At 33.8% G+C, this 57,671-nt stretch carries 50 protein-coding genes, 2 tRNA genes and 3 riboswitches (1 of these 55 running past the window's edge); of the genes, 45 read left to right on the forward strand and 7 right to left on the reverse strand.

What is annotated here, in order from left to right:
* Positions 1 to 28: 28 nt before the first annotated feature.
* Positions 29 to 1,378, reverse strand: coding sequence for a PhoH family protein (locus tag F8154_RS00805; protein WP_151859688.1), 1,350 nt, complete (start codon positions 1,376 to 1,378; stop codon positions 29 to 31).
* Between the two features lie 318 nt (positions 1,379 to 1,696).
* Between F8154_RS00805 and F8154_RS00810 the strand changes: the two genes are divergently transcribed.
* Positions 1,697 to 2,677: an MBL fold metallo-hydrolase gene (locus F8154_RS00810; protein WP_151859689.1), complete on the forward strand. Its 981-nt coding sequence runs from the start codon at positions 1,697 to 1,699 to the stop codon at positions 2,675 to 2,677.
* Between the two features lie 2 nt (positions 2,678 to 2,679).
* Here F8154_RS00810 and feoB read toward each other — a convergent pair whose 3' ends face one another.
* Together feoB and F8154_RS00820 are read right to left on the reverse strand one after the other, a co-directional pair.
* Positions 2,680 to 4,827 (reverse strand): ferrous iron transport protein B, encoded by a 2,148-nt coding sequence (gene feoB, locus F8154_RS00815; RefSeq protein ID WP_151859690.1) that lies wholly within the window; start codon positions 4,825 to 4,827, stop codon positions 2,680 to 2,682.
* 15 nt (positions 4,828 to 4,842) lie between these two features.
* On the reverse strand, positions 4,843 to 5,088 hold the full coding sequence (locus tag F8154_RS00820; RefSeq protein WP_151859691.1) for a FeoA family protein: 246 nt from the start codon (positions 5,086 to 5,088) through the stop codon (positions 4,843 to 4,845).
* A gap of 148 nt (positions 5,089 to 5,236) precedes the next feature.
* Between F8154_RS00820 and F8154_RS00825 the strand changes: the two genes are divergently transcribed.
* The 11 genes from F8154_RS00825 to F8154_RS00875 all read left to right on the forward strand — a co-directional run bounded on the left by F8154_RS00825 (position 5,237) and on the right by F8154_RS00875 (position 16,575).
* The gene (locus tag F8154_RS00825) at positions 5,237 to 5,731 is read left to right on the forward strand and encodes a metal-dependent transcriptional regulator (protein ID WP_243141117.1); all 495 of its coding nucleotides are present in this window, start codon (positions 5,237 to 5,239) and stop codon (positions 5,729 to 5,731) included.
* 93 nt (positions 5,732 to 5,824) lie between these two features.
* Positions 5,825 to 6,808, forward strand: coding sequence for a YeiH family protein (locus F8154_RS00830; protein ID WP_151859692.1), 984 nt, complete (start codon positions 5,825 to 5,827; stop codon positions 6,806 to 6,808).
* Between the two features lie 130 nt (positions 6,809 to 6,938).
* Positions 6,939 to 8,261, forward strand: coding sequence for a sensor domain-containing diguanylate cyclase (locus F8154_RS00835; protein WP_151859693.1), 1,323 nt, complete (start codon positions 6,939 to 6,941; stop codon positions 8,259 to 8,261).
* A 98-nt stretch (positions 8,262 to 8,359) separates the two neighbouring features.
* Positions 8,360 to 9,559: an efflux RND transporter periplasmic adaptor subunit gene (locus F8154_RS00840; protein ID WP_151859694.1), complete on the forward strand. Its 1,200-nt coding sequence runs from the start codon at positions 8,360 to 8,362 to the stop codon at positions 9,557 to 9,559.
* A gap of 4 nt (positions 9,560 to 9,563) precedes the next feature.
* Positions 9,564 to 10,787: an ABC transporter permease gene (locus F8154_RS00845; RefSeq protein ID WP_151859695.1), complete on the forward strand. Its 1,224-nt coding sequence runs from the start codon at positions 9,564 to 9,566 to the stop codon at positions 10,785 to 10,787.
* On the forward strand, positions 10,780 to 11,538 hold the full coding sequence (locus F8154_RS00850; protein WP_151859696.1) for an ABC transporter ATP-binding protein: 759 nt from the start codon (positions 10,780 to 10,782) through the stop codon (positions 11,536 to 11,538). The genes F8154_RS00845 and F8154_RS00850 overlap by 8 nt, the downstream gene beginning before the upstream one ends.
* Before the next feature lie 202 nt (positions 11,539 to 11,740).
* Entirely contained in the window at positions 11,741 to 13,048 is a 1,308-nt protein-coding gene (locus tag F8154_RS00855; protein ID WP_151859697.1) for a lactate racemase domain-containing protein, read from the forward strand.
* Positions 13,049 to 13,176: 128 nt separating this feature from the next.
* Positions 13,177 to 13,998, forward strand: a complete 822-nt coding sequence (locus tag F8154_RS00860) for a transporter substrate-binding domain-containing protein (RefSeq protein ID WP_151859698.1) — start codon at positions 13,177 to 13,179, stop codon at positions 13,996 to 13,998.
* Positions 13,999 to 14,026: 28 nt separating this feature from the next.
* Positions 14,027 to 14,689: an amino acid ABC transporter permease gene (locus F8154_RS00865; RefSeq protein ID WP_151859699.1), complete on the forward strand. Its 663-nt coding sequence runs from the start codon at positions 14,027 to 14,029 to the stop codon at positions 14,687 to 14,689.
* Entirely contained in the window at positions 14,673 to 15,395 is a 723-nt protein-coding gene (locus tag F8154_RS00870) for an amino acid ABC transporter ATP-binding protein (RefSeq protein WP_151859700.1), read from the forward strand. Before F8154_RS00865 ends, F8154_RS00870 begins: the two co-directional genes overlap by 17 nt.
* Before the next feature lie 19 nt (positions 15,396 to 15,414).
* Positions 15,415 to 16,575, forward strand: a complete 1,161-nt coding sequence (locus F8154_RS00875; protein WP_151859701.1) for a pyridoxal phosphate-dependent aminotransferase — start codon at positions 15,415 to 15,417, stop codon at positions 16,573 to 16,575.
* Positions 16,576 to 16,807: 232 nt separating this feature from the next.
* Here the strand turns inward: F8154_RS00875 and F8154_RS00880 are convergent, their stop codons facing one another.
* Positions 16,808 to 17,377, reverse strand: a complete 570-nt coding sequence (locus F8154_RS00880) for a cupin domain-containing protein (protein ID WP_330577813.1) — start codon at positions 17,375 to 17,377, stop codon at positions 16,808 to 16,810.
* A gap of 182 nt (positions 17,378 to 17,559) precedes the next feature.
* Between F8154_RS00880 and F8154_RS00885 the strand changes: the two genes are divergently transcribed.
* The 8 genes from F8154_RS00885 (at position 17,560) to F8154_RS00920 (ending at position 25,762) form a co-directional block, all read left to right on the forward strand.
* On the forward strand, positions 17,560 to 19,029 hold the full coding sequence (locus tag F8154_RS00885; RefSeq protein WP_151859703.1) for a protein adenylyltransferase SelO: 1,470 nt from the start codon (positions 17,560 to 17,562) through the stop codon (positions 19,027 to 19,029).
* 302 nt (positions 19,030 to 19,331) lie between these two features.
* Complete coding sequence (locus F8154_RS00890; protein ID WP_151859704.1) at positions 19,332 to 20,309, forward strand: phosphotransferase enzyme family protein; 978 nt, start codon at positions 19,332 to 19,334, stop codon at positions 20,307 to 20,309.
* Positions 20,310 to 20,600: 291 nt separating this feature from the next.
* Positions 20,601 to 21,293 (forward strand): VanR-ABDEGLN family response regulator transcription factor, encoded by a 693-nt coding sequence (gene vanR / locus F8154_RS00895; protein WP_151859705.1) that lies wholly within the window; start codon positions 20,601 to 20,603, stop codon positions 21,291 to 21,293.
* Positions 21,283 to 22,401 carry a sensor histidine kinase gene (locus F8154_RS00900; RefSeq protein WP_243141118.1) on the forward strand — a complete coding sequence of 373 codons (1,119 nt, stop codon included), beginning with the start codon at positions 21,283 to 21,285 and terminating at the stop codon, positions 22,399 to 22,401. The genes vanR and F8154_RS00900 overlap by 11 nt, the downstream gene beginning before the upstream one ends.
* A 102-nt stretch (positions 22,402 to 22,503) precedes the next feature.
* A complete protein-coding gene (locus tag F8154_RS00905) occupies positions 22,504 to 23,037 on the forward strand; it encodes a hypothetical protein (RefSeq protein ID WP_151859707.1) in 534 nt (177 codons plus the stop codon).
* A 13-nt stretch (positions 23,038 to 23,050) separates the two neighbouring features.
* Positions 23,051 to 24,247 (forward strand): efflux RND transporter periplasmic adaptor subunit, encoded by a 1,197-nt coding sequence (locus tag F8154_RS00910; protein ID WP_151859708.1) that lies wholly within the window; start codon positions 23,051 to 23,053, stop codon positions 24,245 to 24,247.
* Complete coding sequence (locus F8154_RS00915; RefSeq protein WP_151859709.1) at positions 24,247 to 24,531, forward strand: ATP-binding cassette domain-containing protein; 285 nt, start codon at positions 24,247 to 24,249, stop codon at positions 24,529 to 24,531. Before F8154_RS00910 ends, F8154_RS00915 begins: the two co-directional genes overlap by 1 nt.
* Positions 24,532 to 24,574: 43 nt before the next feature.
* Positions 24,575 to 25,762 (forward strand): ABC transporter permease, encoded by a 1,188-nt coding sequence (locus F8154_RS00920; RefSeq protein WP_151859710.1) that lies wholly within the window; start codon positions 24,575 to 24,577, stop codon positions 25,760 to 25,762.
* Positions 25,763 to 25,990: 228 nt separating this feature from the next.
* Here F8154_RS00920 and F8154_RS00925 read toward each other — a convergent pair.
* Positions 25,991 to 26,076, reverse strand: a tRNA-Leu gene (locus tag F8154_RS00925).
* Between the two features lie 265 nt (positions 26,077 to 26,341).
* On the opposite strand from F8154_RS00925, the gene F8154_RS00930 reads away from it, so the two are divergent.
* The 12 genes from F8154_RS00930 (at position 26,342) to F8154_RS00985 (ending at position 39,003) form a co-directional block, all read left to right on the forward strand.
* Positions 26,342 to 26,803 carry a metal-dependent hydrolase gene (locus F8154_RS00930; protein WP_192930101.1) on the forward strand — a complete coding sequence of 154 codons (462 nt, stop codon included), beginning with the start codon at positions 26,342 to 26,344 and terminating at the stop codon, positions 26,801 to 26,803.
* Positions 26,804 to 26,811: 8 nt separating this feature from the next.
* Positions 26,812 to 27,291, forward strand: a complete 480-nt coding sequence (locus tag F8154_RS00935; RefSeq protein ID WP_151859712.1) for a hypothetical protein — start codon at positions 26,812 to 26,814, stop codon at positions 27,289 to 27,291.
* Between the two features lie 151 nt (positions 27,292 to 27,442).
* A complete protein-coding gene (locus F8154_RS00940; RefSeq protein WP_330577814.1) occupies positions 27,443 to 28,018 on the forward strand; it encodes an RNA polymerase sigma factor in 576 nt (191 codons plus the stop codon).
* Positions 28,019 to 28,031: 13 nt separating this feature from the next.
* The gene (locus F8154_RS00945) at positions 28,032 to 29,243 is read left to right on the forward strand and encodes a DUF4349 domain-containing protein (RefSeq protein WP_151859776.1); all 1,212 of its coding nucleotides are present in this window, start codon (positions 28,032 to 28,034) and stop codon (positions 29,241 to 29,243) included.
* A gap of 6 nt (positions 29,244 to 29,249) precedes the next feature.
* The gene (locus F8154_RS00950) at positions 29,250 to 29,996 is read left to right on the forward strand and encodes an SIMPL domain-containing protein (protein WP_151859714.1); all 747 of its coding nucleotides are present in this window, start codon (positions 29,250 to 29,252) and stop codon (positions 29,994 to 29,996) included.
* Positions 29,997 to 30,202: 206 nt separating this feature from the next.
* Entirely contained in the window at positions 30,203 to 32,875 is a 2,673-nt protein-coding gene (gene polA, locus F8154_RS00955; RefSeq protein ID WP_151859715.1) for a DNA polymerase I, read from the forward strand.
* 39 nt (positions 32,876 to 32,914) lie between these two features.
* A complete protein-coding gene (gene coaE, locus F8154_RS00960; RefSeq protein WP_151859716.1) occupies positions 32,915 to 33,514 on the forward strand; it encodes a dephospho-CoA kinase in 600 nt (199 codons plus the stop codon).
* A gap of 22 nt (positions 33,515 to 33,536) precedes the next feature.
* A complete protein-coding gene (locus F8154_RS00965) occupies positions 33,537 to 34,154 on the forward strand; it encodes a lytic transglycosylase domain-containing protein (RefSeq protein ID WP_243141120.1) in 618 nt (205 codons plus the stop codon).
* A gap of 100 nt (positions 34,155 to 34,254) precedes the next feature.
* Positions 34,255 to 35,886: a peptide ABC transporter substrate-binding protein gene (locus F8154_RS00970; protein WP_243141124.1), complete on the forward strand. Its 1,632-nt coding sequence runs from the start codon at positions 34,255 to 34,257 to the stop codon at positions 35,884 to 35,886.
* A gap of 125 nt (positions 35,887 to 36,011) precedes the next feature.
* Positions 36,012 to 36,096 (forward strand) — tRNA-Leu (locus tag F8154_RS00975).
* A 259-nt stretch (positions 36,097 to 36,355) separates the two neighbouring features.
* The gene (locus F8154_RS00980) at positions 36,356 to 37,918 is read left to right on the forward strand and encodes a hypothetical protein (RefSeq protein ID WP_151859718.1); all 1,563 of its coding nucleotides are present in this window, start codon (positions 36,356 to 36,358) and stop codon (positions 37,916 to 37,918) included.
* 146 nt (positions 37,919 to 38,064) lie between these two features.
* A complete protein-coding gene (locus F8154_RS00985; RefSeq protein ID WP_151859719.1) occupies positions 38,065 to 39,003 on the forward strand; it encodes a DMT family transporter in 939 nt (312 codons plus the stop codon).
* 424 nt (positions 39,004 to 39,427) lie between these two features.
* On the opposite strand, the gene F8154_RS00990 is transcribed toward F8154_RS00985, so the two are convergent.
* On the reverse strand, positions 39,428 to 40,693 hold the full coding sequence (locus F8154_RS00990) for a DUF418 domain-containing protein (protein ID WP_151859720.1): 1,266 nt from the start codon (positions 40,691 to 40,693) through the stop codon (positions 39,428 to 39,430).
* Between the two features lie 183 nt (positions 40,694 to 40,876).
* Between F8154_RS00990 and rarD the strand changes: the two genes are divergently transcribed.
* The 5 genes from rarD to F8154_RS01015 all read left to right on the forward strand — a co-directional run bounded on the left by rarD (position 40,877) and on the right by F8154_RS01015 (position 49,089).
* Entirely contained in the window at positions 40,877 to 41,827 is a 951-nt protein-coding gene (rarD, locus tag F8154_RS00995; protein WP_151859721.1) for an EamA family transporter RarD, read from the forward strand.
* A gap of 261 nt (positions 41,828 to 42,088) precedes the next feature.
* Positions 42,089 to 43,495: a hypothetical protein gene (locus F8154_RS01000; RefSeq protein ID WP_207706791.1), complete on the forward strand. Its 1,407-nt coding sequence runs from the start codon at positions 42,089 to 42,091 to the stop codon at positions 43,493 to 43,495.
* A 326-nt stretch (positions 43,496 to 43,821) separates the two neighbouring features.
* Positions 43,822 to 45,228 carry a Trk system potassium transporter TrkA gene (gene trkA / locus F8154_RS01005; protein ID WP_151859722.1) on the forward strand — a complete coding sequence of 469 codons (1,407 nt, stop codon included), beginning with the start codon at positions 43,822 to 43,824 and terminating at the stop codon, positions 45,226 to 45,228.
* Entirely contained in the window at positions 45,179 to 46,624 is a 1,446-nt protein-coding gene (locus tag F8154_RS01010; RefSeq protein WP_151859723.1) for a TrkH family potassium uptake protein, read from the forward strand. The genes trkA and F8154_RS01010 overlap by 50 nt, the downstream gene beginning before the upstream one ends.
* Positions 46,625 to 46,828: 204 nt before the next feature.
* Positions 46,829 to 46,916: riboswitch (cyclic di-GMP riboswitch) on the forward strand.
* 181 nt (positions 46,917 to 47,097) lie between these two features.
* Positions 47,098 to 49,089 carry a methyl-accepting chemotaxis protein gene (locus F8154_RS01015; RefSeq protein ID WP_151859724.1) on the forward strand — a complete coding sequence of 664 codons (1,992 nt, stop codon included), beginning with the start codon at positions 47,098 to 47,100 and terminating at the stop codon, positions 49,087 to 49,089.
* Positions 49,090 to 49,123: 34 nt separating this feature from the next.
* Here the strand turns inward: F8154_RS01015 and F8154_RS01020 are convergent, their stop codons facing one another.
* Entirely contained in the window at positions 49,124 to 49,591 is a 468-nt protein-coding gene (locus F8154_RS01020) for a carbonic anhydrase (RefSeq protein WP_207706792.1), read from the reverse strand.
* Between the two features lie 402 nt (positions 49,592 to 49,993).
* Here F8154_RS01020 and F8154_RS01025 point away from each other — a divergent pair, with 402 nt between their 5' ends.
* The 8 genes from F8154_RS01025 to F8154_RS01060 all read left to right on the forward strand — a co-directional run.
* Positions 49,994 to 50,662 (forward strand): hypothetical protein, encoded by a 669-nt coding sequence (locus F8154_RS01025; RefSeq protein ID WP_151859725.1) that lies wholly within the window; start codon positions 49,994 to 49,996, stop codon positions 50,660 to 50,662.
* A gap of 90 nt (positions 50,663 to 50,752) precedes the next feature.
* A riboswitch (cobalamin riboswitch) is annotated at positions 50,753 to 50,938 on the forward strand.
* Between the two features lie 142 nt (positions 50,939 to 51,080).
* Positions 51,081 to 51,857, forward strand: coding sequence for a sirohydrochlorin cobaltochelatase (locus F8154_RS01030; protein WP_151859726.1), 777 nt, complete (start codon positions 51,081 to 51,083; stop codon positions 51,855 to 51,857).
* A gap of 26 nt (positions 51,858 to 51,883) precedes the next feature.
* Positions 51,884 to 52,234: an ATP-binding protein gene (locus F8154_RS01035; RefSeq protein WP_151859727.1), complete on the forward strand. Its 351-nt coding sequence runs from the start codon at positions 51,884 to 51,886 to the stop codon at positions 52,232 to 52,234.
* Between the two features lie 118 nt (positions 52,235 to 52,352).
* Positions 52,353 to 52,566: riboswitch (cobalamin riboswitch) on the forward strand.
* Positions 52,567 to 52,718: 152 nt separating this feature from the next.
* Positions 52,719 to 53,798, forward strand: coding sequence for an ABC transporter substrate-binding protein (locus tag F8154_RS01040; protein WP_192930102.1), 1,080 nt, complete (start codon positions 52,719 to 52,721; stop codon positions 53,796 to 53,798).
* Between the two features lie 77 nt (positions 53,799 to 53,875).
* Complete coding sequence (locus F8154_RS01045) at positions 53,876 to 54,886, forward strand: FecCD family ABC transporter permease (protein ID WP_243141121.1); 1,011 nt, start codon at positions 53,876 to 53,878, stop codon at positions 54,884 to 54,886.
* On the forward strand, positions 54,883 to 55,668 hold the full coding sequence (locus tag F8154_RS01050; RefSeq protein ID WP_151859729.1) for an ABC transporter ATP-binding protein: 786 nt from the start codon (positions 54,883 to 54,885) through the stop codon (positions 55,666 to 55,668). Before F8154_RS01045 ends, F8154_RS01050 begins: the two co-directional genes overlap by 4 nt.
* Before the next feature lie 209 nt (positions 55,669 to 55,877).
* Positions 55,878 to 57,263, forward strand: coding sequence for a cobyrinate a,c-diamide synthase (locus F8154_RS01055; RefSeq protein WP_243141122.1), 1,386 nt, complete (start codon positions 55,878 to 55,880; stop codon positions 57,261 to 57,263).
* Between the two features lie 36 nt (positions 57,264 to 57,299).
* Positions 57,300 to 57,671: the 5' portion of a precorrin-8X methylmutase gene (locus F8154_RS01060; RefSeq protein ID WP_151859730.1), read on the forward strand. Its footprint extends 258 nt past the window's final position; 372 of the gene's 630 nt are visible here — the first part of the coding sequence; it begins with the start codon at positions 57,300 to 57,302; its stop codon lies off the right edge, out of view.

Below are 57,671 nucleotides of genomic sequence, written 5' to 3' on the forward strand. Positions count from 1 at the left end.
GTCAGTTAACTGACTCTTTTTTAATGGATTACATATGTTTTTCTGCTATTTTTGCTAATGGACTTCTTTCTACCTGTCGTAATTGGATATGGCCGGTTATATCAAAATACTTCATTTTATCTACGGTGTATACTAAACCATTTGACTTTGAGTCCACCAAGATATTGTCGATTTGATTATCAGATGGGTCACCAACAAAAACAAATTTCGAATCATGGCCTGCTCTAGTTAATAATAGCTTTGCTAAGTGGGGGGTTGTTTGCTGGGCTTCATCAACTATAACTAAAGAACCAGATAGGGTGCGCCCCCTCATATATGTGAATGACTTAGTTTCAATAATTCCCTTTTCTCGAAACATGTCGATAAACATATCAATACTATTCTCATTTCTTGTATTACCAATGGTTTTTTTATCCTTAGACTTGTTATCAAATAGGTTGTCTATTGCATCATAAAAGGGACCCATCCAAGGCTTTAGCTTTTCAATTTCGTTGCCTGGTAAATAACCTATATCATTTCCTGCGGGAACAACAGGTCTTACAAATACAATTTTTCTATAAACTCCCTTTTCTATAACCTTTTGGAGGGCCACACTGGTAGGTAAAATGGTTTTTCCTGAGCCTGCACCTCCTGTTAAAGTAACAAAATGTACACTTTCGTCCATTAGAAGCTCGAAAGCCATTTTTTGCTCCATATTTATTGGTTTTAATCCCCAGGCAGATTCATTTTGGTATTTAAGGGGAACTATAAGAGAGCCATTATACTTAGCCAATAGCTCATGGGAAGAATTCTCTATATTTTTAACATGGAAAAAATGATTGGGATAAATTTCTTCCTCAATTCTTGAGGGAAGTGGGAGGCCAAAATCAAAAATCATATCTATTTCCTTAGAGGACAGCTCTAGCTCAGAATAGCCTTTGTATAAGGTATCAGTACTGACTTTATCAAACTTGTAATCCTGTACATTTATACCTAAGGAATCAGCTTTAATTTTCATAGAAAGGTCTTTAGTAACTAGTATTGTTGTGTTGTCACTAAGCTTTGAAAGGGCTTCACAAATAGATAATATTTTATTGTCGTTTTTATCCTGGTCCAAACCATTGGGTAGACATTTTGTGTCCATGTGGTTTAGCTCAATTCTTATGGTACCGCCAGTTTCTAGTTTAATGCCTGTTGAGAAATCTCCATTTTTCCTTAGCTTGTTTATTTCTCTAAAGACACTTCTGGCATGGAAGCCCACCATACCTTCTCGATTCTTAAGGGTGTCTAACTCTTCGATACAGATAATAGGCATAATGATATTGTTTTCCTCAAAATTATTAAAGAAATAGGGGTCATGAATCATTACATTTGTATCAATAATATAGTCTTTTATCAAAACCATCCCTCCTTTTTACCATTTTACAACATATTATAACTTTGAGTATTATGGATTTGTTAAAAAACTAAAAATAGTAGAAAAGTATGATTTTCGACAATATTATAAAGAAAACTAAGTTCAAATAAGGCCTTTACTCCACTGAACTCTAGCTGTATATATTTAGAAGTTTGCGAATACCTATGTTCAGCTTAAGAAGGGGGAGCATTAGTTACTCCTCTGCGATTAATTGATCTTAATATGGGATGTATAATTGCTGTTGTTTCATAAAAAATTGTAATATAATAAACATAAAATTATGTAAAAAGGGTGAATAAAATGATTAAAGAACTATATCCAAATGTTTTTTGCTGTGAAATACCCCTTCCTAATAATCCCCTTAAAGCCTTAAACAGTTATGTTATTAAAGGGGAGGAGGAGAGCTTAATTATAGATACGGGCTTTAATTGTAAAGAAAGTCAAGATGTATTCTTCAATAATTTACAGGAGTTAAAGGTTGATATTGCAAAATCAAAGGTAGTAATTACCCATCTTCATTCCGATCACTCTGGACTTGCTCACCTAGTCTATAAAAGGGGAGGGAAAATCCACATGAGCAGGGGGGATGGAGCTGCCACCAAAAGAATGATGCAGGAGGAGAATTGGCAGGAGATAAAGCTGCAATTAGAAGCCTTTGGAGAGAGGGTAGAAAACAATTTCTTTGATAGTCATCCAGGAAAGAAATATGCTCCCTCTGAAGAGTTCCATTTTACTACTATAGAGGAGGGAGATTCTATAGCCGTGGGTGACTATAGGCTAGAGGTTATTTCTGTACCGGGCCATACTCCTGATATGATTAATCTATATGATCCTAAGCACAAAATATATTTTTCAGGTGATCACATATTGAATCCTATAACACCTAACATTGGCTTTTGGGGTTTTAAATATCCAGTAATACTTAACCAGTATTTTAAAAGCCTCGAAAAAATATATAGCTTAGATATAAAGCTAACCCTACCTTCCCATAGAAGGATAATTACAGACCATAAGAAAAGAATTAATGAATTAATAGCCCATCATGATGTAAGACTTAAAGAGGTACAGAATATTTTATGTGGGGCAGAAAGGCCCATGTCGGTGACTGAGGTAGCAGAAGGAATGAGCTGGAGAATACCCTTTGATACATGGAGTAGCTTTCCACCACCGCAAAAGGCCTTTGCCCTAGGAGAAGCCATGAGTCATTTAGAATTTTTAGTTTATCAGAAAAAAGCTGTTTTAGCCGATGATGAAGGCATACTGATGTTTAGTGCTAAATAGCTTTAAACAAGCCCCAATAATTTTACCCCTTGAGCTACTATAAAGCAAACCAAAATACCAGTTATAGTAGGTACTAAAAAGGAAATTCCAGTCCATTTCCAGCTTAAGGTTTCTTTTCGGATGGTTAAAAGAGTAGTACCACAGGGCCAATGATTTAATGAGAATAGCATTGTGCAAACAGCTGTTAGCCAAGTCCAGCCATTATCTACAAATAATTGTCTCATCTCAGCTAAGCTATCTAGCTCCAGCATAGAGCCCTTTGACATATAGCTCATAATTAAAATTGGAAGCACAATTTCATTGGCAGGTAACCCAAGTATAAAAGCCATCATAATGTAGCCATCAAGACCTAATAGCTTAGCAAATGGATCTAAGAACTGGGCACATATTGTTAAAATACTTAAATCACCAATTGTGACGTTAGCCATAAGCCATATTACTAAGCCGGCTGGTGCAGCTACAACCACTGCTCGACCTAGAACAAATAGGGTACGGTCTAAAAGAGAGCGAACTATAATTCTGCCTACCTGGGGCTTTCTATAGGGGGGCAACTCTAAAGTAAAGGAGGAGGGCAAACCCTTCAATATTGTTTTTGACAATAATCTTGAAATTAAAAGGGTAATTAAAACTCCCAATACAATAGTTGCTAAAACCGACAAGGTAGCTATAATTGAACTGAAGGCACCAGCAGAAGCAGCAATAAATATACTGGCTAATGCGATTAAGGTAGGAAATCTACCGTTACAAGGAACAAAGTTATTAGTTATTGTAGCTATTAACCTTTCTCTTGGAGAATCAATAATTCTACAGGCAATTATTCCAGCAGCATTACAGCCAAAGCCCATACACATGGTTAGAGCCTGTTTTCCATGGGCACAAGCCTTTTTGAAGTAATAATCTAAATTAAAGGCAACACGAGGTAAGTATCCTAAATCCTCAAGCAAAGTAAATAATGGAAAGAAAATAGCCATTGGAGGAAGCATTACAGAAACTACCCAGGCTAATGTACGATAGACACCTAGCACGAGAATATCATGTAACCACATTGGAGCCTCTATCCAGTAAAAAAAGTCAGTCAAATGCCCCTCAATCCAAAACAAGCCATCCGCCAGCATAGCTGAAGGAACGTTGGCACCAGCAATAGTAAGCCAAAAAACCAAGCCTAAAAGGGAAATCATAATGGGTATACCAAATAATTTAGAGGTTAACACACTATCAATTTTTCTATCAAACTGGTTATAAGACTCATTTTCTATAGAAACAACTTCTCTACTGATTTTTTCTGCTGCTTTAACTATATTTGAGACAATAAGGTCGGGTAAATCTTCCAGCATTATATTGCTTTCTACTAAGTGTTTACCAGCAGCATCTAATTTCATCTGTATTAATGTATTCTCTGACAAATTAAATTTTAGGTAATCATTTATGGATTCCAAGAGAGAGGTATCCCCATCAATAAGGCGAAGAGCCGCCCACTTACTATTAATCCTATTACCTACTAAATCATGAATAGGTGGTTCTACCTCTTGTATGGCCTTTTCAAGAGCCTCATCATAGGTTACTTTTTTTGGCATAGGATTTATATCTCCACAGGCCACCTTTTTTACTATGTCCTTTAGCTCCTTTAACCCCTTTCCACTTCTGGCTGTGGTTCCTACTACAGGCACACCCAGTAAGCTAGATAGCTTTTTAAGATTAATATTAATTTTCTTTCTTTTAGCTTCATCCATTAAATTTACGCATACCACAACCTTATTTGTGATTTCTGTAATTTGCAGTACTAAGTTAAGATTTCTTTCTAAGCAGGTGGCATCTGTAACCACTACAGTTGCATGGGGATTACCAAAGCAAATAAAATCCCTGGCAACCTCCTCTTCTACTGAATTAGCTAATAAAGAATATGTTCCTGGCAAATCAACCAATACAAATTTTTTGTTTTCATGTACATACCTTCCCTGGGCGTTGGTAACAGTTTTACCTGGCCAGTTTCCAGTGTGTTGATTCAGACCAGTAAGGCTGTTGAAGACAGTGCTTTTACCGGTATTTGGATTACCTGCCAATGCAGTTACTATGTCATCTGGTGATTCCAATTGAACCTCAAACATTTCCTTTAAGGCACCCGTGCCTGTTGATTCCTTAGTTAAACCCATAAAATATCCTCCCTACTATTTCTTTATTGATTCAACTAGTATTTTAGATGCTTCTTCTGAGCGTAAGGCAATAACAGCTCCCCTTATCTCATAGGCAATGGGATCTCCAGCAGGACTTTTTCTTAAGGACTCTACTGTTGTATCATCAATTAATCCTAAATCCAACATCCTCCTACGGGCAATTCCATCTGCAATAAGCCTTTTCACCTTGCCAAATGAGCCCACAGGCAATTCATTAAGCGATATTAAACTGTTATTCATGTAAAAAACCCCTTTCTACAAATTTTTTATAGGTTAGTATCATAAATTAGTTGTAGGAAACATTATTTGCTGTACCTAATAACTAAGATATGAGCTATTGCTTAAACCTGTTACATAGAAAAGTAAAAATATTAAAGGGGATGTAATTTTGAAAAAGAATAAGGAATTTCATACGGTTAGAGGTTACCAAATGCTAAGCTCTGAGAATAAAAAATTAACTTCAAGCATGGAGGATTATCTGGAAATGATATATAGAACCTGCATTAAGGAAGGCTATATTCGTGTTAATCAATTGGCCCGTAAGCTAAATGTTAGACCTTCATCTGCTACTAAGATTGTTCAGAAGCTAAGCGAATTACAATTAATAATCTACCAGAGGTACGGAATAATACAGCTGACTCAAGAGGGGAAAACAATAGGAGAGTTTCTTCTTAAAAGACATGATATTATTCAAAGATTTTTAAAGATTCTAGGCATTGAAGAGACACTGCTTAAAGAAACAGAATTAATAGAGCATGATGTAAGCAGCCGTACATTACAGGCAATAGATTTGTTTAACTCCTTTATAGACCAAAATCCTGATATTAAAAAGCAATATGAGGATTTTAGAGCTACAAAGCAAAAACAAAGTGAGAAAAGCTAATGAACCTAAACTTAACCTTATGTATGTATACTTAAGGTTTAGATGATGATATAATTGATAGCTGTAAGGATTACACTTAAAGGATGATAAAAAATGAGTAAGCTCTACAAACTTATTCCTGGATTCATGCTGGCATTTACTATAGGTTTAATTTCATTGTATTTGGGTAAAAGCTTTACTATAATTGGAGGTCCGATATTTGCAATACTAATAGCCATGTTAATTGCATCCACCTGTAGCATACCCAATTCATTAAAAATTGGTATAAAGTTTACAGCAAAAAAGATGCTTCAATTGGCTATAGTACTGCTGGGTTTCCAGCTAAATCTCTTTAATGTGTTAAAGATGGGTATGCAATCCTTAACAATGATTTTATTCACTATCTCCTCGGTATTCATAGTTTCCTATACGATATCAAAGCTTTTAAGAATACATAAGAATAAAGCTATTTTAATTGCAGTAGGTACAGCTATTTGTGGTGGCTCTGCAATTGCAGCTACAGCTCCTGTAATTATGGCTGAGGATGAAGAAGTGGCTGCTTCAATATCAACAATTTTTCTATTTAATATTGTAGCAGTATTTGTTTTTCCTCCCATAGGTAGACTATTAGAAATGACAGATATAACCTTTGGTTTATGGAGTGGACTAGCTATAAACGATACTTCCTCCGTTGTAGCAGCGGCACAGGTCTGGAGTTCTGAAGCTTTAAGTATAGCAACAATAGTAAAGTTAACAAGAACCCTAATGATTTTACCAATTACTATGATCTTAAGTATTTATTCTTTAAAAACTAGTTCAAATAGCAATCGAGTCAATTTAGCGGGGCAACTGCCCTGGTTTATTGTTGGGTTTTTATTTACCTCTGTTATAGCAACACTCAATGTAATAGCAATAGATATAACAAGAGCTTTAGTAGATTTAGGTAAGCTACTTATAATTATAGCAATGGCGGCAATAGGTTTAAACACAGACATTAAGCAGTTGATGTCTAATGGAATAAAACCTTTAGCTTTAGGCTTATGCTGTAGTATAACCGTTGCAATAGTGGCTATTATTGTAATAAAGCTATTATTTTAAAATATTTTTTTAAAATAAAAAACGACAAAAAACGTCAAAAATTTACAAAAACACTGATATAATGATTTTATAATATAAAGTAAACTATTAACCAATTTAACTAAATTTGCTTTCTACAGGGGGACTTGAAATGGGTGAAAACTATTTAAAAAAAGAATTGTATCAACTTGTAAAAAGGGATTCAACTATATTTGATTTTGTTCAAGCAGGCTTTTTAGATGGCATTTGGTATTGGGATATAGAAAATCCAGAGAATGAATGGATGAGTGAAAGATTTTGGGAAACATTAGGCTATGATCCAAAGGAAAAAAAGCATCTCGCATACGAATGGCAGGATATTATCTTCAAAGAAGATTTAAAAGCAGCAACATCTAATTTTCAGAAACACTGTTTAGATCCAAACCATCCCTATGATCAAATTGTACGTTATAGACATAAAAATGGATCTACTGTATGGGTTAGGTGTAGAGGAATAGCAATTAGGGATGACAGCGGTGAGCCTATTCGAATGCTAGGGGCACATACAGATATAACTAGCCTAAAGGAAGCTGAGGAAGAAATAAAAAGTATTTCTTTAGAATATGAAAAAGTATTTAACGGTACTCAAGATGCCATGTTTTTAGTAGAGGTTTTAGATAATAATACATTTCGATATATACGTACTAATCTTACCCATCAAAGCAAAACAAAAATATCCTTAGAAAAGATAAGAAATAAAACCCCCCAAGAGCTACTTGGTAAAGAAATTGGAGATATTATATCAAAAAATTATCAGAGGTGCTATGAAAGCAGGGAAAGCATTGTCTATGAAGAAGAGCTATGCTTACCTGGTGGTAATAGAGTTTGGTTAACAACCTTAACACCAATTTTAGAGGATAATAGAAAATCTTATATTGTAGGCTCTTCTACAGATATAACAGATAGAAAGGAATTGGAGCTAGAGCTTCAAAACAGTGCTTATTATGACAAGCTAACAGGAATACCAAATAGAAGATTGTTTTTTGAGAAGCTAAGTCAAATGATAACAGAAAACAAGAGGGATAGCAAAAAGTTTGCAGTGCTTTTTATTGATTTAGACGGCTTTAAGGCAGTTAATGATAATTATGGACATGAAGTAGGAGATAAGGTTTTAGCCACAGTAGCCAGTCGCCTACAAAATTGTGTTAGAAGGTCAGATGTTTTATCACGAATGGGTGGAGATGAGTTTACAGTTATTCTTAGAAACATAAAGGACAAAAATGCTATAGAAGCTATCGTTAATAAAATCCACAAAGCCCTTAAGGAGGTTATGTACATAGATGAACAGGAGTGTAGAGTAGATTCTTCCATTGGAATTGCAATATATCCAGAAAACGGCAAGGATTGCGATACTTTATTACGGAATGCTGATGCAGCTATGTATGACATTAAGAAAAATGGAAAAGGTGGGTATAGTTTTTTTAGCAATAATTAGATAATTAGCAATCCTATGGCATCTATATAGATAGATGCTGTTTTCTTTTTTTTGTAAAGGGTATAAATCAACATACGTTAAATAAGGAAGGTGAAAATATGACAATCAAAAAAAAGCTAATTTTATTACTAATTCCATTTATAATTGTTTCTGGTTTTATGTTTTATTATTTTACATATTCAAATGAAGCTATAGAAGCCTATGAGGTTAAGGAATTAGATGCAATAAACACTATTGTGGTAAATGGTAAAATTGTTCCAGCTAAAAGTCTACAAATCAGGTCTCCCATAACTGGAGTAGTTAAAGAAATTAAGGTTAAGGAAGGCTCGCCTGTTGAAGCTGAAAATATAATGATTGTCTTTGAAACAGAGGACATCGAAAATCAATTAAGGGAAATAGAGGCAAACAAAAGGGTTATTGAGTTTTCCCTACAAGAGTTATCAGGAAATGGCTATAAGCTACGGGAGGAAGAGGTTAATATTGCCAATATTCAACTGGAGGAAGCGAAAAAAGCACTTGATAGGAGTAAGGAGCTATATAATAACAAGGCTATAAGTCAAAGGGAGTATGAAAGTGCACTGACAAACTATGATTTGGCACTGGCTAAATATAATTTAGCCCTCATTAACCAGCAAAACTTATCCCATAGTGGTAGTAAAACTAAACAAATAGAAGCACAAATAGATCAATTTAATATAAGGCTTCAGGGTACTAATCTACTACTGGAAAAACACAGCATAGTAGCTCCCTTTAAAGGAAAGATTACTGAATTATTAATTAAGGAGGGGGAGTTTATACAGGTGGGAGCTCCTCTATTGGTATTAGAGGATCAAAGGGAGTTCTTTTTAGAGGTTAACTTAGATGAAAAGGAGCTTCAATATATTAGCGTAGGTCAAGAGGCCATTATATCACCCCAGTCATACCCCAATATGAGGATTAATGGAACTATTGGAAGCATTAAGCCCTTTGTTGATACTGAGAGAGGGACTATTTCCATAAGCATAAAGCTAGAAGAAGCCAACGAGGCTGTTATAACTGGTCTTACAGCATCTGCAGAAATTATTACAAATGAATATAAAGCAGTTAAGCCTATACCTAAAAGATTCATTATTAATGATGAAAACGATAACTATGTGTTTACTATGGTTGACAATAAAACAGAAAAAATAAAGCTTAGCATAGAAGCTGAAACAAGTGATAGCTTTATAGTAAAGGATGGAGTTACAAAGGGGGATGTTATACTGTTACCGGACGGTATTGAGGAAGGACAAAGGGTAAAGCCTATGTTAGGGGAGTGATAAAATGTCTTTAAATGTTATGCTTGCATTAAAGTTTCTTAAATCAGGTAGAAATCAAACAATTTTAATTATATTAGGTATTGCAGTAGGTATATCAATACTGGTTTTCATAGGAGCCCTTATAGATGGTCTGCAAAAAGACCTTATTGACGGTACAGTCGGTAATACACCCCATATCATTATCGATCCATCACAAGAAAAGCCTACTCCACAAATACAAGCTAATGATGGCACTATTTATAACCGTAAAACTATTAATACCTATAGAAGAACACCAACTATATCAGGCTGGAAGCAGGATATCTCCCTTATAGAGAAAAATAAAGGTATTATCACTATATCTCCAGCAGTTATAGGTGCTGGCTTTATATCTAAGGGGGGCATAAATAAATCAGTAGTTATTAGAGGACTTAATATAAATGAAGGAGATAAGATATATGATATAACAAGAAGAGTGATAAAGGGAGAAGGCTTATCTGGTAGCAATAATATTTTGATAGGCTCTTCATTAGCTAATGATTTAGATATTAGTATTAATGATATAGTTAATATAACTACAAACAATGGTAATCAAGACCTTTATAACATACAAGGTATATTTGATTTAGAAAATGAAGCCTTAAACAATAGTTGGATTGTAATGGATATTGGTAGAGCCCAAAAGTTTTTTAATCTTGATGGTAACATATCTACTATTGAATTACAGGTGGAGGATATTTTTATGGCAACATCTATAGCCAATAACTTAAAGGGTCAGTTTAAAGGCTATGATATAAAAAGTTGGCAAGAAAACAACCAACAGCTTTTAACTGCCCTTAATAGCCAATCTAGCTCCACCCTATTGATACAGGTTTTTGTACTTATTGCTGTAACGTTGGGAATAGCAAGTGTACTGGCAATATCAGTAATTCAAAAGTCAAAGCAAATAGGCATTTTAAAGGCTATGGGTATAAAGACTAAAAACGCAAGCAGTATCTTTTTACTACAAGGGTTTATTCTTGGTTTTTTGGGGTCTTTGATAGGAAGTGGCTTTGGTTCCTTCCTTACACTAATATTTGTTACATTTGTTAAAAATGAAAAAAATGAGCCTTTATTTCCAATAGAAATAAGCTTTAACTATATCTTAACTGTAATTATAATAGCAACAATTGCAACCACCCTAGCTGCTGCGTTTCCTGCTCGACGTTCAGCTAAATTAGACCCAATAGAGGTGATAAGAAATGGATAGCTTAGTCAAATTAAGCAATATAACTAAGGAGTATGGAACAAAAATAAAAACAAAAGCCCTTGATAAAATAAATCTTGAGATATTGGAGGGAGAGTTTTTATCTATAATTGGTCAATCTGGCTCAGGGAAAAGTACTCTCTTAAACATAATGGGAACACTAGACAGACCCACTGATGGTGAGCTGCTTTTTAAGGGCAGTAAAATAAGTAGACTAAATGATGATGCTCTTGCCAACTTCAGAAATAATAATCTAGGCTTTGTCTTTCAATTTCATCATCTGCTGCCAGAACTGAGTGTGCTGGAAAACGTATTAATCCCAGCGTGGATAACCTTTGAAAAAAAACCAACTGCCACCATAATAGATAGAGCAAAGGAATTAATAGTCTTAGTTGGTGTCGAAAATAGAGTTAATAATAAACCCAACGAATTGTCAGGAGGACAAAGACAAAGAGTTGCCATAGCTAGGTCCTTATTAAACAATCCTTCATTAGTTCTGGCAGATGAACCAACGGGCAACCTAGATAGCGATGCTTCAGACAATATATATGAGCTACTTAGAACCATTAATAAAGAACTAAATACAACTTTTATTATTGTTACCCATGATATGCATATAGCAGCTAAAGCAGACAGGGTTATAGAGATAAAGGATGGAGAGATAGTTCGGGATGTTAGTAATAGAAGTAAGGCTGAGGAGGAGGCCTTTAAAGAGTTTTCACCTAAAAACTGTTTGTATTGTAAGAGCTTATAGACTTAGACTATAACCACAAAATGGGATACACCACCAAAGGGGTGTATCTTATTTTGTGGTTAATTTAATATTTATGTAATAAAAATACATTGACCAACCTATAAATTATTAATATAATGCATATATATTCATTCAAATGAATAAATAATTATTACTCTTAAGACTTGAATGGATAAAAGAAAAGATAAGGAGGGGGAGACAATTGATTAGTTTAAAAATGAAATATGGAAGGGATGAAATGCTTGCAGCTGTACCTAATCAACATTTTATGGGATTTATTGAAGGTAAAAAGCAAGCTAATAGTAATACAGAAGAAGAAATCATACAAAAGGCTTTAAATAATCCAATAGAAAGCAGAAGCCTAGTTGAAATTGTATATCCAGGAGATACCATATGTATAGTAATTTCTGATATTACAAGGGCTTGGCAAAAAATGAGCTTATATCTTCCCTATATTGTAGAGGAGCTAAATAGAGGGGGAGTAAAGGATGAGGATATTACCTTTCTTTGTGCTACAGGGTCCCACCGTAAGCAGAGTAGAAGGGAACATTCAATACTACTGGGGAAGGACCTAGCAAAACGCTTTAGGGTGATTGATCATGATTGTAGAGATAAAGAAGCTATGGTTTATGTAGGAGAAACCAGCTATGGTACTCCAGTATGGATTAATGAAATAGCTATGAAAAGCACCCATATTGTATTAACTGGAGCTATTGTCTATCATGATCTAGCAGGATGGAGCGGAGGAAAGAAATCTATACTTCCAGGAATAGCTGCCTATGAAAGTATAATGGCAAATCATGGCCTTTCCTTAAGTAAAACAGCTGGGGGAGGTATTCACCCTAAGGTAGGATGTGGAATTGCAATAGATAACCCTATTCATGAGGATATGCTGGAGGCCGCCAACTTAGTTAAACCTTCTTTTATTTTTAATGTAATTATGGACTATAGGGGGAAAATAGGTGCTGCAGTTGCTGGTGATTATATAAAGGCCCATAAAATAGGACAAGAGAAGGTAAATGCTATTGATGGAGTTAAAATCAAGGAAAAGTCTGATTTAGTAATAGTATCATCAGGAGGCTATCCCAAAGATATAAACCTATATCAAGCATCAAAGGCATTAAGCAACGCAAAAGAGGCTGTAAAAAAGGGAGGCACTATAATTCTAGTAAGTCAATGTATTGAAGGCTTTGGAGATAAAGGGGTTCAAGAGATTATACAAGACTATAGTGAAAACTATTCCCAGGAAATAGAATTGAGGAATAATTATTCAATAGCAAAATATACTGGTTATTTAATAGCAAAAATTGCTGAGGATTATAAAGTTATTCTTGTATCTGAGATTCATCCAAGTTCACTAAAATCTATAGATATACAAGTTGTGACAACATTAAAGGAGGCTATAGTTAAGGCAAAGGAAGATAAAAAGGAGCCTCAAAAAACCTACTGTATGCCTTATGGCTCCAATACTCTTCCTAAGCTTGACTCCATTACTATACCCCTTAGGTAGAGGCATATTAGTAACGCCACAGAAAAAATAAAGATTTATTAAAAAAACACTTGCATAAATATACTCATACATGTATAATAATTCAATAACATATTATTATTAATCAAAAAATTAAAGGAGGAGAAATAATGTTTAAAAAATTGAAAACAATAATGGTAATGGTATTAATACTTGTATTAACAGTTTCAGTTGTAGGATGTGGTGTTAAGGCTAATGATGGGGAGAAGGAAATGACAAAGCTTGAAAAAATTCAAGCAAAGGGCAAAATTGTTTTAGGTACCTGTGCCGACTATCCCCCCTATGAATTCCACAAGGAAATAAACGGTAAGGATGAAATAGTTGGATTTGATATTGAAATTGCAAAGGTTATAGCAGAAAATCTAGGGGTTGAGCTGGAGATAAAGGACATGAAATTTGACGGTTTATTGGCGGCTTTAGTGGCAGATGATATTGATTTCATTATTGCTGGAATGGTACCAAGAGAAGATAGAAAAGAGAGTGTAGATTTTTCAATCCCATATTATCAAGCAGAACAAAAAATACTAATAAAGGCAGAGGATGCAGAAGCTTTAAATTCAATAGAAAGCTTAAAGGGCTTAAAGATTGGTGCCCAGAAGTCAACAGTGCAGGAGGATATTGCCAAAGACAAACTAGAGGCAGGAGAGGTTAAAGCATTAGGCAAAATTACTGACCTAGTATTAGAGCTTATGAATAATAAGATCGATGGGATTGTTTTAGTAGCCCCAGTTGCAGAGGCATATGCAAAGCAGAACACAGATTTAATGGTACCAGAGTTTACCTTAGGAAAAGAGGATGGGGTAGCGGTAGCAGTAAACAAAGGAAATGCAGACCTACTGGCAGAAATAGATAAAACCTTAGAAGAGCTTATTAATGATGGATCAATAGATAAATTTATTCAAGAGGCAACAGCATTAGCAGAGGAAGAATAGTTTATAAGAGGTAAAGGAGAAAAAGACATTGGACTTTTCATTTATGCATAAATATTATCAGTTTTATATAGATGGTACAGTAATCACACTATTACTTTCTTTCTTTGGTGTTTTATGTGGAGTAGTTCTAGGGGTATTTCTAGCCCTAATGAAGCTTTCAAGGAATTCTATGCTTAAGCTATTGGCATCAGCCTACATAGAATTGGTTAGGGGTACCCCATTATTGGTTCAATTATACATTGTTTATTACGGACTTCCCAAGTTGCTGGGCTGGGATTTTGCTGATCTTACTTTAGGTATTGTAGCTGTTTCACTTAATAGTGCTGCCTATGTTGCTGAAATTATAAGGGCGGGAATACAATCTGTTGATAAGGGACAGATGGAGGCAGCAAGGTCATTAGGAATGCCCCATAGAACTGCAATGACTTATATCATCATACCACAAGCCATTAAAAACATATTGCCAGCCCTCGGCAACGAGTTTATTGTTCTAATAAAGGAATCGGCTATTGTTTCGGTTGTAGGTATACATGATTTAATGTATAAGGCTGATACTGTAAGGGGTAACACCTATAGACCCTTTGCACCATTATTGGTGGCAGCTGCAATCTATTTTACAATAATTTTTGGGTTATCTAAGCTATTGGCTTATGTGGAAGGGAGGATGAGGACTGGTGATTCAAGTATCTAATTTAAATAAGGAGTTTGGCAAGCTCCATGTACTAAAGGACATAAATATAAAAATTAATAAAGGAGAAATAGTTGTAATTATTGGACCAAGCGGTTCGGGAAAGAGCACCTTCCTCAGATGCTTAAACCTTCTTGAGGAGCCGACAGATGGAGAAATTGTATTCGAAGGGGCTTCAATAACTAATAAATATAATGATATAAACAAGCAAAGACAAAAAATGGGTATGGTTTTTCAGCAGTTTAATCTATTTCCCCACATGACAGTAATAGAAAATATTACACTGGCCCCAATAAAGCTTAAAAAAATGGAAAGGGCAGCTGCCAACAAGGTGGCTTTAAACCTTCTAAAGAGAGTAGGATTAGAGGATAAAGCCTTTGTATACCCAAATCAGCTATCAGGCGGACAAAAACAAAGGATAGCAATTGCTAGAGCATTGGCAATGGCTCCAAACATGATGCTTTTTGATGAACCAACCTCGGCTTTGGATCCTGAAATGGTAGGGGAGGTGCTGGGGGTAATGAAGGAACTAGTAACTGAAGGTATGACAATGGTGATTGTTACCCATGAAATGGGCTTTGCAAAGGAGGTAGGAAGTAGGGTTATTTTTATGGATGATGGAAGGATTGTTGAAGAAGGCTACCCAAAGGAGCTATTTAGTCAACCTAAGCATCCAAGAACGAAGGATTTCCTTGCTAAAGTTCTATAGAGGGGGATGACGAGTATATATGAAGCATAGATTTCTATCTAAAAGATACTGGAGTTCAATTACAACCCCCATGGCAGAGGTGGTTGATCTGGCAAGTAAATATAAGGATATAATTAATCTAAGCTTAGGGGATCATGATTGGATTACAGATAAGAATGTAATTGACGCAGCCTTTAAGGATACCCACCAAGGTCATACTAAATATACAGACTCCTTAGGAGACCCTGAGTTAAGGGAGGAAATTATAAAATACTATAGTGAGGAGTATGGCTATGGCCTAGAAATGACAGAGGTTATGGCTGTTGTAGGTGGTTGCCACGGAATGCATCTTGTGCTGGAGGGAATTTTAGATGATGGTGATGAAGTAATTGTTCCAGAGCCCTTTTTCACACCCTACAAACACCAAATTCAACTGGCTAGAGGAAAAATGGTGGCATTAAAAACCTGTGAAGAGGATAGTTTTCAAATAGATTCCCAAGAGCTTAGAAATTTAATCACCAATAGAACAAAGGCATTAATACTTAATACTCCCAATAACCCCACAGGAGCCTGCTATAGTAAAGAAACCCTTAAAAACATAGCAGAAATAGCTGTTGAAAATGATCTAATAATTATATCAGATGATATATATGGAGCCTTTAGCTATGGAGAAGCCTTTCAACCCATTACCACATTAGAGGGTATGAAGGAAAGAACCATTACTATAGGTAGCTTTTCAAAGGATTATGCAATGACGGGATGGCGGATTGGATATGTGCTGGCACCAGATTATATAATACAGTGTATAAGGGATATAAATGAGGGTATATGCTTCTCTGCACCTTCAATATCCCAAAGGGCAGCCCTTCATGCCCTTAGCAGGAGAAGGGAGATACAATCACCAATGGTTGATGAATACAAAAAAAGAGTTTTCTACGGCTATGAAAGGATTTGTAAAATCCCTAAAATGTCGGTGCTCCCCCCAAAGGGCAGCTTTTATCTTTTCGTCAATATTAAAGAAACAGGCTTAACATCTGTAGAAATAAGCAAAAAAATATTGGAGGAGGCCCATGTTTTGGTGATTCCAGGTAATGCCTTTGGTAAATGCGGTGAGGGATATATAAGGCTTGCCTGTACTGTAGACATTAGAGCTTTAAAGGAAGCCTTTGATAGAATAGAAGTAATATGTAATAATATTTAATTACCATAATACTAGTAAACACCCTAAGTAATCTTAGGGTGTTTTAGACTGATGAAAAAGCCCTATTTTCTTTGTTGCTTCATAATCCTAGCACTTTTACAAAACTTAGAGGCAGGATGTAAGAGTCTAGAGAATAGAGTTTTATTTTTCTCAAGCTTTTAATCTGCGAACTCCAACTTCCAAACTAAAACCTCCAACTTCTAACCTCTCATGTTCTTTAAATGGTTTGTCTTTAATGATCATGGTCTTCCTCGGCATCCTTTTTAGTTTCATGTATGGTTCCAAAGGGATGCTCGGGTGGTGCATAAATAGAGTATAGCTTAAGGGGTTTACAGCCAGTGTTAACTAGGTTATGCCATGTTCCAGCAGGAATAAGTATTGCATAATCATCATACACCTCTTTTTTAAAGCATAAGTTATCCTTGCTATCCCCCATCATAACAAGTCCTTGCCCTTCTTCTATCCGTATGAACTGATCTACATCAGGGTGTTTCTCAAGACCTATATCATCACCAACATCTATACTCATTAGAGTAAGCTGCAAATGCTCTCCTGTCCATAGGGCAGTACGGAAGTTTGTATTTTCCTTAGTAGCTTCTTCAATATTTACTACAAAGGGCTCTGGTCCATAATCCTTTAATTCAATACATTGTCTCCCAGAGCCTGGAGAATACATAGGCATATTACCCCAATAGGGGTATTGTTGAAATCTGTAGCCCTGCATATTATATGGATTATAAACAGGTGCATTATAGAAATAAGGATAGTAGCATGGGTTATAATAATAATTCACATAAATCATTCCCTTCATACTCTTTTATGAACATAATATGATTTTTACATATAGGATGTGATTTATAATAAAAAAGTTTAAATGTGTTTTAAAAAGATATAATAAACTTAGATACATTTTTAAGCAATATTCTTAACATCCATAAAAAAACCAATATAATAGCATATAAGTGAAAAGGAAAAGGTGATAATATGACAAGTACAAAGGCAATAAATTGGAACTTTGAAAACAGCTATGTACAGCTACCTTCAATATTTTATTCTACCTTAAGGCCTACTCCAGTACCATCACCAAAGCTGGTTATTTTAAATCATAAACTGGCTACAGAGCTAGGACTAGATGTACAAAACCTGCAAAATAAAGAAGGTATAGAAATGCTAGCAGGAAATCAAGTTCCTAATGGAGCTATACCCCTTGCACAGGCCTATGCAGGACATCAATTTGGACACTTTACAATGTTAGGAGACGGTCGTGCAATACTTTTAGGCGAACAAATAACTCCTTTGGGAGAAAGGTTTGATATACAACTAAAAGGCTCAGGACCAACACCATATTCCAGAGGCGGTGATGGTAGAGCCACACTAGGACCAATGCTAAGGGAATACATTATAAGTGAGGCCATGGAGGGTCTGGGAATTCCCACCACCCGTAGCTTAGCAGTTGTTTCAACTGGAGAGATTATAACCCGTGAAGCACACCTGCCTGGTGGTATTCTAACTAGAGTAGCTTCAAGTCATATAAGGGTGGGAACCTTCCAATATATATCAAACTGGGGTACCAATGAGGAGCTTAAGGCTTTGGCAGATTACACAATAAACCGTCATTTCTCAGATTTAAAAGAGGTTGAAAACCCATACCTTATGTTGCTTAAAGAGGTGATAAAAGGTCAAGTACAGTTAATATCTAAGTGGCAGTTGGTTGGCTTTATACATGGGGTAATGAATACCGACAACATGGCTATTAGTGGGGAAACCATTGATTATGGACCCTGTGCATTTATGGACACCTATGACCCCAAAACAGTATTCAGCTCAATTGATGTTAGAGGGCGTTATGCTTATATTAACCAGCCCCCTATTGCTGAATGGAACCTATCAAGATTTGCAGAAGCTCTTTTACCCCTGCTGCATAAGGATCATGATATGGCAGTAGAGCTTGCAAAGGAAGGTATTTCAAGCTTTAATGAGCTATATAAATATCATTGGATTAAGGGAATGAGGGCAAAGCTTGGAATCTTTAACGAGGAACTAGAGGATATATCCTTGGTTGAAGAATTACTTAGTATAATGGAGAAATACAAGGCTGATTATACAGATACCTTTAGGAGATTAACAATTAATGAAATACAGGGGGATTTAGAATTATTTAACTCAAGGGAGTTTACTGAATGGTATAAACGATGGCAAACCAGACTAGAAAGACAACCACAGCATAGGGAATCAAAATATCAATTAATGAGTAATTCAAACCCTGCTGTTATACCTAGAAATCATAAAGTTGAAGAGGCATTAGAAGCGGCAGTAATGAAAGGGGACTTTAGTGTAATGGATAGACTTTTAAAGCTTGTTACAAAGCCCTATGATTACACCTGCCAGCAGCTGGAATATATAACACCACCTAAGCCTACAGACATACCATATAAAACTTATTGTGGCACCTAGTGCCATTTTTTTTGTTAAGAGCTTTATATAGGGTTTTTTAGTGGTCTTAAAACACGAAACTGGGTGTAATATACATTTTAGCCATCATGCCAATATTACAAAGCCTTATTAATAATACAATTTTGTAAAAATTGGTATATGTGGTATACTTTTATTGTTAGCAATGTCGGATTGTTTAACAAGTCTAATGTGAAGGGAGTTGTTTTTATGAAGAAAACTAATAGGAGGTTTTCCGACTAAATTGGAGGAATAAGTAATTAATTTTTCATAATCTTATTCCTTCCTTAAAGGAGTGTAGGAATATGATGAAATTAGAAAACCTGATATGTAATACTGAAGATATTGCATATGAAATTTTGCAAAGTTGGCAACATGATATTGATAGTCTTAGGTTTTGGCGTGGTAGTTCTAACTATGTATATTTTTTTACATGCAATGATAATGAATACTGGTTAAGATTTACTAAAAAAGACGAAAACTCATTAGAAGAAATTAAGGCTGAAATTCAGTTATTATTGTACTTAAATAATAATGGTTACCCATGTGTTGTTCCTATTAAGTCTAAGAATAATAATTATGTTGAAGCTATTGAAAGGCATAAGGAAACATATTATGCTGTTGTGTTTAATAAGGCTGTTGGTGTTAACTTAGACATTAAAAACATAACAAAAACCCAGTTAGAGGGTTGGGGCAAGGCACTTGCTTCTTTTCATAGTTTATCTATGTCCTTTCAACCTAAAGAATACGTTAGAAAGAGTTGGAAAGATAAGTTGAAACTGACAGCCGATATATTAAAAGACTTCCCCAACGAGAAAAATGCTCTAGAAGAACTATATAGAATCAAAGAGTGGCTAAGTTCCTTACCAATTACTAATGAAAACTATGGTTTAATTCATTATGATTTTGAATTAGACAATATCTTCTGGAATGAGGAGTTTAAAAAATTTACTATAATCGACTTTGATGATTCTATGTATCACTGGTATGCTATGGATATAGCCTATGCCTTGAGGGATTTATATGAGTTAGAGGAATGCAAAAAGAAAGAGGGTTTACAGGTATTTTTAAAGGGCTATTGCTCTGTTAAAACTATAAAAGAAGAGTATATAGAACTATTACCTAAATTTAAAAGATTTGGGGATTTAATAACCTTTGCAAAGCTGTTAAGGTCTTTAAAGGATAGTGACTTTTCACAAGAGCCAGTTTGGCTAGATAAGCTAAGACCCAAGTTACTAAACAAGTGCCAAGAATTAAGAGATGGCTTTATTGAAGAATGGTAAATAGTATTAGTAAAAAATACTAAACAAGACATCGGTATATCAAAATATTCCTTTAGAGGAAGAAGAAAATAAAATAAGACTTAATGCCCAGTGGATATTACTATTTGTATATCTCACTGGGTGTTACTATATTTAAACATAATATTTAATATATCAAACTCCACATTTACTATATTTAATAAGGTTAAGTATAATTATTATTAGGGCAATTATAAATCTCAATAAAATCTTAATAATCTATAGAAATAAAAATGGTATAATAAAAACCCATACTTTCATCGGAGGTTTGAAATGAACAAGAACATACTGATTGTAGATGATGAAAAGGAAATAGCCGATTTACTTGAGATATACTTAACAAATGAAAACTATAATGTTTTTAAATATTACCTTGCTCAAGATGGTTTAGAATGTGTAAATGAAAACAAAATAGACTTAGCCATTTTAGATATTATGCTTCCAGATGGTGATGGTTTTTCCATGTGTCAAGAGATAAGGAAAAAATATATGTTTCCTATAATAATGCTCACAGCGAAAAACCAAGAGCATGATAAAATACATGGATTAACTTTTGGTGCAGATGATTATATAACTAAGCCTTTTAGACCCCTTGAAGTTGTTGCAAGAGTTAAAGCACAGCTTAGAAGACACACTAAATATAATACTTCCACAAACTCTCATGATATTCTTATTCTTAGAGGACTAACACTTAATTTAAAGACCCATGAATATACACTAAACGATGTCCCCCTTTCTCTTACTCCAACAGAGTTTAGTATTTTAAAAATTCTAATAGAGGAAAACGGAAATGTTTTATCGTCAGAGGAGTTGTTTAATAGGGTATGGGGGGATGAATACTATGACAAAAACACAAATAGTATTGCAACTCATATTAGACATATCAGAGAAAAGCTAGGTGATACAATGGAAAATCCAAAATATATAAAAACTGTATGGGGGGTTGGATATAAAATTGAAAAATAAAAGACCTTATCAAAAGCTTATCAATAAAATATTTTTGCAAACACTATTATTATTTTGTATTGCTATTGCTGTTATATTTTTAGTCCGCTCTTCCACTCAAGGAAAAATAGGAAACATTATTGCTCGAATTATTAGTAACACAAAAGATGTAGATTGGGATACTGCAAGTAGAATGTATTATTATAGCATAAGACAGTATATGAACACTATTATATCAGGTATTATTTTAATAACATTTATAGTGTTTTTCAGAATATTCTTATGGTGGTTTACCAAATATTTTGATGAAATGATAGCAGGAGTCAATGCCATTACGGTTAAAGGCGAGGAAATTCGTATGTCTGATGAACTTAATTTTATGGAAAATCAGCTTAATAGTATTAAACGGAATTTGGAACGAAGTGCAGAGGCAGAGCGTGAACTGGAAAAACGAAAGAATGAACTGATTATCTATCTTGCTCATGATATAAAAACACCTCTGACTTCTGTTATAGGATACCTGAACCTGCTTGAAGAAATCCCCGATATGCCCATTGAGCAAAGGAGTAAACACGTAAAAATAACATTGGAAAAATCATATAGACTTGAAAAGCTGATTAACGAATTTTTTGAAGTGGCGAGATATAATACTGATAATATTACATTGGATAAAAAAGAAATAGACTTAAATCAAATGATGATACAAATAGCTGATGAAATTCATCCTCTGCTTGAGAAAAAAAACAAGAGTATATCAAGTGAAATCGAGGAAAATACAAAGCTTTATGTTGACGGTGAAAAGATAGCAAGGGTGTTTATCAACATCATAAAGAATGCCATATCCTATGGAGATGATAACAGTATCATCGACATATTTACCTATGAAAAAGAAAACTGCATTGAAATAAAGATAAAAAACAAGGGTATTATTCCTCAAAAAGACTTAGAAACAATATTTGATAAGTTTTACAGAGCAGATAGTGCTAGACAAACAGCAACAGGGGGGACGGGTTTAGGTCTGGCTATTGCTAAAGATATTGTTACACTTCACAAAGGAAAAATTTTTGCCGAATGTGATTGCAATCATACAATCTTTACCGTAGAACTCCCTAACAAACTTCAATCTTAATAAAGTCTCAATATATTCTCAAAGCACTTGATACTCTTATTTGCTACACTGCAAGTAAGAGTATTTTTATTATACTCAAAAACATTGGAATGGAGAGAGAAGATGAAAAAAATTGTAGTTTTACTAATGGTATGTTTAGTCATACTTGCAGGGTGCAACACAGATAATGAAACAAGTAATCCTTCGCAGGCAAGCAACAAAAGTAAAGATACTGAATTGGATTTAATGTTAGCTCAAACAAGACTTGAGAAAAAAACACTGTTTTTAGAAAAAGGCATAGTTATGTCCAGTACTGAAGAATTTTATCAATTTCCAGGGCAGTCGCAGAATATACCCACATGGGAGGATGAAGATTATTCATTTTTCTACGAATGCTCAAAAGCATATGTTGATTATATTAAAGAAAAACATGGATTTGATCCTGTAATATCTCAACAATGCTTAGACCCAAGAATGAATGCCATATATGATGACAGTGATAAAGGTGTAGCAAATGGATATAACAATGAAGATATATACTTGGTTGAGTATGAAACGCAAGACGAAAATGTTTATAGCTATTTAGTGGTAGTTAGGGAAAATGACGGTACATGGCATGTAATCCACGAAGGACTAAGCTATAAGAAAGGTGAGTAAAAGGTAAATTATTATGAAAAAAAATAAAAAGAAAATCGTTATAGGAATAATATGTTTAACTATTGTTGTATCAATGATATTTATGGCAAATAACAACTCCGAAGAACAGTCTGCAACAACAACTTTACAAACCGAAACTGTAAAAAGGGGAGATATAAACAATTCAACCATAGTAACAGGAGAAATTATTTCATCAGAAGAAACTACAGTTGTTTCAAGAGTAACAGGAGAAGTAAGAAAAATTGATGTTTCTAAGGGTGATTATGTTGAACAAGGGGATTTATTATTATCCATAGATACAAAAGAGTTGGATAGCAGAATAAAAAAGGCTGAAATAGCATTAAAGAAGAAAGAGGCAGAGTTAAGCGGACAAAAGACAATGAATATCAATAAAATCAATACAAAAACAGAGTTAAAAAACAAGTATGACTTTAAAGCAAAAGAGTTAGAAAGCAATGAAATTCTTTACAACAATGGTGCTATAAGTTTGCATGAACTTGAACAGTCAAGAATAGATGCACAGGAGGCATATAACGCATATGCACAGGTTTTAAATGTCGATAACAGCAGTTTAACCGTTGCAGAGTTGGAATATAAAGAGTTAAAAATAGAGTACAATAACCTGCTTATGGAAAAGGAGTACTATGAAATTGTTTCACCCATAGAAGGGATAGTAATTGATGTTTATATAATTGAAGGAGAAGTTACAGGGAAACAACAGCAGTTAATTCATATCGTCAACACAAATAATCTTAAAGTAACGGGATATATAAACGAATTCGAGGCAGATAATATAGCTTTAGGGAATGTCTTTGAAATCTCAAAATATGGTGAAACCTACTCAGGGGAAATTACATATATATCACCTGTTATAAAAACATTAAAAGTTCCAGGACGAGGCGATACAAAAGTTATAGAAATCGAAGGTATACTCTATGATGAAAACTTGTTACTGTTAGCAGGTTCGGATGTTACTCTTGACCTTATACTCCAAAAGTCTGAAGATGCACTAATTGTATCACAAAAGAGTATTTTCAATAATGAGTATGTTATCAAAATCGAAGGTGAAGATTATATTTTGGTTGAGGTGATAACAGGCGTACAAGATTTAATGAACATAGAAGTAGTAAGTGGCGAACTCAACGAAGGTGATATAATTCTTTCAAGCCCTACAATGGAATTGGTTAAAGAATTAAAGGGAGAGAAGTAATGATTACACTAAAAAATGCAAGTAAAATATATGAAGTCGAGAACAATAAAGTTTACGCCCTTGATAATATTAGCTTAACCATAAAGAAGGGAGAATTTGTCTGCATTATGGGTTCAAGCGGTTCGGGAAAATCTACACTGTTAAATATTTTAGGCTGTTTAGACAGGCTTACCGAAGGCGAATATCTACTGGAAGATAAAAATATAAACAGTCTTAAAAAAAATATCCTTGCAGAAATAAGAAATAACATGAAGAAGAAGTCGGAGCATACGGAAATAGGTTGATACGTTTTTCAGACGGTAAAATCATAAACGATGAGGTGAAGAAATGATTGAATATATAATAACCGCTTTTGAAGTTTTAAAGAATAATAAACTCCGCTCTATTCTTACTACTTTTGGAATTATTATAGGTGTTGGCAGTGTTGTTACAATAGTTTCTTTGGGCGAAGGAATGGTGAAAACCGTTGAGGAAAATTATGAGCCTACACTTGCTGTAATTGAATATGACTGGTCTAAACTAGGGAGTTACCTTGACTATACATGGATTGAAGATATAAATATGTTAAGCAGGGCTTTTGATGATAAAGTTCAAGGTGTATCAAAGCAATACAAAGGGGGAGAATCATTTATTTCAGGTAAAACAGGGGGCATTGCCTCTGCCTATCTTATGTATGCCACAGAAGATACATTGATTTTGGAAGATGAAACTATACTAAAAGGGCGAGATTTTAATGACCAAGACAGATATTTATCAAAACGAGTAACTATCATCCCTTCTTCTTTAGCAATACAAATCTTTGGAACAGACGATGTTTTAGGAAGAACGATAACTTTTATGAATGAATCCTATTCTATTGTGGGAGTTTTGCAAGATAGGTTTGATCCTTTAAGAGCCTTAGATGGTATAGGAAGTCTTCCTGTTTTTTATCTAACAGATACTATTATGCTTGAACGAGAAGGATTTTTACATGGTGGTGATGCCCCTATTAGAGTAAGGGTAAATGAGGGTGAAGATGTTAAAACTGTTATGACAGATATGGTTCATTTTTTAAAGCAAGCAAAGAATAGTGAAGCCTATATTTATTCTACCGTTACAATGGACATGGAAGCTACTAACGAAATTTTAAGGTTAATCACTATGGCAGTGGGTGCAATAGCAGGCATTTCTTTGTTTGTGGGGTGTATTGGCGTTGTTAACATTATGCTTGTTTCCGTAACAGAAAGGACAAGGGAAATAGGGTTAAGAAAAGCTATCGGTGCTAAGGATACACACATTATGTACCAGTTTATTACTGAAGCAGTTATTGTTTCTTTGATTGGCGGCATTATTGGTATTATAGTTGGTATTTTAGGGGCATGGATTATGCTTGACAGTATGGGAATGGTAACTGTTATTTCTATACAGTCTATTATAATATCAACTGTCGGGGCTATTATTGTAGGCTTAATATCAGGGATATACCCTGCAAGGAAAGCATCCAAGTTAGACCCTGTTGTTGCACTAGGGCATTAATATAGAAAAAAAATATAAAAATAATTAAACTCGCTGTGTATAATTGTTTATTTTGAGTAAATGATGTGTTTTACTACTTGTTTGTTAATCACACAAAAGGTTGCATTAATTATAGTATACAAAAAAATCAAGAGGTTTATAGATTTTGATTCGTGATGCCTTGCAGGAGCATTGTGGCAATGAAAAAACATACTGTGTGATATTGAAAAGCTTTAGAGAATGAAAAATTGGTGCCGATGGTGGGACTCGAACCCACACGCCATTACAGCACACGATTTTGAGTCGCGGTCGTCTGCCAATTCCGACACATCGGCATTTATCTTTATTTATACTTTAGTAACCAGTTTGCATCATGCCCTTATCAATGCCCTATTAAAGAAATAGCTCTAAACCAGCCTTCATGTATAACAAAAATATATTATCACAGCTATTATAAAATGTCAATTAAATACAAATAGAAAAATATACAACTATATATAGTTTTTCTAGTTTGATATAATAAAAAAATGTTAGGGAATTTTAGTAACGCCACTGACTTGAATTATGCAAGACACATTTATGTCAAAAGGGGGAATGGGGATGGACCCATTATCACATGCACTAATAGGCTTGTCCCTACATGGGCTTAGCCAAGGGCCAAGCTTAAGTAACCCTGCCACCATTGGGGTAATCATTGGTGCTATAGTGCCAGACCTAGATATAATAGCAAGATTAAAGGGAGATTATGTATACTTAAAGCATCATAGGGTAGAAACCCATTCAATTCCAGGTATTATTGGGTTATCTCTTATAACCACCTATCTGCTTTCTTTTTTATACACTTCATTTGCTTTTAAAGAAGTATTTATCTGGACAATGATAGGTGCCTTATCCCACATGTTTTTTGATCTCCTAAACTCCTATGGGGTTGCAATATTATATCCCTTTAATAGAAGGATGTATTCCTTGAACTTAATAATGATATATGACCCAGTAATATTTTGCTGGGAGGCTACATTTTATTCTACAGTAGAGGTACCCTTCAAGAAAATCTCACTATAGGGGTTATAATGTTGATTTATTTTTCCTATAGACTATTAAATAAAAGAAAGCTGTTTAGAGTTCTTAAAACCTATTATGGAGATAGCAAGATAATTAACAGAGCAATTGTTATGCCATCGAATTATAATCCATTTAAATGGGATTATATAGTAAGAACAACAAAGGAGTATATAGTTGGAGATATTAACAGCTTTAGCTGTATTCCTAACCAATCAGGAGAGCTTACTATTGTTACTAACCCTATTGTTGAAAAATCCTTAAAGGAGGAGCTAGGAAGATACTTTAAAAGCTTTACACCCTTTTATCATATTAGCTTTAAAGAAGAAAAGGATAGAATTATTGTTAAGATGACTGATTTGAGATATAGGGTTTCAAATGGATTCAAGCATCATGCACTTTTTTATTATAGCTTAAATGCACAGTTAATAAGTAGTGTTTTTCATCCCTTTAGCATGGAAAATAATATTGAAATTAAGAATAATCGGTAAATATAGCCGATTATTTTTATTGAAGAATTGTTAAGAAAACGAAATATCATTATTGTTAAAAAGATATATAATTAAAATATAAATTAATCATGGAACAATACATAAATTATGTCGTCTAATGGAATATGAGGTGGGGAAAGGAGTGGAAGGCTTGAGTCAAGAAGAAATCTCCTTAATAGAAGAATCCAAGCAGGGGGATATAGAGAGCTTTGAAAGACTAATAGAACCATATCAAAAAAAGGCCTTTAACATCGCCTACAGAATGTTAGGTAATTTAGAGGATGCCAATGATGTAACTCAAGAGGCATTAATTAAAATTTATAGGTCTATTAATAAGTTTAAAGGTAATAGTCGGTTTTCTACATGGCTTTATTCTATTGTGACAAACTCCTGCATTGATTATATTCGTAAGAATAGAAGGGGGAAGGTTATTTACTTAGATAAGGATTATGAGACAGAGGAAGGCAACTATCAGTTGGAAATACCAGACAACAACAATTCTCCTGAAATATTATTAGAAAGAAAAGAAACACAATATATTATACATGATGCAATAAACCAGCTTACCTATGAGCATAAGGAAGTGATTATTTTAAGAGACATTGAAGGCTTTAGCTATCAAGAGATTTCTGAAATACTTAAGTGCTCTGAAGGAACTGTAAAATCAAGAATAAGCAGGGCCAGAAGCAGCTTAAGAATTTTGATTACTGAAAAATTAAAGGCTTAAAGGAGGGTTAGAAATGGATTGCAAAAGCTTTGATAAATTTAGTTCTTTATATATAGATGATGTTCTTTCAAAAGAAGAAGCTATTGAATATGAAAATCACCTTAAGCATTGTGAAAAATGTAATGCTGCACATAAAAATTTAAAAACCATAGTTACTTGTGTTAACCAGATGCAAGAAATAGATTTGCCTTCCAGTTTTAATAATACCCTCCGTGAAAAGCTAAGGTTACAAGCTAATAAAACAGAATATTCACCTAAAAAGAAGTGGTTAAACCTTAGACTTGTGAAGGGTATAGCTGCTGGGGTATTAGTTTTACTGGTGACTGCAACAACCTATAGCTCATTTATGCCTAACCAATTTAGAGGTAAATCTATGCTAATGACAGATGAAGCTCCAACTGAAGCAAACTATGCTGCCGAGAGCGAACAGTTTATTGATGATAAAGTAATCATTAATGAAGATGTAGCCTTCAACGCTAATGATCAAATGAGTACTATGGCTACAGCTGAAAATTTTTCGGAATTTAAGCTTATCCATACTGGAAATATAATTATTGAAACCACAGATTTTGATAGGGTTTATAATTCAGTTTTACAATTGGTTAATGAAAATAATGGGTATATACAACAATCAGAGTCCTTTTATCGACATCTAAATAAAGAAAACCCAAAAGATTCTTTAAGGTATGCAAATATTACAGTACGAATACCAAGTGGTACCTTTAAGGGTGTATTTAATGAAATTGAATCCCTTGATAGGGTAATAAGTAGAAATACTCATACAGAAAACATAACAGAAACCTATAGAGATACTGAGACACAAGTAAAAAACTTAGAAATTCAAGAGGAACGACTACAGGAGATTTTAAGAAAAGCAGATAAGGTTGAAGATTTATTGAAAATAGAAAATGAGCTATCCAGAATAAGACTAGAAATCAATAGGTATAAAGGCACTTTAAAATCCTATGACCGACTGGTGGAAATGTCAACTATTCACCTTGAAATTAATGAGGTAAAGCCATCAATATTAAAAATACAGACAGTAGATGAAGGTATATGGGGAAAAGCAAAAAATAACTTTATTCAATCGGTAAATGCAATTATTATGACTGGTCAAAAAAGCTTCGTTAGTTTGTTCGGGTTACTACCACATCTTTTAATAATATCTGCTCTGATAGTCCCATTAGGATGGTATTTACTAAAAAAATATAAGAAGGGAAGGTAGAAAAAAATGAAAAATTTAACAGTTAAAAAGGGTCCTTTTATAATCCTTATGGTGTTACTACTTGTTAGCATCTTCTTTCTAGGTGGGTTTTCTTCGAGTGTGGCAAAGGAAGAAATAAATACTGATTCTAAAAGTGAAATCAGTGTAAGCGGAACAGGGGTAATTCAGGTAAAACCAGATATAGGTATTATAAACATTGCTATAGAAACCTTAAATGTGGATTCTGAAGCTGCACAGGATGAAAACACAGAGCTTTCAAATAAGCTGGTAGATGCACTGGCAAAAGAAGGTATAGCTGAAGAGGACATTAAAACCTCATACTACAACATGTATCGTGAAAGAATCTATAATAAAGAAAATGGAAAAGAGCAAGATGGCAAGTATAGAGTTCTACATTCCTTTCAAGTTACAGTAAAGGACATTAATAAAGTAGGTGCTATTATTGATACTGCTGTAAACAATGGGGCAAATAAAATCAACAATATTAGATTTGCTGTATCAGAGCCTGAAAAATATTACTTAGATGCTCTAGCTGCTGCAGTTGAAAATGCTGAAGGAAAGGCAAAAACCATAGCAAATACACTTGGTGTAAAAATCCATAAACCCTCAATGGTAGTAGAAAGGGGATATAGTGAGCCCTATGGAAAGCATGTTAACTTTAGGATGGAGGTTGCATCAGACTCTATAGCTACACCAATTACAGCTGGTGATTTAGAAATAAAAGCATATGTTAATGTAACATATAACTACTAATTTAATATATCATAAAAGCCTAGCGGCCCTTCGTAACTGTATCTACGAAGGGTTAGCTAGGCTTAATAGCTTTGTGGAGTATTTAAAATTCTTTATTTGATTTCAATAGAAATTGTATATAATAATTAACGATAGGTTGTACTATGGATTTAATAAATGTTAAAATATTAATACTAGGATATTACCTTTTGAAGGGATGATAACAAATGATAAAGGATCGAATAGTAATAATTGATGGGAATAGCTTAATAAACAGAGCCTTTTATGCACTACCACCACTGGTGACAAAGGACGGAAAATATACAAATGCAATATACGGATTCTTAACAATGCTAAGTAAGGTTTATGATGAATACGATCCAGAATACATAGGGGTAGCCTTTGATCTTAAGGCTCCAACCTTTAGACATAAGGAGTATGGAGATTACAAGCTAGGAAGAAAAAAAATGCCTCCAGAGCTGGCACAACAAATGGAGCCACTAAAGGAGGTTTTAGATGCATTAAACATATATAGAGTTGAAGCAGAAGGCTTTGAGGCCGATGATCTTATAGGGACATTATCTAAGCTTTGTGAAGAAAAGGGTATGGAAAGCTTAATTGTAACAGGTGACAAGGATGCCCTTCAGCTTGCATCTCAAACAACTAAAATACTTATTACTAAAAAGGGTATATCCAACCTAGAGATTTATGATGACAAAAAGCTTTATGACGTTTATGAGTTAACACCACAGCAATTTATTGACTTAAAGGGATTAATGGGGGATAAATCAGATAACATACCTGGAGTACCAGGAGTAGGTGAGAAAACTGCATTAAAGCTACTAAAGGAATTTGGTTCTATAGATACGCTTATTAAGAATTCAAATAAAATAACAGCTACAAAGCTTAGGGAAAAAATAGAAAAACATGCCTCGGATGCAGTAATGAGTAGAAGATTAGCTACTATTGTTACTGATGTTCCAGTAGATATTGATATCGAGAGCCTAAAAAGAACAGAAGGACATTATGATTACATAGTAGAGCTCTTTAAAAAATATGAGTTTAATAGCTTGATTAACAAGTTTGCAATACAAAAAAATGAGGTTAATAATGAAAAAAAGCAAAAAAATCTAATAAAAATAACTAATTTAGAATCTATGCTTAAGGCAAAGAGTAATATGATTAACGGAAGAGAAATAGCAATAAAATCATTAACAGAAGAAAGTAACATGCTAACCGATGAAATTATCTGTATTTCAATGGCCACAAGGGAAGATATATATTTTATAGACTTAAAAAACACAGATAAACCTAAAGAAATAATAGAAGCTGTAAAGGACATATTAAGTCATGAAGAAATAGAAATAATTGGTCATGATGTAAAAAAAGAAATCATTCACTTTAAACCATATGATATTACTATAAATAACATTACATTTGATACCATGATAGCAGAATATTTAATTGATCCTGCTAAGTCCTCCTATGGTCTTAAGGAACTGAGTACCTTTTACTTAAATGAAAGTATTATGGATGATGAGGAGTTAAGGGGTAAAGGGAAGAAGCAGTTAAAACCCAAAGACATAGACCCTCAAAAGGTTGAAAAATATATGTGTCAACATGTTAATGCCATTATAGAGCTTATGGGACCTATTGAAGAAAAAATAAAGGAGCTTCAATTAGAAAATCTATATTATAATGTGGAGCTGCCCCTTACTGAAGTTCTTGCATCAATGGAGCTAGAAGGGATAAAGGTTGATAAGGATATGCTTAATAGGTTGAAAATAGAGTTTCAAGATAAGCTAGAGGAGCTTACAAAAAACATATACTCCTTAGCAGGGGTTAGCTTTAACATAAATTCACCAAAGCAGCTGGGGGAGGTTTTGTTCGAAAGATTAGAGCTACCACCTATTAAAAAAACCAAAACTGGCTTCTCAACAAATGCAGAGGTTTTAGAAAAGCTGTATGATAAGCATGAAATTATACCGAGGATAATTGATTATAGGCAAATAGCAAAGCTGAAATCAACCTATGTTGATGGACTGCTGAACATTATTAATCCTATTACTAATAGGATACACTCCAGCTTTAATCAAACGGTTACTACTACAGGGCGTATATCAAGCACAGAGCCTAACCTACAAAACATACCAGTTAAGCTGGAGATGGGACGAAGACTTAGAAGGGCCTTCACAGCAGAGGAAGGCTATAGGTTTGTTGATGCCGATTACTCACAAATTGAATTAAGGGTTTTAGCCCACATATCAGGGGATGAAAACTTATTAGATGCCTTTGATAAGGATCAAGATATTCACACTAGAACAGCAGCAGAGATTTTTGATGTTGATATGGAAGATGTAACACAAGAGATGAGAAGTAATGCTAAGGCAGTTAACTTTGGTATAGTTTATGGAATCAGTGACTTTGGACTTGGTGAAAACTTAAATATTTCAAGAGCTAAGGCAAAAAAATATATTGACAGCTATTTAGAAAAGTATGGTAGCGTAAAAAAATATATGGGTGACAGCGTAAAGGCTGCTAAGGAAAAAGGATATGTTAAAACCCTTTTAAACAGAAGGCGATATTTACCAGAGTTACATTCAAGTAATTTTAATATACGTTCCTTTGGAGAAAGAATTGCAATGAATACACCAATACAAGGAAGTGCAGCCGATATCATAAAACTAGCTATGGTAAAGGTGTATAAAGCTTTAAATGAAAAACAACTAAAATCAAAGCTAATTTTACAGGTCCATGATGAGCTTATTGTTGAAGCTCCACAGGATGAGCTGGATATAGTTAAGGAATTACTTAAGGAGTGTATGGAGACTGCAATAGAACTAAAAGTTAGACTAAAGGCAGATTTGTCCTACGGAGATACCTGGTATGATGCAAAATAGACTAACAGACTTATTGATGTTATATAAGGGTGAATAATAATGAGTAAAACAATAGGCTTAACAGGTGGTATAGCAAGTGGTAAAACCACTGTATCAAAAATATTAGAGCTATTAGGTGCCATCATTATCGATGCAGATTTAATAGCCAGAGAAGTAGTAAAAAAAGGCACTCCAGCTCTTAAAAGTATAGAAGCTGTTTTTGGTAAAGAGTTTATTACCAAAGATGGAGAGCTAAATAGAAAAAAGCTAGGGGTGCATGTCTTTAGTAATAAGAAAGCATTGGAAAAACTAAATAGCATAACTCACCCAATAATAATAAACCATATACAAAATCAAATAATAGAGCTGAAGAAGAATAACAGTAATTCAATTATAGTTTTAGACGCTGCCCTTCTTATAGAAATGAAGCTAACATCCCTTGTAGATGAGGTTTGGGTTGTAGCAGTAACCTTCGAAGAGCAACTTAAGAGACTAATGGAAAGAGATGGACTTTCAAAAAGGCAAGCTATAGACAGAATTAATTCTCAAATGAACATTGAAGAGAAAAAAGCATATGCAGATAAAATAATTGATAATTCAGGAGGTCTATCTCAGCTAGAAGCCCTAATTATTAATATATGGAAAAATATAAAAGATTAATGATACTTCGGAGGGATTGGATTTGATTATCTTTGTAAGCAAAAAAGCCCGTTTTTTAATAATATTATTAATTATATTTATAGCAGGAATACTGTTACTTAATAATGCAGACTGGATACTAAAAACAATCTATCCAATTCATTATCAAGAGTATATAGAGAAGTATTCTGAAATATATAATCTTGATCCTTATCTTGTGGCAGCAGTTATTCGTAACGAAAGCAGCTTTAACCCAAAGGCAACTTCCCCTAAGGAAGCTAGGGGATTAATGCAAATAGCCCCAATAACAGGAGAATGGGCATCCGAAAAGCTTAAAATTGATAACTATTCAGTGGAAAGGTTATATGAGCCTGAGCTAAACATAATGATTGGTTGTTGGTATTTAAATATCCTTTATAGAGAATTTGGAGATAACCTACAACTAATAATTGCAGCTTATAATGCAGGTAATGGAAATGTAAGTCGCTGGTTGACTAATTCCGAATACAGTAGTGATGGGAAAAAGTTAGATGTTATACCCTTTGGTGAAACTAAAGCTTATCTTGAAAGAGTAAATAGAGATTATAATAGATATAGAATAATATATAAAGAGGGAGCAAAGGGATTTTTAAAATACCTAATGCAATATACCTTATTTTAGCAAGTTGTATTTATCTATTTAAACAAACCAGCAAATAATATATAATGGAATAGATATTGATTTTTAAAACATTGTTACTTTTAAAGGGGGACATACTTTGATGAAACAGAAGAATATTATTTTAATGCTGTTTTTAAGCTTAGCTTTATTTTTAACAGCATGCAATCAAGAAACTGTCATAGATGAGGTGCCTGAAGTAGAAGAAGAACCTATAGAAAACTTGGAACCAGTCGAGGGAGGAACACTAAAGCTATCAGTAACTAGATTTAATAATTTTAATCCTTTATTCGATAATAGTAGAGGAATAAAGCAGCTACAAAACATAATTTATGGCGGCTTAGTTAAATATAATAAGAACCTAGAGCTAGAGCCTGCATTAGCTGAATCATGGGAAATATCAGAAAATGGTCATGCGATTGAGTTCAAATTAAGAGATGATGTTAAATGGCACGATGGACAACCATTTACAGTAGAGGATGTACTTTTTACTTTTCAAGTTATAAAGGGTAATAGAGAATTAGTTCAAAATACTTCAGTATATACAAAGAGTATACAGCAAATATCTGATATGGGTATGTTAGATGATAATAAACTAAGGGTGACATTTACAAGACCCTTTAGCAATGGACTAGAGGTAATGACATTTCCTATATTACCAAAGCATTTATTTCAGCAGGGTAACGAAGATAAGCTGGAAAGCTCTGCTTTCCCTATAATAGGAACAGGTCCATACAAGCTTGTAAACTATGATTCATTAAAAAATATGGAGTTGGAAAGAAACAATGACTACTGGGGAAAGACCCCCTATATTGATGCTATTCATGTGAACATAGTACCGGATATAGATGCACAGCTTTCACAATTTGAAAATGGTGAAATAGACTTGGCAGAGGCTATATCTATTGATTGGGGAAAGTATTTAGATGACGACAATGTTGATGTTTATGAATATGTAAGCAACTATTATGAGTTTATTGGTTTTAACTTTAGAAATGAAATAGCTAATAATATTGCCATTAGAAAAGCAATAGCCTTTGGAATAGATAGACATAAATTGGTTAATAACATATATTTAGGACATGGAACTGTAGCTGATGTACCAATATTTCCACAATCATGGCTTTACAATGAAAAAAGCTTAAAGTATGGATATGATGTAAATCAGGCAGCTACACTTCTTGAAGAGATTGGATATAGGCTTTTAGAAACAGAAGAGGATATAATTCGAAGGAATGAAGAGGGGGAAAAGCTTAAGCTTACCCTAATAACTAATAAGGATAACCTGTTAAGGGAAAAAACAGCATATTTTATTAAGGATGAGCTAGAGGTAATAGGAATAGAAGTAGAAGTACAATTACTGGAATGGGAAGAGTTAAATGAAAGAATAAAAACAAATACCTATGACTTAATACTTGGAGGCTGGGAATTAAGTATAGGACAAGATTTATCCTTTGCCTTCCATTCAAGCCACCTAGATGATACAAACTTTATTGGCTATAGTAATGAAGATATGGACAATCTATTGGTTGAAGCCTTTAGGTCCAGCAATAGAGAAGAAAAGAAAGAAAACTATGAAGCATTACAAATCCATATCTCCAATGAATTACCATACTTTAGTCTATTCTTTCAAAATAGAGCTTTACTAGTTAATGATAGAATTAAGGGAGATATAGAACCCCATATGAATAACAGGTTAAATGGAATAGAAGATTGGTTTATAGAAACAAAATAGAGTAAATAGAATAAAGCAAATAAAATAAAGGGGCTGGGTTTTTGGCCCCTTTTATATTATAGCTATAAGCCAGTTGACTTTTAATAATGTGGGTATTATAATATTAAAGTGCTAATTAAATAAAGGCGAGTGTGCTGGAATCGGCAGACAGGCACGTTTGAGGGGCGTGTGTCAATAGACGTATGGGTTCAAGTCCCATCACTCGCACCAAATCACACCATTTTCTAAAAGGAGATGGTTTTTTATATATAACTTAAAATCAAAAAAAGATACTTTGGTATTATTTTTAAAATCTACTAACCTTTTAGCAGGTTTTTTTTATATAATATAGAAGTATTTACATTAGATAACAGTTTTTCATAAGATTTTCTTGATGAATTTTGGTTAATTTTGTATAATGTTATTATAAGCTGTAAAAATATTGAAAAACCAGTTATTAACTATTAATTAAAACTAAGGGTGTGTAGCCGTGGAAAATATAAACCTAACTAATTATAATATTGTTGATACCTTTAAGGAAACAGAAAAGCAGAAAATATATATTGGTAACAGCCTAGAGATAGATAAAAAAATGGTTATTATAAATGCTATAAATGATAGGTCTATTATGGATGAAATAAAGGCTATAGAAGAGTCATTTCTTTTATCTACACTAAATAACCTTGTAGATATAAAAAAAGAAGAGGATAAAATAATTTTAATAACAACCCTGAATGATGCAACACCGCTGGAAGCCTATGTTGAAGACAATACCTTATCCTTGAAGGAACGTATGGATTTAGTACTGGAGTATCTAAAGCATATAGTTAAATATGACCAACTGAGTAATACCCTAAAGAGTATGCTGGTGGACGAAGCACAGGTGGTTGTAGAGAAAAATGGCAGGCTAGCCTTTGATGAAGTATTAATTATTGATAGCGAGGAAAATACTTTAGATTTTGGCTCAATAGCAAGAAAAATTGGAACAGTATTTTATAAAATATTGTTTTACGATGGTATAGAGACCAATAATCCTATGATTACAGAGGAGCTAAATAGGTTTATAGATGACCTTCAACATAATAATCAAGCCTTTAATAGCATAGAAGGATTAATGGAGGAGTATAGAAAGCACTATATATATTACATATGTATGAATAATATTAATAAAGAGGAAGATAATGAGTTACCAAAGAAAAAACCTTTTTCAGGCTTTGAATATGGTGGTAAGCCTAAAACTAGCAAAACAAAAAATGCAGTTATAGTTTCCTTTATACTTATCCTAATGATAATAGGTATTGCTTTAGGAATGAGGCATTTAACACCAGTAGAAACCCTCCAGCAGCCCTCAGAGGAAGAAACTAATATAGCAAAACCTATTGCTGAATTTACAGTAGAAAAGGATGGACCCCATTGGAGATTTATAAGCAATAGTACACCTTCAAAAAACAACACTATAGATGAATACACCTGGGAAATCAGAAAAAATGGTATATTATTGAAGGCTTTAAAAGATAAGGATTTAAAATTAGACTTCAAAGAATCTGGAATATATGAGGTTTCACTTCAGGTTAGAGACAGCAACAATGAATGGAGTGATAAATTTTCAAAACACGTAGAAATTACGCTAGAAGATAGTGAAGAAAATGCAGAAGGCAATATATCATCAAAGAACCTTTACACAATAAACTATAAAGAGGATGAAATTACAATAGATACTAGTATTTTTAGAAAGGACAGTTTTTCCTACAGAATTGACAATAATACAACGTCAGCTGTTCTAGCCTTAGAGGATATCGAAATTGAATCCGGTGGTTTTTTAACCTTTTGGATTTTAGGTACTAAAGATGATAAAGTTAATATAGATATACAGCTGTTTGACAAAAACCAGAAATTAACTGGAGCTGATAGTATTACCCACAAGCTACAATCCCATAATAATTGGGAAATGGTAACACTCCAAGTGGCACAAGCAAGTAAAGTAAGAATTGTACTGTCACAATTCAGCAACACATTATGGATAGATGATATACAGTTAGAACTATTGAAATAATGGCTATAAAATTATTACATTTATAGTCATTATATTTTTGTCATTTTATTTAGCAATAATGTTTTCCTTACCCCAATAAAATGTTGTATAATATAGGCAAGTTTAATAAGTAAACACATTTCATACAATTTTAAGGGGGTTATATTTTGAATCAAAGAAGATTAGGTAATATAGCTGTAATATCTGCTATAATCATTTTTTCACTTAATTTTATTAGTATGAAATATCTTGTTAAGTATATTCCTCCCTTTGGTTTGATTTTTTTGAGATTTGCATTGGCTTCAATATTTTTTAACATAGTTATTTTATTCAGAAAAGAGAAGCATATAATAAAAAAGGATGACAAAAAAAAGGTTGTTTTAGCAGGCTTTGTGGGAATAGTAATATACTACTGCTTTCAAACTATAGCCCTAATCTATATATCAGCCTCACTTGCAGCCCTTATATGTGGTTTAATACCAATTTTCACTTTGCTTACTAAGGTTTTTATTGATAAGAGAAGGCTAGCTTTATCTGAGCTATTAATATTCTTAATATCAATAGTAGGGGTGTTTTTAGTATTAGATATGGGATTAAAGGAGCTATTCAGTTCCTCAGAAATAATAGGATTCTTATATATGCTACTGGCGGTTTTAAGTTGGATAGTATACACAATACTAACATACAGCCTGCAGAACAGTTACGATACCCTTACCTTAATTAGTAAGCAATTTAATGCTTCAACCATTATATTACTTATAATATCAATTATTGATCTTCCTAAAATGTTAATTGCCTTTAAGCAGGTTGAAATCTTACCTATACTAATTGGAAATCTACTTTTCGTAGGTATTATCTGTTCAGCATTAGGGTATTTCTTTTATATCTACGGTATGGAAAAACTAGGTGTTGAAATTTCCTCACTATATATGAATTTACTACCGGCCTTAACTGCTATAATTAGCTATTTTGTTTTAGATGAAATCTTAAATACAAAGCAAATTATTGGAATTGTAATTGTGCTCATTTGTCTTTATGTGAATGGATATATAGACTTAATGAAAGCAAAAAACAATACACCCAATACAGAGCTTCAAAAAGCCTAGATTTGTAATAAATCTAGGCTTTTTGAACTTAACTGCTTTTAATTTTATTTAAGTTTTTTAACTTTCATTTTTGCTTTTAGTTTTTATTGTTCTTAATTATGATTTGTAATTTTTAACTTTTAATTTTTAGTTTTTAATTACGTCTTCTTGTTTCCATATTACATATTCCATATTACCTATTCCATATTACCTATTCCTTATTACCTATTACCTATTACATATTACTTGCTTTTATGGTTTAACACTCAACATTCAACAATTCTTTTATGTTTTTCACTTTTCACTTTTCATTTTTAATTCTTAATTCTATGATTGTCTTTTATCTTTTGATTTTTGATTTTTCCATTTTCAATTTAATCTTTTAGTTTTTCACTTTTCACTTTTCACTTTTCACTTTTAACTCTGCTTTTTATTTTTCAATTTGTTACAAGCTTCCTCCATAGGTCAAATACCGCCATACCCACTCAAAGGGTCCGTACTTGTATTTGCTCAACCAAGCTTTACTGAAGAATATTTGTCCAATATAAATTATAATGGTAATTAATATACCTGTTGCAAGATTGGCTTTATTTAACAGACCAAATCCATAGCCATAGAATAATATTGAACATAGAATACATTGCACTAAATAATTTGTTAGTGCCATTTGTCCCATATAGCTTAGGGGCATAAGTAGGCTTTTGATGTTAGTTTTATGATATAGAAGGACTAAGCTGGTAATATAAAACAATGATAGGAAAACAGTAGCTATCTCACTAAAGAAAGTTATAGAGCCACTATAAAACAGTCTATTAACAACTATAGCCTCAAACTGAATTAGCACATAGACTAGGGTAGATAAAAGTCCTACTATACCAGCTGTTTTCCATACTTTTTTTATAAATCCTAAGTTACCTTTAATATCCTCAAATATTTTTCTTTTACCTACATAAAAACCAATAAGAAACATACCAAGAATCTTAGGTATTAACACAACAAGGCTCATTGCAACTAAGCTAAGTTCATTTTGCAATCTATAGGATACTACCTCTATAAATGAGCCATTACCATATACATCTAAGGATTCCTCCGCCTGCATTTGAGTTTGGGCATTATATGCACTTATTGTTTCTTCATCAAGAAACTCATACATTAAATCATTTGATAGCATAAAGAAGCTGTACAATATAATTGAGATTGACAGTAGGGCTATCATCCAATTTCTTATAGTTTTAACCCTGCAGTTTTTAAATAGGATTAATAGAAAACCTATAATTCCGTATGCATGCAAAATATCTCCGAACCAAACTAATGTAAAATTTAACATTCCAAAAAGAAATAGAAAAAATGAGCGTCTAGCAAAGAGTCTTCTTGGGCTATTTGTTTTCGCCTCAGCCCTATCCATAAATATATAAAAGCCTAAACCAAATAGAAAAGAAAAAATTGTGTAAAACTTACCCTCTGCAAATATTTGAATGAATAATGAAGATATTTTATCAGACAAGGCAGTAAGCTGTAGTGGATTAGCCAGAGGTGATACACCAGCTATCTCCTCCATTAAAGTTGAATTAAACATTGCGATGTTTACCAGCAGTACTCCAAAAAGTGCGAAGCCCCTTACTATATCCAATTCTTTAATTCTTTCCCCTGCCGACACTGGTTTAACAGTTTTTGTATTGGTCAATTTTATTCCTCCTTTTACCTTTTTCATAATTATATCAAATAGTAAGAAACTTTAGTATCTACTTTTACAGAGGGATTGTTAAATATCATTTAAAAAAATAATATATATTATCAAAACAGCTGAATATCATAGCATTTAAATTTACAAATATATAGTATATAATTATCTATAGTATATAATATTTAAACTATAAAGAGATGGGGTAAAGCAATGGAAAACCAAGCTAGCTTAAGCAAAAATGACAACAAAAAAATAGGGATACTATATGGAACTATAGCCTTTATAGCATGGGGATTTCTTCCATTATATTGGAAGCTGTTAAATCAAATACCAGCCCTAGAGATATTAGCCCATAGAATAACCTGGTCCTTTGTATTTGTCACCATCCTCCTTTTATTAAAAGGGGATTTTAAAAGGCTGAAGGAAGTGTTTAAAAGCAGAAAAAATACAGTGTTAATAATTTTTGCCTCTGTATTTATAACAGTTAACTGGTTTACATATATTTGGTCAGTAAACTCTAATTATGTGGTGCAGGCAAGTATGGGCTATTATATCAATCCGTTGGTGGTATCCCTTTTAAGCATGCTAGTGTTAAAGGAGCGGTTTAATGCTGGACAAATGATAGCACTAATTCTTGCAACTATAGGTGTTTTAGTATTAACTATTCAGTATGGCAGAATTCCATGGATAGCATTAATATTAGCAACAACCTTTGCCTTTTATGGATTAACAAAAAAGCTTCTTACAGTTGACTCAATTACTGGATTAGCCCTTGAAACAATGATTATAACTCCTGCTGCTTTGTCCTTTATAATTTATAGACAAGTAACTGGAGTAGGCAGCTTATCAACTATTCCAATACCAGTATTGATTTTATTAATGCTTTCAGGTGTAGCTACTGCTACTCCCCTCCTTTGGTTTGCAAAGGGGGCACAAATGGTGGAGCTTTCAACAATAGGCTTTTTACAGTATATAGCACCAACCATCAGCTTGTTTTTAGGAATATTTCTGTTTAAAGAGGAGTTTTCTCAAACACACTTTATTAGCTTTTCGTTTATTTGGGTAGCTTTAATAATTTATACTATATCCATAACAAGGGGTAATATATATAAAATAAAAGAAAAGTCAGAGGCTGTTTCTGCTAAAAAACCAAGCATGTAATCAAAGAAGTTGTTTTCCAAAAGAAATTGAAGGGAGAATATTATGGAATTAATTGATATACAACATAAAATAAAACAATTCACCAATGAAAGAAATCGGTCGTTCTCTTTTCGCTTATTTGCTTAGCAAATGAAACAGAAACAAATTTACAGGAAGCATTGTTTGGAGTTTTAGAAAAATATGAAAAAAGGTTTAAAGACAAAGGAAATATTGGGTCTTTATGATATCAGCATAAATAAAATATAATAGTGAGGTGTCTACATGAGAAAAACTATATGGAGTATGATTATAATAATTGTAGCTGTTACTATCTTTACCAGCACTGCTTTCTCTAACTCTGGTCCTGTTTATTGGGGAGGGAAATCAGCTTCTGATATATTGTTAGTTGATAGCAACTCACCTATAACTGTTACAAGTGAAAACCTAACCTTTGATTTTTCCAAAAATCAAATACCTGACCACACTATTCATGGGGAAGTTACTGCTGAGTATGTTATGGTTAATCCTACAAATGAAAGCCAGACTGTACTGATGGCTTTTCCTTTTATTTCACAAATTAGAAGCTTAACAACTGACGATGTACGAATATATGCTGATGACAAGCTGCTAGACTATGATATTTATATAGGAGATATTATTAGAAGCAGCGCAACAGAAAGTAATAAAGAATCAACCTTTAGCTTTACTAATATAGTTAATAACATCACAAATGAGCCCTATAAAGCAGAGAGCTTTGCCAAAAATGAAAGGAGGAGGCTCTATACCTTTAAGGTAACGCCAACCACTGAGGAAAGAATTAATTTTACGGTAGATTTCTCCTTTAACCATAAGGATACCAAAATAGTATCGGATGGATTTAATAGGTATGAGAGAAAAGGTGATGAAGTCAAAATTGCAGCATGGTGCTATGAAGAAGAAAGCCTAGAGCTATTCCTATTGGGAAAAGATGTTGATTTTGAAGTAAATGCATATTCTGATGGTGAACTAAGTGAAGAGACAGACCTGTTTACATATAATGTTACTACTGAAGAAGTTGAATTAGAGTCATATATAATGGATTATATTGGAGAGGAAAATCAAGCTGCAAATAAAGAAATGTTTGCAGATTCACAAATATATAACTTGTATGCACAGTCTTTAGATGAGCTATTTTCACATGGAAATGGATACTGCGTTGAGTTTGATATAATAGAGCAACAACATTTTCAACGATTATTAACCCTTGCTTATACTGTTGAATTTCCACCCAACAGTGAAAAAAAGGTATCGGTTAATTATATGACAACTGGAACAATGGATAAAACAGAAACCGTTTATCCCTTATATACCTTTGACTATATTTTAAATCCTGCAAAAAATTGGAGGGATTTTAAGAATCTAAATGTTAAGATAATACCTCACCCAGATGCACAATATTTAGTGGAGAGTAATATTGAGTTCATAAAGGAAGAAAACAACACATATACTGCAAAGCTTGAGAATCTACCAGAAAATGATCTTACCTTTACTTTGTATTCTGACGAAGAAATCACAGCTATAGATAGATTAGCAGGTGACATATATAATAGGTTTGGCTATCTAACCCCCATTGTAATAATACTAATAGTTTTAACAATAGTAACATTAATTATTGTGGCAATTATAAGAAAAAAACAGCATAAAGCTTAGGTTTGAGGATAGTTTATATTAAAATTTAGTATCTATATAGGAACCTAGAGGATTATATGGTATTATATAATAAATAAATGTTAAAGGGGGTAATTAACATTTTTTTTATTGGTGGAAAAAGCTTTAAATGCAATATTACTCTTAAGGTAGAGTTTGAAGAACTATGAAGAAGACAACAGCTTGTATATAAAGGAAACTTAGTTCAGATGGAGTTTAACCCCACCTGAACTCTAGTTCCGTTTACTTTCTAGCTTGGCGGCACTTATCCCTCGCTTAAGAAGCGGATGTGTTAGTAACGCCGCTGAGATAAAATGGAGGTTGTTTAAATGTATGTTATTATTGTTGGAGCAGGTAAACTAGGGTATAAATTAGCAGAATCATTTTCCCATGTAAATAATAATGTTGTGATTGTAGATACAGATAACGGAGCTTTACAACGTGTAAGTAATCATATAGATTTACTCACGGTTAAAGCCAATGGTGTAAAGTTATCTGTTTTAGAAGAGTTAGGTGTAAAAAATGCTGATTTACTAATATCTGTAACAAGTAGTGATGAAACAAATATGTTAATTTGTACAACAGCAAAAAAGCTTGGCTGTAAAAGAGTTATTGCCCGTATTCGAAATCCAGAGTATGGTAATCAAATGGATTTTGTTAAAAATAAACTGGAAATAGATTACATTGCAAATCCTGAATTAGAGACAGCCAAAGAAATAACTAAATATTTACTGAAGGGCGATGCCATACACATGGAGGATTTTGCTCGAGGTAAAGTTGTTATGGCAGATTTCCGCGTAAATAGCCTTAACAATATGAAGGGTAAAAAGCTTAAAGAGCTTGAGATATCTAAACCTGTCTTAATTGTTGCTATATCAAGAGATGGTGAAATGATAATACCCCATGGTGATACTGAATTAACACAAAGAGATATTATATACGTTATTGGAGAGAAGGAAAATATTAATACCTTTTCTAAGTTTTGGGGCGCGCCTGTAGAACGAAAGCATGTAAAAAAAGCTATGATATTAGGTGGGGGAAAGGCTGGATTCTATCTTGCAAGAAAGCTTATAGCTAGTGGAGTTTCAGTGAAAATAATTGAAAGAAATAAAGAAAGATGTAAATATTTAGTGGAAGAACTCAATAATGCATTAGTAATACAAGGAGATGCTACAGATCAACAGCTTATTTTAGACGAAAACATTTCAGATATGGATGCTTTAATATTATTAACTGGCTATGATGAGGAAAATCTTCTTCTATCACTTTTAGGTAAAAAATACGGAGTCAGCAAAGTAATAGCTAAGGTTAGCAGACCAAATTATATACCAATTATTGAACAGCTGGGAATAGATGTGGCAATAAATCCTATAATGATAACAGCTGGTGGTATATTAAGGTATGTACAAGGTGGGAAGGTTGAATCCATTTCAATGCTATTGGGAGGACAGGCAGAGGTACTTGAAATAATTGCTCCAAATAATTCTAAAGTTATAGGAGTACCCTTATCCAAGCTGGAGCTGCCAAAGGGAATTATAATTGGAGCTATAGTAGATAATGGTAAAGTTACTATTCCTAATGGAAATTCAATTATAAATCCAGGAAACCGCTTAGTTGTATTCTGTCTACAATCGGAGATAAGCTCACTAGATAAGTACTTTTATAGAACCAAAGGGGGACTACTAGATGAACTACAGAAGAGTTTTAAAGGTCTTAGGAAGTCTGCTTCTATTTGAAGCACTAACCTTAATTCCCCCCTTAGCAATATCTATTTATCATAATCAACATGATAGACAAGCATTTCTTTATACAATTGCTATTATATTAGCCTTTAGTATACCGATGTCCTTGCTTCCGCAGAAATCCAATAGAATTAAAGCAAAGGAAGCCCTTTCAATTGTTACATTAGGCTGGCTTCTTGTAGCCTTTTTTGGATCTTTACCCTTTGTTTTTTCAGGCAGTATTCCATCTGTTATTGATGCATTCTTTGAAACGGTATCAGGTCTTACCACAACGGGAGCAACAATAATAGAAGATATAGAGGTATTACCACGTGGAATATTGTTTTGGAGGTCTTTTACCCATTGGATAGGCGGCATGGGGATACTGGTATTGACATTAGCCATTTTACCTACTATAGGTGTTGGTGGATTTCAAATATTTAAGGCTGAAAGTCCAGGCCCTATTTCAGATAAGCTAGTACCTAAAATGAAGGATACTGCGAAAATTTTGTATAGTGCCTATTTAGGAATAACCGTAATACAAACTGTTATGCTGTACTTTGGAGGACTATCACTATATGAAGCATTGGTTCATACCTTTGGAACAGTAGGTACAGGAGGATTTTCTACTCGTAATGCAAGTATAGGAGCCTTTAATTATAGCAGCTATATAATTATGGTTATATCATTTTTTATGATTGCTTCTGGTGTTAATTTCTCTTTATATTATGAGATGTATAAGGGACGTTGGAGAAATGTATTAAAGAACTCTGAGTTTAGAGCATATATGTCGATAATATTTATTAGCGTGCTATTAATAACAGTTAATTTGAATGGTTTGTATTCTTCAGTTTTTGAAACATTTAAGCATTCCCTGTTTCAAGTTGCATCCATTATAACTACCACTGGCTACACAACAGCAGATTTTGATCAATGGAATAGCTTTAGTAAAGCAATACTCTTCACCTTAATGTTTGTGGGTGGATGTGCTGGGTCAACCGGTGGTTCAATTAAGGTTATCAGATTAGTAATACTGTTTAAGCTAGTAAAGCGAGAGATTAAAAAAATACTACATCCTAATGCATATGTGCCAATTCAAATAAATAAAAAAATGGTTTCTAATGATGTTGTAGCAAGCATAACAAGCTTTTTCTTTTTATATCTAGTTATTTTTGCAGTAGGCACCCTGCTTATTTCCTTAGAGGGAGTTGGTTTTATTACAGCTTCTAGTGCCGTAGCTGCAACATTAGGGAATATAGGTCCAGGCTTTGAAATGGTAGGACCTACCATGACCTACAGCCACTTTTCTATTCCTAGTAAGCTTTTATTATCATTAATGATGTTATTTGGTAGACTTGAGCTATTTACTATTTTTGTTATGTTAATGCCTAACTTTTGGATAAATGAGTAATCTATAGCTTAACCCCAAAAAGCAAATAGTAACTTGAGATACTAACTGTTATCTAGTCTTGTTTGTAGTTTTATAACAAAAACAATAGTCAAAATTTGATAAATGTACACAAAATTGTACACATCGACATAAATCGACACATTACCCTTTGATATGATGCTATAATATTTGAAAGATTCAAAATCCTATATAAATAAATACCTATGAAGATAATGGCAAACTTTTTGAAAGAAAAGGACGCAAAGCTATGGGTCTAAGGGATAAAATATCCTATGACAGCCAAGTTGCCTAATTAGATTATGCAATTTTGGAGACGACCTATCGTCTCTTTCTTTTTACATATTTTAATTCTAATAGTTTAAGCTTTTTTATGTGCTTAAGAAGGGAGCTGAGGGCATTCATTGAATTTGAGGTAGTAAATAACAGGAAAACGTATACCCATTTAATTATTACAAAGCTAGGAGTGAATAATATTGAAAAAATTGAAGTTTAGAATTGCTTTAGCCTTTACACTAATAAGCCTGTTACTATTTTTAACCACAGGCGTAGCTGCATCCTTATTCGCAAAGGGGTCATTAATTGATGTTTCTGAAATTCTAAGTAATGAAGTGGTAAACTCTAATGCTGATACTATATCAGAGTTCTTAGCTGCCCGTATAAGTGAGCTAAAGCATATAGCACAGTATGATGACTTAAAAGACATGAATCTTGAAGAATCAATGGATTATCTTATTCGTGTCGCTGAGGACAGTGAATATGAATCTATAGCCTTAGTTAAGCCTAACGGACAGGCATGGGCAACAACTGGTGCAACCTTAGACCTATCAAAAAGTCCCTATATGAAGGAGATTTTTGAAAATGGAGCAAGCAACTATGTTTCCGATCCATTTCTAGCAAAGTCTACAGGTAGCATTATTGTTTCAGTAGCTCAGGTTATTGTTGATGATTATGGAAATAAGGTTGGTGTTTTATCAGCAGCATTAACATTAGACAAAATAACAGAAATATCAGAGGCCATTAATATCGAAGACAAGGGCTTTGGCTGGATTATAAATCAAAAGGGTTTAATAATAGCCCATAGGAATCCTGAGGTAGCAATGATAGAGGATATTGTTGACTACGAGGATGGAGTTTATAAGGAGCTAAAGGCTTATAAAGATGAGTTGTTTGAAAATCCCTTCGGTGTAATAGAACCAACTATAAATGGACAAGAGGTTTATCTTTTTTATTCAGCAATAGATAATACACAAAATTGGAGGCTAGTGGTGGAAATACCCAAGGGTGCTCTTTTAAGTAATATATCAGCCTTAAATAATAATCTTGGTATGCTAATTTTAGTAATAGTACTTATAATGACTACTGCTGCATTCTTAATCTCTAATATTATAACAAAGCCTATTACTGAAATAACAAAATATAGTGAAAAGGTTTCAAAGCTAGACTTTACAGACGATATTCCTAAAAAGCTATTAGATCGTAAGGATGAAATCGGGGCCCTATCAGTATCCTTTAACAATATTCTACTTAATTTACGGAGCTTTATAAAGAATATTGCAGAAAACTCCCAGTACTTGACAGCCTCATCACAGCAATTAACGGAAACTAGCCAACAATCAACTATGGCAGCAGAAGAGGTTGCTAAAACAATTGAAGAAATAGCGAGGGGGGCCAATGATCAAGCTAAAGACACTGAAAAAGGAGCTTTAAATATTGATGAGCTTGGAAGGCTTATTGAAAAGGATCAGAACTATATGAAGAAGCTGAATTCCTCAGTTGAAGATGTATCTAAGCTTAAAGAGGCTGGTTTAGGAATTGTACAAGACTTGGTGGAAAAAACAATGGCAAGCAATAATGCCACCAAAGAGGTTCATGATATTATTCAAAACACAAATAAAAGTGCTGAAAGAATAGAAAATGCAAGTGAAATGATTAAAAGCATTGCTGCACAAACTAATCTCTTAGCCCTAAATGCTGCTATAGAGGCTGCTAGAGCAGGTGAAGCAGGAAAAGGATTTGCAGTAGTTGCGGAGGAAATAAGAAAGCTGGCAGAGCAATCCAATGATTTTACAGAGGAAATATCTAAAATTATTAAAGAATTAAGTATAAAAACCCTAGAGGCTGTTAGCACCATGAAGGATGTAGGAGACATAGTTACCTCTCAATCTGAGAGTGTAGAAAGCACCAACAAAAAGTTTGAGGGTATATCAAAGGCAATAGAGGACATTAAAATAATAATTGAAGAGCTTAACCTATCTGGTAAAGAGATGGATAGTAAGAAGAATGATATTATTACCATTATCCAAAACCTATCTGCTATTTCAGAGGAAAATGCAGCTGGGACTCAGGAGGCCTCTGCTTCAGTAGAGGAGCAAACGGCATCTATGGAGGAAATTGCCAACGCAAGTGAGGCTTTGGCTAAGCTAGCTCAAGAAATGCAAGCTAATATTTCAAAATTTAAATGCTAATAATTAATGTCGTGGGGACTGTGTCCCCACGACATTAATATAATCTACTAAGCTTTAACTTTTTTATTTGAGCTAACTGGTTTATAGAAACAGGTGAATATCTAAAAGAATATTGACAAGCCACCCGATTAACCTTCCAATTCTCATCCACCCATAGGCCTATTACTTCAACATCCCTATTCCAGGCTTCAACATTTCTTACCGCTTGTAAAATCTGTTTAATTTGAGTATCTTCATTTGCAGGATTACCACCACAGTCATAGTGTCCAACTATTGCTATTACCTTAGAGTTATGCTTTTCAATTGAAATTGCTACTCGTTTCTTAATAGAATCTACAGTTAATTTATTTGTGTATTCTGCTAAAATTTTGTTTGGCCCTGCCTCAGTAATCATATCTACAAAGTCTGCTCCATACTCACTCTTCATAAAATCAATTACAGGCTTTTGTGTCCTACCATCCATGCAGTTAATTGTAGTTACAAACCTATCTGTCATATTCATGTTATAAAGTCCTCCATAATTATGTAATTAACTATAATTATATGAGTTATTAATTCTCAATGCAATAAAAACTTGTGGAAGAAACGGGGTTATTGACATTTTTGTTAGTTGTCAACAACCCCATCCCCATGATATGCTGTTGACATGTTGGTCACCCCTGACATGAAGAGATAAATTTAACCATTATGAATCTTTAAAGTGATTAATGAAGGATTTCAATAGGAGATTAGAGAAATATTACTATAAAGAAAACTTAGTTCAGATGGAGTTAAAACTCCATCCGAACTCTAGTTGCCCTTATTTCGAAGCTTGGCGGCACTTATCTCCCGCTTAAGAAGCGGGAGTGTTAGTAACGCCGCTGAGATAAATGTATGCTTATTGGATGCATAAAGGAGAAATTGTATGAAATTTGATAATAAAAACAATGGATGGAAATTTGGTGAGTACAGTTATAGTGTTGATAACGGGTTATTTAAAAAAGCCTACACCAAAAAAGCAGGATATAAAACTAAAATTACTGTTATTGCATTTATATCAGTACTTATCTTTATCCTTTATCCCTTTGATTTAGAAGGCACCGCTGGCATTAAAAATCTTACAGCCGAAGATATATCTAGCATATCTTTAAATCAAGTTATAGTAATACCTAAGGGGATGGACATAGAAAATCAAGATATTTCTATGGAGGATATTGCTGAAAAAATAAAAGAACTTAGACCTTTACCACTATCTGAGTACTCAGAGGATCATGTAATATCTATGGAAGCTATTACTGATAAAAGATTTATTGAAGAGGTGCTTATAACACTATCTAATCATAAAATGAGAAAAAGACGTTTTAGTAGAGGTGTGGATTTTTTTCCAATGGACTATACAATGCCAAGTTCAACAAGACTCTCAATATATATAAATGACAGTAATAAAACACTAGTAAATATTTTTATTAGTCATAATCCACAGTATGTAAGCATCCATAAATATAGCAATATTAATGGAAATAGTAAAACAGCAAGATATAAAATATATGGAGATGGTATTGACACTCAAAGACTTTTTGAGCTAACAAAGTAATAACCCCGTCCCTCCCCCACCTTTTAGGTTGATAGTATCAATGATATAAGATAAAATAGTTTAGTAAAAAGCTTGTTTTATTAAAAATTTCATTTTGCTACTTATCTAGGTTCTTTGAAGTAATTCAAGGATTAATAGGGAATGGAGTGAAAATCTCCAACGGTCCGGCCACTGTAAGTGGGGAGAAATTCTTTTGTTAGCCACTGGAAAACTGGGAAGGCAAAGAATTAGCTTTGATCCACAAGTCAGGAGACCTGCCAAGGTAATTATGCATACAACCTTCCGAGGAAAGGAAAGTGCAGGATAATGATATGTTTAAATGTCTGGTTAGTCTTGATAAATAATCATTTTAAAGCGTTGACTTTTCTTGGAGGTCAGGGCTTTTTTATATATTGTTTTAATGGGAGGAGGAGTTCATATGAAAAAGGGTATAATAGTGGTTAGCTTTGGAACAACCCATGAGGAAACTAGAAGGCTGTGTATTGAAAGCATTGAAAAGAGGATAGCTAAGGAGTTTAGTAGGTTTGATGTAAGGCGTGCCTTTACATCAAAAATGGTAATAAATAAGTTGAAGTCTAGGGACAACCTTTTAGTTGATACTCTTGAGGAAGCATTAACTAAAATGAAGGAAGAAGGCTTTAATGAGGTTTATATTCAGTCATTGCATGTAACTCCTGGAAAGGAATATGGCGATATTGTTGAAACAGTTAGACAGTTTCAGGATCAATTTCATAAGCTAGCTTTGGGTAGACCCCTTCTGACTAAAGTAGAGGATTATAAAGCTACTGTAGCGGGCTTGAAAAAACAACTACCACAGCAGAAGCAAGGCAAAGCAGTATTGCTAATGGGACATGGAACATATCATCCAGCTAATGCTTGCTATTCATGTCTACAGAGCATAATTAATGATGAAGGCCTTAATGCTTATGTGGGAACAGTTGAGGATTATCCAGAGCTACAGGATATTCTTCCGAAGCTTAAAAAAGCTAATATTAAAGAGGCTGTTCTTATGCCATTTATGCTGGTTGCAGGAGATCATGCTAAAAATGATTTAGCAGGAGATGAAGATTCCTGGAAAACAGTTTTAGAAGATGACGGTTTTAAGGTAGAAGTGTATATGCATGGGTTAGGAGAAAATATAGAAATACAAGACATTTATATTCAGCATTTAAAAGATGCTATGGCAGAACAGTAGGTATAAAATATAGGAGGTTTGGTCTTATGAAGGGCTTCTTAAAAGGAATATGGCATCCTGTTATAGATATGAGTAAGTGTAGAAATTGTGGCTTTTGCTATGAGTTCTGTCCCAAGGGGGTATTTGTAAAATCTAATGCTGGTGTAGAAGTTAAAAATCATAGTGAATGTGTAGATGGCTGTCATGGATGTGAATGGAAATGCCCTAGCAATGCTATTAGTTTTCCAGAACCAATTACTAGGGAGTATGTTGTGAAGGTTGTTAGGTGGAGCAAGGATAAGGGGAGAGCTTATCCAGATGCTTTTGTTAATTATGCAATAAAGAATAACATTATAACTGAAGAGGATCTAAAGGATGAAGCTTTAGGCAAGTCGTAAACATGGTAGAATTAATAGTTTAAAATCAGCTAAATGTTTAATAAATAAAACGTGCTATGTATAAATAAAGCAGAGTTTATAAACTAGTTTTATTGACATATTGTTGCTGTTTAACTATAATTAAGTTAGCTAAGACAAGGCTTTATGTCTTGCTTTGAAAAGTAAATATGTAATAGGGAAGTTGGTGAAAATCCAACACGGGGCCGCCACTGTAAAGGGGAGCGTCTTGCAAATACCACTGTTCATTATTAAGAGTTTAGTGATAATGAATGGGAAGGTGCATTAACGCTGAGAACCTAAGTCAGGATACCTATTGTCTGTTTATGCTCGCGAGCCTGAGCATGGTAGGACGATAGTGTATTTGTGCTCAGTTAAAACTGGGCTTTTTTTATTGATTGCCAGAAGTTAGGTTTAAAGACATTGCTAAGACACTGATCATGTCTTAGCTTTGAAAATGTAGTAAATATCGAAGGGAGACAATATGATGAGAAGAGTACTATTGCTTTTAATGACCTTATTTATGATTTTTAGCTTGTTTGTTGGATGTACAAAAGAAGACACAGCCATACAAGAAACAGGAAGCAATGAATTAAGCAATGAAGCTAATGAAGCCAATGAAAACCATGAAGCTAATGAGGAAGACAGCGACAATAATAATTCTAATGAAACTAGCAATAATTATACAGCTTTAGCTGATGAGGTTATTGTTGAGGATGAATCAGTAACCTTTGTTGATGCACTAGACCAAGAGGTTACAATTCAGAAGAAACCAGAAAGAGTTATTTGCTTGTTTAACTCATACTTAGATTTATGGTACCTATCAGGTGGAGAGGTTATAGGTAGGATAGAGAGCAGGGATAAGGTTCCAGAAGGAGCCATGGAGGCAGAAATAGTTGGAACAATGACTTCTCCAAATATGGAAAAAATAATTTCATTGGAACCAGATTTAGTAATCTTAAGACCTGGTATGAGGGGACAAAGTGAGATTATACCCATACTAGAGGAAAATGAAATACCATATTTAGGAATAGAATATGATAATCTAGAGCAATACCTTTATGCAATTAGATTGTTTACCGCTATTAATGAAAGAGATGATTTATATCAAAAGAATGGTTTAGATATTACAAAGCAGGTAGAAGAAATAGTTAATAAAGTGCCTAAAGATGAAGAACCAACTGTTTTACTAATGTTTGCATCAACTAGAAATGTATCTGTTAAGTTTCAAAACTCATTTGTTGGGGATATGCTACATGATTTAGGTACAGTAAATATTGCATATGATGCACAATTAACCAATGAAGAAATGGAAGTATTTAGTATGGAAAAGGTAATAGAAAGAGACCCAGAGTATATACTGGTTCAAACAATGGGAGATGTGGATAATATAAAGGATAAGCTTATAAAGGATGTAGAATCTAATCCTGCGTGGGAAAGCTTAACAGCTGTTAAAGAGGGAAAATATATTTTCTTACCAAAGGATTTATACTTATACAAGCCAAATGAAAAGTATCCAGAAGCATATAGAGGGCTAGCTGAGATACTATATCCTGATACATTTTAAATCTAAGTGCTTAATGAATTGCCTCTCCTTAATGGAGAGGTATTTCATAATAGCTCTACTTATAAAGGATGATTAGAATGATGGTAATGAAAAACAAAACAAGCTCTTCAATAAAGGTTTTTGTACTTTTGATTTTGCTGGCAATTTGCATTGTTAGCTTCTTTATAAGCATAGGTAAGGGTTCACTGGATATAAGCTTTCAAGAGGTTATTAAAGCAATATTTATTGAGGACGATACTGTTAACCATAGAATAATTTTTAATGTAAGGCTTCCAAGAACTTTAGTAGCAGGACTTGTAGGAATTTGCTTAGGGGTTTCAGGAGCTATACTTCAAGGAGTTATGAGGAACCCTCTAGCCGCTCCCAATATAATAGGAGTTTCATCAGGTGCTGGACTAATGGCGTATATTATATTAATTTTATTTCCTAAATACTATTACTTAGTGCCAATTGGAGCTTTTGTGGGAGCACTGTTTGCTACACTATTGATTTATTTATTAGCATGGAAAAATGGAGTGAATCCCATGAGATTAATTCTAGCTGGCGTTGCTGTATCCTCTTTATTAGGGGCTGGCATAAGCTCATTAATGACCTTATTTCCAGATAAAGTAGCAGGGGCTGTTGGATTCATGGTAGGTGGGCTTTCCGCAAGAACATGGCCAGATTTCAATATTTTATGGCCCTATGCATTACTGGGATTAGTTCTCACATTTCTGTTTCCTAAAAAGCTAAATATACTTATGCTAGGAGATGAGATAGCAACAGGACTAGGACTAAATGTAGAAAGGACTAGGCTAATGTTTATTGCCTTTGCAGCTTTACTGGCAGCAAGTGCAGTAAGTGTTGTTGGATTATTAGGCTTTGTTGGACTAATTGTACCCCATACAGCTAGGTTAATAATAGGATCTGATTATAGATATTTGTTCCCTGCCACTGCTATTCTTGGTGCGACGGTTGTTATGCTATGTGATACAATTGCTAGACTGGTGTTTGATCCTGTAGAAATACCAGTAGGTATTGTTATGTCGTTGTTAGGAGCACCTTTTTTCCTGTTTTTATTAAGAGAAAGGAAGAGTATGGAGAGATGATTTTACATGCTAAAGATATTTGCTTAAGGTATGGTAATAAAGAAGTTGTTAAGAATGTAAGTATAACAGTCAATAAGGGTGAGGTGGTAAGCATAGTTGGCCCCAATGGCTGTGGAAAATCCACAATACTTAAAGCCTTATCCCGTTACATTAAGCCATCAAAAGGAGAAATCCTTTTAGAAGGCAAGAATATTCAGACCATTCCTACCAAAAAGGCTGCTAGGAAGATAGCTATTTTACCACAGGTAAGGAATGTACCCAATGACTTTACAGTTGAGACACTGGTTTCCTACGGTAGGTATCCTCATTTGAGCTTTGGAAACAGGCTTAAAAAAGAAGATGTAGAGACTATTGATTGGGCTATTAATAAAACCGGTATGAATCAGCTTAGAGAAAGAACCGTTGCCACTCTTTCTGGAGGAGAACAGCAAAGGGCATGGATAGCTATGGCATTAGCACAAAGACCAGAGATATTGATTTTAGATGAGCCAACAACCTTTTTAGATATATCCTATCAGCTAGAAATATTAGAATTGGTTAAGGAGCTAAATAAAGCCCTAAGCTTAACAATTATTATGGTTTTACACGACATAAACCAAGCCATACGTTATTCCCATAGAATTTATGTAATTAAAAATGGTGAGGTATATAGCCATGGAGATTCCAAAACCTTGATAAGCAGTGATTTACTTAGAAGGGTTTTTCGTATTGAAGCCGATGCTTTGGAGGATTCAACAAATGGGTGTCCATACTATATTCCACAAAAAATGGTAATAGGTTAGGAGACTTGTTATGATTAGATTAATTAAAAAAAGCTGTTCATATTCTATCTGCTGACATTAGGTCATATATTAGCTGGAGCCTTTAGAGGGACAATTAAATACAACCTCTTTGTTAGTATTATCAATTTATTTTATAGTACTTTATTTTATGGGGGTTAAGGCAAGCTTTCGAGAAATGATATAATATTAGTAAGGGAAGGATGATGTATGTGAAGAGAATAATGATTGCTGGAACAGCCAGTGGAGTGGGTAAAACCACCATTTCCTTAGGCATAATGAAGGCCCTTAGTAATAGAGGAATAAAAGTTTCACCCTTTAAGGTAGGACCAGATTATATAGACCCAGGCTTTCATAAATACGTTACAGGTAACCCTTCCCATAATTTAGATAGCTGGTTTTTACATGAAGAAACATTAAGCTTTTTATTTCAGAGGAACATGAAGAATAAGGATATTGGAGTAATTGAAGGTGTTATGGGGCTTTATGACGGGTTTGGAGTAGAAAAATCTATGGGAAATTCAGCCCATGTCTCAAAGATATTAAAGTCACCAGTAATCTTAGTTATAGATGCCGGTGGAATGTCAACAAGCTCTGCTGCTATGGCATTAGGATATAAGCTCTACGACCAAGACGTCAAAATTAAGGCTATAATAATAAACAACGCTTCGGGAAAAGCCCATTATGAGATGGTTAAAACAGTTATTGAACGGGATGTAAAAATCTCCTGTATAGGCTATTTGCCCTCCAATTCTGATATATCATTGGATAGTAGACACTTAGGCCTTATACCCAGTGAAGAAGCAGCCGATTTAGATGCAAAAATAGAAAAGATAGCACAATTAGTTGAAGAATACATAGATTTAGATACACTGCTTAACATTTCAGGTGATGTTGAGGATCTGCCAGCTGTAAAAAATCCCATAGAAGGTATAAAAGGACTAGCCCAAGGATTAACCATAGGGGTTGCTAAGGATAAAGCCTTTAGCTTTTATTACAATGATAATTTACAGCTTTTAAAGGAGCTAGGTGCAAAGCTAGTTGAGTTTAGCCCAATTGAGGATATAGACATACCAAAAGATGTAGATGCCCTATATATAGGGGGTGGATTCCCAGAGGTTTTTGCAAAGGAGCTTCAGGATAATTGGCTTTTTCGTCAAAATTTAAAAAGGCATTTGGAGGATGGTTTACCGGCCTATGCTGAATGTGGAGGACTAATGTACCTAACAGAAGAGCTTCAAGACCTAAATGGAGAAGCCTTTAAAATGGTAGGTTTTATATTAAGTAAATCTATAATGACTAAAAGGCTTCAACGTTTCGGATATGTAAACATCAAATTAAATGAAATTGAAGTTAAGGGGCATGAATTTCACAGGTCCTTTGTAGAAGACAATGAAAGCTTAAGTTATGTTTATGATATATACAAAACAAGAGGCGGTGAAGTAAAAAATCAATGGAGATGCGGTATACATAAAAAAAATACTTTAGCTGCCTATCCACATGTTCACTTCTACAGCAGCATTGATTTTGTAATTATGCTTTTAGAATGGATTAACAAAGGATTAAATAAAAAACAATCCAGAAAGGAAAATGTATAATGAGCTTTTATAGCTATCATTATACAGGGTAAAGCTATGGAGTACCAATATATTAAAAATCCCACAACAATAGAAAACAGAAGCTTTGAGATTATAACAGAGGAGCTTGGAGAAAAGAATAATAGGTTTGACGAAAAAACTGGAAAAGTAGTTAAAAGGGTTATACATACAACAGCAGATTTCCAGTATGCCGATTTAATGGAGTTTCATCCTAAAGCTATAGAAATGGGCATTACAGCATTAAAAGAGGGCTGCAATATCTATGCAGACACTCAAATGGTGTACTCTGGAATAAACAAAAAAAGGCTTAGTGGACTGGGAGGGTATGTGTGCAACTTTGTCCATGATCCAGAGGTGGCTAAGGAGGCTAAGGTTAGAGGTATAACTAGGTCTATGATCTCTATAGAA

The sequence above is a fragment of the Alkaliphilus pronyensis genome (genome assembly GCF_009017275.1).
GTDB classification, from domain to species: Bacteria; Bacillota; Clostridia; order Peptostreptococcales; family Natronincolaceae; genus Alkaliphilus_C; species Alkaliphilus_C pronyensis.

Excerpts from the sequence above, each read along its gene's own strand:
- F8154_RS00880 (WP_330577813.1), bottom strand. The coding sequence starts at position 17,377 with ATGATTTATGTGAATTATTATTATAACCCATGCTACTATCCTTATTTC.
- F8154_RS00840 (WP_151859694.1), top strand. The coding sequence starts at position 8,360 with ATGACAATCAAAAAAAAGCTAATTTTATTACTAATTCCATTTATAATT.
- F8154_RS00875 (WP_151859701.1), top strand. The coding sequence starts at position 15,415 with ATGAAGCATAGATTTCTATCTAAAAGATACTGGAGTTCAATTACAACC.
- vanR (WP_151859705.1), top strand. The coding sequence starts at position 20,601 with ATGAACAAGAACATACTGATTGTAGATGATGAAAAGGAAATAGCCGAT.
- F8154_RS01025 (WP_151859725.1), top strand. The coding sequence starts at position 49,994 with ATGAAATTTGATAATAAAAACAATGGATGGAAATTTGGTGAGTACAGT.
- F8154_RS00950 (WP_151859714.1), top strand. The coding sequence starts at position 29,250 with ATGAAAAATTTAACAGTTAAAAAGGGTCCTTTTATAATCCTTATGGTG.
- F8154_RS00885 (WP_151859703.1), top strand. The coding sequence starts at position 17,560 with ATGACAAGTACAAAGGCAATAAATTGGAACTTTGAAAACAGCTATGTA.
- F8154_RS00945 (WP_151859776.1), top strand. The coding sequence starts at position 28,032 with ATGGATTGCAAAAGCTTTGATAAATTTAGTTCTTTATATATAGATGAT.
- F8154_RS00990 (WP_151859720.1), bottom strand. The coding sequence starts at position 40,693 with ATGAAAAAGGTAAAAGGAGGAATAAAATTGACCAATACAAAAACTGTT.
- F8154_RS00845 (WP_151859695.1), top strand. The coding sequence starts at position 9,564 with ATGTCTTTAAATGTTATGCTTGCATTAAAGTTTCTTAAATCAGGTAGA.
- F8154_RS00850 (WP_151859696.1), top strand. The coding sequence starts at position 10,780 with ATGGATAGCTTAGTCAAATTAAGCAATATAACTAAGGAGTATGGAACA.
- rarD (WP_151859721.1), top strand. The coding sequence starts at position 40,877 with ATGGAAAACCAAGCTAGCTTAAGCAAAAATGACAACAAAAAAATAGGG.
- F8154_RS00915 (WP_151859709.1), top strand. The coding sequence starts at position 24,247 with ATGATTACACTAAAAAATGCAAGTAAAATATATGAAGTCGAGAACAAT.
- F8154_RS01050 (WP_151859729.1), top strand. The coding sequence starts at position 54,883 with ATGATTTTACATGCTAAAGATATTTGCTTAAGGTATGGTAATAAAGAA.
- F8154_RS00820 (WP_151859691.1), bottom strand. The coding sequence starts at position 5,088 with ATGAATAACAGTTTAATATCGCTTAATGAATTGCCTGTGGGCTCATTT.
- F8154_RS00910 (WP_151859708.1), top strand. The coding sequence starts at position 23,051 with ATGAAAAAAAATAAAAAGAAAATCGTTATAGGAATAATATGTTTAACT.
- F8154_RS00810 (WP_151859689.1), top strand. The coding sequence starts at position 1,697 with ATGATTAAAGAACTATATCCAAATGTTTTTTGCTGTGAAATACCCCTT.
- F8154_RS00905 (WP_151859707.1), top strand. The coding sequence starts at position 22,504 with ATGAAAAAAATTGTAGTTTTACTAATGGTATGTTTAGTCATACTTGCA.
- coaE (WP_151859716.1), top strand. The coding sequence starts at position 32,915 with ATGAGTAAAACAATAGGCTTAACAGGTGGTATAGCAAGTGGTAAAACC.
- trkA (WP_151859722.1), top strand. The coding sequence starts at position 43,822 with ATGTATGTTATTATTGTTGGAGCAGGTAAACTAGGGTATAAATTAGCA.
- F8154_RS01000 (WP_207706791.1), top strand. The coding sequence starts at position 42,089 with ATGAGAAAAACTATATGGAGTATGATTATAATAATTGTAGCTGTTACT.
- F8154_RS00860 (WP_151859698.1), top strand. The coding sequence starts at position 13,177 with ATGTTTAAAAAATTGAAAACAATAATGGTAATGGTATTAATACTTGTA.
- F8154_RS01010 (WP_151859723.1), top strand. The coding sequence starts at position 45,179 with ATGAACTACAGAAGAGTTTTAAAGGTCTTAGGAAGTCTGCTTCTATTT.
- F8154_RS00830 (WP_151859692.1), top strand. The coding sequence starts at position 5,825 with ATGAGTAAGCTCTACAAACTTATTCCTGGATTCATGCTGGCATTTACT.
- F8154_RS01035 (WP_151859727.1), top strand. The coding sequence starts at position 51,884 with ATGAAGGGCTTCTTAAAAGGAATATGGCATCCTGTTATAGATATGAGT.
- F8154_RS01045 (WP_243141121.1), top strand. The coding sequence starts at position 53,876 with ATGATGGTAATGAAAAACAAAACAAGCTCTTCAATAAAGGTTTTTGTA.
- F8154_RS00935 (WP_151859712.1), top strand. The coding sequence starts at position 26,812 with ATGTTGATTTATTTTTCCTATAGACTATTAAATAAAAGAAAGCTGTTT.
- F8154_RS00890 (WP_151859704.1), top strand. The coding sequence starts at position 19,332 with ATGATGAAATTAGAAAACCTGATATGTAATACTGAAGATATTGCATAT.
- F8154_RS00930 (WP_192930101.1), top strand. The coding sequence starts at position 26,342 with ATGGACCCATTATCACATGCACTAATAGGCTTGTCCCTACATGGGCTT.
- F8154_RS00970 (WP_243141124.1), top strand. The coding sequence starts at position 34,255 with ATGAAACAGAAGAATATTATTTTAATGCTGTTTTTAAGCTTAGCTTTA.
- feoB (WP_151859690.1), bottom strand. The coding sequence starts at position 4,827 with ATGGGTTTAACTAAGGAATCAACAGGCACGGGTGCCTTAAAGGAAATG.
- F8154_RS00835 (WP_151859693.1), top strand. The coding sequence starts at position 6,939 with ATGGGTGAAAACTATTTAAAAAAAGAATTGTATCAACTTGTAAAAAGG.
- polA (WP_151859715.1), top strand. The coding sequence starts at position 30,203 with ATGATAAAGGATCGAATAGTAATAATTGATGGGAATAGCTTAATAAAC.
- F8154_RS01040 (WP_192930102.1), top strand. The coding sequence starts at position 52,719 with ATGAGAAGAGTACTATTGCTTTTAATGACCTTATTTATGATTTTTAGC.
- F8154_RS00920 (WP_151859710.1), top strand. The coding sequence starts at position 24,575 with ATGATTGAATATATAATAACCGCTTTTGAAGTTTTAAAGAATAATAAA.
- F8154_RS01030 (WP_151859726.1), top strand. The coding sequence starts at position 51,081 with ATGAAAAAGGGTATAATAGTGGTTAGCTTTGGAACAACCCATGAGGAA.
- F8154_RS01020 (WP_207706792.1), bottom strand. The coding sequence starts at position 49,591 with ATGAATATGACAGATAGGTTTGTAACTACAATTAACTGCATGGATGGT.